General features: G+C 67.7%; 53 protein-coding genes, 1 tRNA gene, 1 pseudogene and 1 riboswitch (2 of these 56 cut by a window edge). Of the genes and pseudogenes, 38 read left to right on the forward strand and 17 right to left on the reverse strand.

All coding sequences use genetic code 11. The features are described 5' to 3' along the window. The 16 genes from Q8K49_RS06160 to Q8K49_RS06235 form a co-directional block, all read left to right on the forward strand. A protein-coding gene (locus Q8K49_RS06160; RefSeq protein ID WP_305304856.1) for a response regulator crosses the window boundary here: on the forward strand, positions 1-389 show its 3' portion. It extends 142 nt beyond the left edge of the window; the window shows 389 of its 531 coding nt (coding positions 143-531); the start codon falls outside the window, past its left edge; the stop codon is at positions 387-389. 242 nt (positions 390-631) lie between these two features. Further along, a complete protein-coding gene (locus Q8K49_RS06165; protein WP_305304857.1) occupies positions 632-2560 on the forward strand; it encodes a methyl-accepting chemotaxis protein in 1929 nt (642 codons plus the stop codon). After that, positions 2560-2844 carry an STAS domain-containing protein gene (locus Q8K49_RS06170; protein WP_305304858.1) on the forward strand — a complete coding sequence of 95 codons (285 nt, stop codon included), beginning with the start codon at positions 2560-2562 and terminating at the stop codon, positions 2842-2844. The genes Q8K49_RS06165 and Q8K49_RS06170 overlap by 1 nt, the downstream gene beginning before the upstream one ends. Further along, positions 2841-3206, forward strand: coding sequence for a response regulator (locus Q8K49_RS06175; protein WP_305304859.1), 366 nt, complete (start codon positions 2841-2843; stop codon positions 3204-3206). Before Q8K49_RS06170 ends, Q8K49_RS06175 begins: the two co-directional genes overlap by 4 nt. Positions 3207-3219: 13 nt before the next feature. Further along, positions 3220-5433: a chemotaxis protein CheA gene (locus Q8K49_RS06180; protein ID WP_305305163.1), complete on the forward strand. Its 2214-nt coding sequence runs from the start codon at positions 3220-3222 to the stop codon at positions 5431-5433. A gap of 2 nt (positions 5434-5435) precedes the next feature. Continuing rightward, positions 5436-5903: a chemotaxis protein CheW gene (locus tag Q8K49_RS06185; RefSeq protein ID WP_305304861.1), complete on the forward strand. Its 468-nt coding sequence runs from the start codon at positions 5436-5438 to the stop codon at positions 5901-5903. After that, the gene (locus tag Q8K49_RS06190; RefSeq protein WP_305304863.1) at positions 5900-6775 is read left to right on the forward strand and encodes a protein-glutamate O-methyltransferase CheR; all 876 of its coding nucleotides are present in this window, start codon (positions 5900-5902) and stop codon (positions 6773-6775) included. Before Q8K49_RS06185 ends, Q8K49_RS06190 begins: the two co-directional genes overlap by 4 nt. Beyond that, a complete protein-coding gene (locus Q8K49_RS06195; protein ID WP_305304864.1) occupies positions 6772-7821 on the forward strand; it encodes a chemotaxis response regulator protein-glutamate methylesterase in 1050 nt (349 codons plus the stop codon). Before Q8K49_RS06190 ends, Q8K49_RS06195 begins: the two co-directional genes overlap by 4 nt. 10 nt (positions 7822-7831) lie before the next feature. Beyond that, on the forward strand, positions 7832-8221 hold the full coding sequence (locus Q8K49_RS06200) for a response regulator (protein ID WP_305304866.1): 390 nt from the start codon (positions 7832-7834) through the stop codon (positions 8219-8221). After that, positions 8218-8763 carry a chemotaxis protein CheD gene (locus Q8K49_RS06205; RefSeq protein ID WP_305304868.1) on the forward strand — a complete coding sequence of 182 codons (546 nt, stop codon included), beginning with the start codon at positions 8218-8220 and terminating at the stop codon, positions 8761-8763. Before Q8K49_RS06200 ends, Q8K49_RS06205 begins: the two co-directional genes overlap by 4 nt. Beyond that, entirely contained in the window at positions 8763-9113 is a 351-nt protein-coding gene (locus Q8K49_RS06210) for a hypothetical protein (protein ID WP_305304870.1), read from the forward strand. The genes Q8K49_RS06205 and Q8K49_RS06210 overlap by 1 nt, the downstream gene beginning before the upstream one ends. A 4-nt stretch (positions 9114-9117) precedes the next feature. Beyond that, positions 9118-9720, forward strand: coding sequence for a response regulator (locus Q8K49_RS06215; protein ID WP_305304871.1), 603 nt, complete (start codon positions 9118-9120; stop codon positions 9718-9720). After that, positions 9717-10169, forward strand: a complete 453-nt coding sequence (locus Q8K49_RS06220; RefSeq protein WP_305304873.1) for a chemotaxis protein CheE — start codon at positions 9717-9719, stop codon at positions 10167-10169. Before Q8K49_RS06215 ends, Q8K49_RS06220 begins: the two co-directional genes overlap by 4 nt. Before the next feature lie 86 nt (positions 10170-10255). Further along, complete coding sequence (locus Q8K49_RS06225) at positions 10256-12100, forward strand: ATP-binding protein (protein ID WP_305304874.1); 1845 nt, start codon at positions 10256-10258, stop codon at positions 12098-12100. Positions 12101-12422: 322 nt separating this feature from the next. After that, positions 12423-12779: a DUF1003 domain-containing protein gene (locus Q8K49_RS06230; protein ID WP_305304876.1), complete on the forward strand. Its 357-nt coding sequence runs from the start codon at positions 12423-12425 to the stop codon at positions 12777-12779. 78 nt (positions 12780-12857) lie between these two features. Next, positions 12858-12992, forward strand: coding sequence for a hypothetical protein (locus Q8K49_RS06235; RefSeq protein WP_305304878.1), 135 nt, complete (start codon positions 12858-12860; stop codon positions 12990-12992). Between the two features lie 19 nt (positions 12993-13011). On the opposite strand, the gene mprF is transcribed toward Q8K49_RS06235, so the two are convergent. Continuing rightward, positions 13012-15576, reverse strand: a complete 2565-nt coding sequence (gene mprF, locus Q8K49_RS06240; protein ID WP_305304879.1) for a bifunctional lysylphosphatidylglycerol flippase/synthetase MprF — start codon at positions 15574-15576, stop codon at positions 13012-13014. Positions 15577-15737: 161 nt separating this feature from the next. Here mprF and Q8K49_RS06245 point away from each other — a divergent pair, with 161 nt between their 5' ends. Next, positions 15738-16712, forward strand: a complete 975-nt coding sequence (locus Q8K49_RS06245) for an alpha/beta fold hydrolase (protein WP_305304880.1) — start codon at positions 15738-15740, stop codon at positions 16710-16712. A 282-nt stretch (positions 16713-16994) separates the two neighbouring features. On the opposite strand, the gene Q8K49_RS06250 is transcribed toward Q8K49_RS06245, so the two are convergent. Then, positions 16995-17071, reverse strand: a tRNA-Arg gene (locus tag Q8K49_RS06250). 187 nt (positions 17072-17258) lie between these two features. Between Q8K49_RS06250 and Q8K49_RS06255 the strand changes: the two genes are divergently transcribed. Beyond that, on the forward strand, positions 17259-19064 hold the full coding sequence (locus Q8K49_RS06255) for a gamma-glutamyltransferase family protein (RefSeq protein WP_305304881.1): 1806 nt from the start codon (positions 17259-17261) through the stop codon (positions 19062-19064). 83 nt (positions 19065-19147) lie between these two features. Here the strand turns inward: Q8K49_RS06255 and Q8K49_RS06260 are convergent, their stop codons facing one another. Then, complete coding sequence (locus Q8K49_RS06260; protein ID WP_370867736.1) at positions 19148-19939, reverse strand: lipid A-modifier LpxR family protein; 792 nt, start codon at positions 19937-19939, stop codon at positions 19148-19150. A 238-nt stretch (positions 19940-20177) separates the two neighbouring features. Beyond that, a complete protein-coding gene (locus Q8K49_RS06265; protein ID WP_370867745.1) occupies positions 20178-22127 on the reverse strand; it encodes a ribonucleoside-diphosphate reductase subunit alpha in 1950 nt (649 codons plus the stop codon). A gap of 213 nt (positions 22128-22340) precedes the next feature. Between Q8K49_RS06265 and Q8K49_RS06270 the strand changes: the two genes are divergently transcribed. The 4 genes from Q8K49_RS06270 to Q8K49_RS06285 all read left to right on the forward strand — a co-directional run bounded on the left by Q8K49_RS06270 (position 22341) and on the right by Q8K49_RS06285 (position 26605). Further along, positions 22341-23123, forward strand: coding sequence for a phosphatase PAP2 family protein (locus tag Q8K49_RS06270; protein WP_305304883.1), 783 nt, complete (start codon positions 22341-22343; stop codon positions 23121-23123). Then, positions 23103-23206: riboswitch (yybP-ykoY riboswitch) on the forward strand. It overlaps the preceding gene by 21 nt. Positions 23207-23389: 183 nt before the next feature. Beyond that, positions 23390-23968, forward strand: a complete 579-nt coding sequence (locus Q8K49_RS06275; protein ID WP_305305165.1) for a TMEM165/GDT1 family protein — start codon at positions 23390-23392, stop codon at positions 23966-23968. 35 nt (positions 23969-24003) lie between these two features. Beyond that, positions 24004-24366, forward strand: a complete 363-nt coding sequence (locus Q8K49_RS06280) for a VanZ family protein (protein WP_305304884.1) — start codon at positions 24004-24006, stop codon at positions 24364-24366. 154 nt (positions 24367-24520) lie between these two features. Continuing rightward, positions 24521-26605 (forward strand): ATP-binding protein, encoded by a 2085-nt coding sequence (locus Q8K49_RS06285; RefSeq protein WP_305304885.1) that lies wholly within the window; start codon positions 24521-24523, stop codon positions 26603-26605. Positions 26606-26609: 4 nt separating this feature from the next. Here the strand turns inward: Q8K49_RS06285 and Q8K49_RS06290 are convergent, their stop codons facing one another. Further along, the gene (locus Q8K49_RS06290; protein ID WP_370867737.1) at positions 26610-27014 is read right to left on the reverse strand and encodes a hypothetical protein; all 405 of its coding nucleotides are present in this window, start codon (positions 27012-27014) and stop codon (positions 26610-26612) included. Between the two features lie 250 nt (positions 27015-27264). On the opposite strand from Q8K49_RS06290, the gene Q8K49_RS06295 reads away from it, so the two are divergent. Next, entirely contained in the window at positions 27265-28308 is a 1044-nt protein-coding gene (locus tag Q8K49_RS06295; RefSeq protein WP_305304886.1) for a ribonucleotide-diphosphate reductase subunit beta, read from the forward strand. A gap of 130 nt (positions 28309-28438) precedes the next feature. Here Q8K49_RS06295 and Q8K49_RS06300 read toward each other — a convergent pair whose 3' ends face one another. From Q8K49_RS06300 to Q8K49_RS06320, 5 genes are all read right to left on the reverse strand, one after another. Further along, positions 28439-29197, reverse strand: coding sequence for a molybdopterin-dependent oxidoreductase (locus tag Q8K49_RS06300; RefSeq protein ID WP_305304887.1), 759 nt, complete (start codon positions 29195-29197; stop codon positions 28439-28441). After that, complete coding sequence (locus Q8K49_RS06305) at positions 29194-30006, reverse strand: cytochrome b/b6 domain-containing protein (RefSeq protein WP_305304888.1); 813 nt, start codon at positions 30004-30006, stop codon at positions 29194-29196. The genes Q8K49_RS06300 and Q8K49_RS06305 overlap by 4 nt, the downstream gene beginning before the upstream one ends. 113 nt (positions 30007-30119) lie before the next feature. After that, positions 30120-30614, reverse strand: a complete 495-nt coding sequence (locus tag Q8K49_RS06310) for a cell wall hydrolase (RefSeq protein ID WP_305304889.1) — start codon at positions 30612-30614, stop codon at positions 30120-30122. A 92-nt stretch (positions 30615-30706) separates the two neighbouring features. Then, the gene (locus Q8K49_RS06315) at positions 30707-32170 is read right to left on the reverse strand and encodes a sensor histidine kinase (protein ID WP_305304890.1); all 1464 of its coding nucleotides are present in this window, start codon (positions 32168-32170) and stop codon (positions 30707-30709) included. Between the two features lie 40 nt (positions 32171-32210). Then, positions 32211-32933, reverse strand: a complete 723-nt coding sequence (locus tag Q8K49_RS06320) for a TVP38/TMEM64 family protein (protein ID WP_305304891.1) — start codon at positions 32931-32933, stop codon at positions 32211-32213. A gap of 118 nt (positions 32934-33051) precedes the next feature. On the opposite strand from Q8K49_RS06320, the gene rpmH reads away from it, so the two are divergent. From rpmH to Q8K49_RS06345, 5 genes are all read left to right on the forward strand, one after another. Continuing rightward, positions 33052-33186: a 50S ribosomal protein L34 gene (gene rpmH / locus Q8K49_RS06325; RefSeq protein WP_003164000.1), complete on the forward strand. Its 135-nt coding sequence runs from the start codon at positions 33052-33054 to the stop codon at positions 33184-33186. A gap of 135 nt (positions 33187-33321) precedes the next feature. Beyond that, on the forward strand, positions 33322-33723 hold the full coding sequence (rnpA, locus tag Q8K49_RS06330; protein WP_305304892.1) for a ribonuclease P protein component: 402 nt from the start codon (positions 33322-33324) through the stop codon (positions 33721-33723). Between the two features lie 5 nt (positions 33724-33728). After that, entirely contained in the window at positions 33729-35534 is a 1806-nt protein-coding gene (gene yidC / locus Q8K49_RS06335; RefSeq protein WP_305304893.1) for a membrane protein insertase YidC, read from the forward strand. 1 nt (position 35535) lies between these two features. Beyond that, positions 35536-36177 (forward strand): ribosome biogenesis GTP-binding protein YihA/YsxC, encoded by a 642-nt coding sequence (gene yihA, locus Q8K49_RS06340; RefSeq protein ID WP_305304894.1) that lies wholly within the window; start codon positions 35536-35538, stop codon positions 36175-36177. 174 nt (positions 36178-36351) lie between these two features. Further along, positions 36352-37320, forward strand: coding sequence for an alpha/beta fold hydrolase (locus Q8K49_RS06345; RefSeq protein ID WP_305304895.1), 969 nt, complete (start codon positions 36352-36354; stop codon positions 37318-37320). Here Q8K49_RS06345 and Q8K49_RS14830 read toward each other — a convergent pair. The 4 genes and pseudogenes from Q8K49_RS14830 to Q8K49_RS06360 form a co-directional block, all read right to left on the reverse strand. Continuing rightward, positions 37317-37847, reverse strand: a complete 531-nt coding sequence (locus Q8K49_RS14830) for an MsnO8 family LLM class oxidoreductase (RefSeq protein WP_370867746.1) — start codon at positions 37845-37847, stop codon at positions 37317-37319. The genes Q8K49_RS06345 and Q8K49_RS14830 overlap by 4 nt on opposite strands. 38 nt (positions 37848-37885) lie before the next feature. Beyond that, positions 37886-38302 (reverse strand): annotated as a pseudogene (locus Q8K49_RS14835) (MsnO8 family LLM class oxidoreductase); the annotation flags it as partial. Between the two features lie 61 nt (positions 38303-38363). After that, positions 38364-39302 (reverse strand): pirin family protein, encoded by a 939-nt coding sequence (locus Q8K49_RS06355; protein ID WP_305304896.1) that lies wholly within the window; start codon positions 39300-39302, stop codon positions 38364-38366. Positions 39303-39339: 37 nt separating this feature from the next. Continuing rightward, positions 39340-39828, reverse strand: a complete 489-nt coding sequence (locus Q8K49_RS06360; RefSeq protein WP_305304897.1) for an Lrp/AsnC family transcriptional regulator — start codon at positions 39826-39828, stop codon at positions 39340-39342. A gap of 141 nt (positions 39829-39969) precedes the next feature. On the opposite strand from Q8K49_RS06360, the gene Q8K49_RS06365 reads away from it, so the two are divergent. From Q8K49_RS06365 to Q8K49_RS06390, 6 genes are all read left to right on the forward strand, one after another. After that, positions 39970-41205, forward strand: a complete 1236-nt coding sequence (locus Q8K49_RS06365; protein WP_305304898.1) for a thiamine pyrophosphate-dependent enzyme — start codon at positions 39970-39972, stop codon at positions 41203-41205. Between the two features lie 59 nt (positions 41206-41264). Beyond that, entirely contained in the window at positions 41265-42335 is a 1071-nt protein-coding gene (locus Q8K49_RS06370) for an alpha-ketoacid dehydrogenase subunit beta (RefSeq protein ID WP_370867747.1), read from the forward strand. Position 42336: 1 nt separating this feature from the next. Beyond that, positions 42337-44037, forward strand: a complete 1701-nt coding sequence (locus Q8K49_RS06375) for a 2-oxo acid dehydrogenase subunit E2 (RefSeq protein WP_305304900.1) — start codon at positions 42337-42339, stop codon at positions 44035-44037. Then, positions 44034-44513 (forward strand): hypothetical protein, encoded by a 480-nt coding sequence (locus Q8K49_RS06380; protein ID WP_305304901.1) that lies wholly within the window; start codon positions 44034-44036, stop codon positions 44511-44513. The genes Q8K49_RS06375 and Q8K49_RS06380 overlap by 4 nt, the downstream gene beginning before the upstream one ends. Further along, positions 44510-45907, forward strand: coding sequence for a dihydrolipoyl dehydrogenase (lpdA, locus tag Q8K49_RS06385; protein ID WP_305304902.1), 1398 nt, complete (start codon positions 44510-44512; stop codon positions 45905-45907). Before Q8K49_RS06380 ends, lpdA begins: the two co-directional genes overlap by 4 nt. Positions 45908-46076: 169 nt before the next feature. Beyond that, a complete protein-coding gene (locus Q8K49_RS06390) occupies positions 46077-47144 on the forward strand; it encodes a substrate-binding domain-containing protein (RefSeq protein ID WP_305304903.1) in 1068 nt (355 codons plus the stop codon). Positions 47145-47297: 153 nt separating this feature from the next. Here Q8K49_RS06390 and Q8K49_RS06395 read toward each other — a convergent pair whose 3' ends face one another. Then, a complete protein-coding gene (locus tag Q8K49_RS06395) occupies positions 47298-48398 on the reverse strand; it encodes a glycosyltransferase family 1 protein (RefSeq protein WP_305304904.1) in 1101 nt (366 codons plus the stop codon). 214 nt (positions 48399-48612) lie between these two features. On the opposite strand from Q8K49_RS06395, the gene putA reads away from it, so the two are divergent. Next, complete coding sequence (gene putA / locus Q8K49_RS06400; RefSeq protein WP_305304905.1) at positions 48613-51741, forward strand: bifunctional proline dehydrogenase/L-glutamate gamma-semialdehyde dehydrogenase PutA; 3129 nt, start codon at positions 48613-48615, stop codon at positions 51739-51741. A gap of 13 nt (positions 51742-51754) precedes the next feature. Here putA and Q8K49_RS06405 read toward each other — a convergent pair whose 3' ends face one another. Then, positions 51755-52720: a hydroxymethylglutaryl-CoA lyase gene (locus Q8K49_RS06405; protein WP_305304906.1), complete on the reverse strand. Its 966-nt coding sequence runs from the start codon at positions 52718-52720 to the stop codon at positions 51755-51757. After that, complete coding sequence (locus Q8K49_RS06410; RefSeq protein WP_305304907.1) at positions 52717-54393, reverse strand: glycosyltransferase family 39 protein; 1677 nt, start codon at positions 54391-54393, stop codon at positions 52717-52719. The genes Q8K49_RS06405 and Q8K49_RS06410 overlap by 4 nt, the downstream gene beginning before the upstream one ends. 149 nt (positions 54394-54542) lie before the next feature. Here Q8K49_RS06410 and Q8K49_RS06415 point away from each other — a divergent pair, with 149 nt between their 5' ends. The 3 genes from Q8K49_RS06415 to Q8K49_RS06425 all read left to right on the forward strand — a co-directional run. Beyond that, entirely contained in the window at positions 54543-55271 is a 729-nt protein-coding gene (locus Q8K49_RS06415; protein WP_305304908.1) for a glycosyltransferase family 2 protein, read from the forward strand. A 104-nt stretch (positions 55272-55375) separates the two neighbouring features. Further along, positions 55376-55804, forward strand: a complete 429-nt coding sequence (locus Q8K49_RS06420; RefSeq protein ID WP_305304909.1) for a hypothetical protein — start codon at positions 55376-55378, stop codon at positions 55802-55804. Positions 55805-56695: 891 nt separating this feature from the next. Next, positions 56696-57671, forward strand: the 5' portion of a protein-coding gene (locus Q8K49_RS06425) for an acyltransferase family protein (RefSeq protein WP_305304910.1). 242 nt of this gene lie beyond the right edge of the window; only the first 976 of its 1218 coding nucleotides appear in the window; it begins with the start codon at positions 56696-56698; its stop codon lies beyond the right edge, outside the window.

A 57671-nucleotide genomic window follows, 5' to 3' on the forward strand; every position in this document is an offset into this window, starting at 1 on the left:
GCCCGGCGCTCATTCTGACCGACTATGCCATGCCGAAACTGGACGGGCATGCGTTCGTCCGGCTGGTCCGGCGCGACCCAAGGCTGAGCGGAGTGCCGGTCATTGTGGTGTCGAGCCAAACCGCAGACGAGAAGCGGCATAACATGTCGCAGGCCGGCGCGGACGGCTGGCTGGCGAAGCCTGTAGATCTGACCGCCTTGCTCGAGACCGTCGAGCGCGAGCTCGCTCGCACCGCGCCCCGTCCGCGTCGCCGCCTCCCGGTCGACCGGGGCATCCGCTGGCGTCCCCCGCTGACCTCCTTGGCGCATCGACTGACTCTGTACGTATTTCTGCTTACCGGCCTGTTTACCAAGAACGGCGGTTCGGTGGTGATCTTGGAGCAACTCTGAGGAGGGGCGGGACGATGACACGTTGGATAACAATGGACGGGTTTGGCCAAAGTGGGGTGCCGCATCTGATCCGACGAGCGCCGGCATCCCTCTCGCCCGGCCGGCGTCCTGGGGGAGCCGCACCGCAGGGGAACCGCGTCCGTCGGCCGATCATCGTCCTGACCGCCCCCTGAGGCGGCCAACCCTATCCGATCACCATCCGGGCCCGTATCGCGGTTCGGTCCAAGAATAAGGATTTCCCAGTGAAGCTCAGCAACGTAAAAATCTCTCACAAGCTGACGGGGGCGTTCGCGTTGGTCCTGGCGGTGATCGGCGCCTTGGGGGGCGCGGTCCTGATTCAGATCGACACGCTGATGACGACCGACGAGGCGGTCAGCCGCGGCCATCGGACGCTGGAAACGCTCAGTGATATCCAACGCTCGGTCGATCGCCAGGAAAGCAACACGCGCGCCTATGTGACGGTTCAGAACCCCGACTACCTGACCAATATCGAACGGTACGCCAAGGAGTTTGACGAGCAGTTGGGGACGCTTCGCCGTGAACTTGAAGGCATTCCGGGCGCGGACGGGCGGATCGACAGGCTGCAAGAGGCCGTCAACGCGTATCGCGCCGAGATCGTCGAGAAGGAGACGCGCCTGGCGAGCGACCCGGCGACGCTCGGCCAAGCCGTCGCCATCATCCGCTCGGGCGCCGCGGCGCGCTACATGGGCGCGGTGAACACCGCCTTCGCTGATATCCGCGAGCGCCAGGTCGCCCGGATTGAAACCGCCGACAAGTCCCAGGAGGCGGCCTTCGAGACGGCGCGCATCGCCTTGGGCGTGGGCGTGGTGGCGGCCTTGCTGGTTTCGGTATTGTCCGGCTGGGTGCTGACGCGAGCCTTGAGCACGCCGATCGCCCTCATGATCGGTTACATGCGCCGTGTCATGGCGGGCGAAACGGCCTTCGAAATCCCCTGCGCCGCCCGCAAGGACGAGTTCGGCCAGATGGGTCTGGCCATGATCGCCTTCCGCGACGCCGCAATCGAGAAATCGCGGCTGGAAGGTGAGGGGGTGGCCCAGCGCGCCGCCGCCGAGGCCGAGCGGACTCGCAACCAGGGCGTCACCGATGCCGCCGCGCGGGAGCAGGCGATCGTCGTCCAGGCGCTCGGCGAAGGATTGGATCACCTGACGCGGGGGGATCTGACCTACAGCCTGAACCAGCCCTTCCCCGGGGACTATCAAAAGCTGAAGGACGATTTCAACGCCGCCATCGGTCAGCTGAAGGAGGCCATGTCGGTGGTGGTGACCAATGTCTCGGCCATCCGCTCCGGCTCGGGCGAGATCAGTCAGGCGGCCGATGATCTGTCGCGGCGTACCGAACAGCAGGCCGCCAGTCTGGAAGAAACTGCCGCCGCCCTGGACGAGATCACGGCCACGGTGAACCGGACGGCCGCCGGCGCCCGTCAGGCGTCAGAAACTGTTCAGGCCGCCAAGGGCGACGCCGAAACGAGCGGCAATGTCGTTCGCGAGGCGGTCAGCGCCATGGGCGCGATCGAGAAGTCGGCCCAGGAGATCAGCCAGATCATCGGCGTGATCGACGAGATCGCCTTCCAGACCAATCTGCTGGCGTTGAACGCAGGCGTTGAAGCGGCCCGAGCCGGCGACGCTGGCCGAGGCTTCGCGGTCGTCGCCTCCGAGGTCCGGGCCCTGGCCCAGCGCTCGGCCGAAGCGGCCAAGGAAATCAAGGTCTTGATCTCGGCCTCGACGGCCCAGGTCAACTCAGGCGTTAACCTGGTCGGTCAGACCGGCGAGGCCCTGCAACGCATCGTCGGACGCGTGGCCGAAATCGACGGCCTGGTGTCCGAAATCGCCGCTTCGGCCCAGGAACAGGCCACGGGCCTCCAGCAGGTCAATACCGCCGTCAACCAGATGGACCAGGTGACCCAGCAAAACGCCGCCATGGTCGAGGAATCCACAGCCGCCAGCCATTCGCTGTCGCAGGAGGCCGAGACACTGGCCGCCTCGATGTCGCGGTTCCGCATCGGTGAGTCCGCCCCGACCGCGCGCGCCGCCCCGCGTCCCGCGTCGCGACCGGTTTCTCAAACCGTCACCGCGATGAAGACCACCGGCCGCGGCGGCGCGGCCCGCAGATACGAACCCGTCGCCTCGGAAGACGGGTGGGAAGAGTTCTGATGAGCGGCGTCATGAAACTGCCGAGTGTGCTGGACATCCAGCAGGCTGAACCGCTGCGGGCCCAGCTGCTGACGCTGCGCGGAAGTCCGGTCACCCTGGACGCGTCGGAAGTTGAGCGGCTCGGGGGGTTGTGCCTTCAGGTCCTGATCTCGGCGCAACAGACCTGGGCCAGCGACGGGCAGATCCTGGCCATCGATCAGGTTTCCGAAGAGTTCGCCGCACAGTGGAACGCGTTCGGTGCGTCCGATCTCCGACAGGCGGCCGATCAGGGGGGCCAGGCGTGACCAAGACGATTCTGACGATCGACGATTCCCGCACCATGCGCGACATGTTGATGCTGGCCCTCGTCGATGCGGGTTACAGGGTGATCCAGGCCGTCGACGGCATCGACGGTCTGGAAACGCTGGCGGCCGAGGGCGCCGATGTGGTCATCACGGACATCAACATGCCGCGGCTCGATGGTTTTGGCTTCATTGAAGGGATGCGGGCCGATCCGGCCAATCGTGCGATCCCGATTCTGGTCCTGACCACCGAGAGCGACTCCGCCAAGAAGCAGCGGGCCCGTGACGCCGGAGCCACCGGCTGGATCGTCAAGCCGTTCGACCCGGTCAAGCTGGTGGACGCTGTCCGGCGGGTGGCGGCCTGATCCGATGAGTGACGTGGACCCGTTCGAAGCCATCAAGGTCGTCTTCTTCCAGGAGTGCGACGAACTGCTGGGCGATCTGGAGACCGGCCTGCTGGCCATCGAGACTGGTGACGCCGATTCCGAAACGGTCAACGCGGTGTTCCGCGCCGTTCATTCGGTCAAGGGCGGCGCCGGTGCGTTCGGCCTGGATGCCCTGGTGCGGTTCGCCCATGTGTTCGAGACTCTGCTCGACGAGATCCGTTCAGGCCGCAAGCCTTGCGACGATGTGACTGTGAAGACGTTGCTGCGCGCGTCCGACGTCCTGGCCGACCATATCGCGGCGGCCCGGGGGCAGAGGGCTCCGGTCGACGATGCCCGCTCGGCGGGCCTGGTCGCCGAACTGGAGGCCTTAACTCACGGCGAGGCGAACCCCGGTCATCCCGCACCTGTCGCGTCGGAACCCGTCACCGCGGAACCGCCGGCGGAGCCTGACGAGTTCGGCTTCCGTCCAGTGGTTTTCGATCTGTCCGCCCTGGAAGGTCCCTCGTCGCCGGAGCCGTCATCCAAATCCTGGCGCGTCGTTTTCCGCCCGCACGGCCGGCTGTACGCCAACGCCAACGAGACCGGCCTGCTGTTACGCGAGTTGGGGCGCCTCGGGCCTCTCTCGGTCGAGCTGGACGCCTCGGCTTTACCGGATCTCGACGATCTGGTCGCCGAGGACGGCTATCTGACCTGGACAGTCGAGCTGGAAAGCTCGGCCGGGCGAGACGCCATCCGCGACGTGTTCGACTTCGTGGATGCCGATTGCGATCTGGCGATTTCGCCGACGGCGGCGGTCGATGTCCGGGCGGCGCCCGAGCCTGACGCGCCTGAATTCGACATAGCCGCCCTGCTTGCCCGGGCCGGTTCCGCGGTCGAAGCGTCAGAGCCGGAGCCAGAACCCGTCGCCGCCCCGGTCACTCCGGTCGCCGCCCCCGCCGTCGTGGCCTTCGCCGCCGCCGCGCCGGTGGCGCCCCCGCCGGGAGCCGCCGCGCCGGCGCAACCGCCCGCCGCGACCATCCGCGTCGACCTCGACCGCGTCGACCGGCTGATCAACGTCGTGGGTGAACTCGTCATCCAGCAGGCCATGCTCGCCCAGCGGGTGGTCGAGAGCGGCCTGGCCAGGTCGTCGGGCATATCGGTCGGGCTCGAAGACCTGGAACTGTTGACGCGCGAGATCCAGGACAGCGTCATGGCCATCCGCGCCCAGCCGGTGAAGTCGGTGTTCCAGCGGATGCCGCGCCTGGTCCGCGAAGTCGGCGAGATGACCGGCAAGCGCGTCCGCCTGGTGACCGCCGGCGAGGACACCGAGGTCGACAAGACCGTGGTCGAACGCCTGGCCGAACCCATCACCCACATGCTGCGCAACGCCATCGACCACGGGCTGGAAGGCCCGGAGGATCGCCTCGCCGCCGGCAAGCCGGCCGAGGGCACGGTCCGCCTGGTCGCCCTGCACCGTTCAGGCCGGATCGTGATCGAGATCAGCGACGACGGGCGCGGCATCAACCGCGACCGAGTGAAGGGGATCGCCGCCGCCAGGGGCCTGATCGCCGAGGACGCGGTGCTGACCGACGAAGAGATCGACAACCTGATCTTCCTGCCCGGTTTCTCGACCGCCGAAGCAATCTCGGACGTCTCGGGCCGCGGCGTGGGCATGGACGTGGTGCGCCGGTCCATCCAGGCGCTGGGCGGACGCATCACCATCGCCTCGAACCCGGGCAAGGGCTCGACCTTCACCCTCAGCCTGCCGCTGACGCTGGCAGTGCTGGACGGGATGGTGGTCACCGCCGCCGACCAGACCCTGGTCGCGCCGTTAACGGCCATCGTCGAGAGCCTGACCCCCCGCGCCCAGGACGTCCACCACGTCGGCGGCCACGATGCAGTGATCCGCTTCCGCGATGAGTTCGTGCCCCTGATCGACGTGGCCATGACAATGGGCTTCCGCGATACGCCGGTGCCGTCGGCTACCGGCGTCGCCGTGGTCATCGAGACCGAGGCCGGCGTCCGGGCCGCCCTGTTGTTCGACGCTATTCAGGGTCAGCGCCAGGTGGTCATCAAGAGCCTCGAGACCAACTACCAGCAGGTCGAGGGCGTCGCCGCCGCGACGATCCTGGGTGACGGCCGTGTCGCCCTGATCCTTGACGTCGACGCCATCGTCGCCAACGCCCGCCGCAAGTCGGCGCGTCCTGATTTCAAACTCGCGAGCTGATCATGACCGAACATTTCTCGACCCCGGCCTCCACCTCGCGCGAACTGATCGCCTTCCGCATCGGCGACCAGGAGTTTTGCGTGGACATCATGGCCGTGCGCGAGATTCGCGGCTGGACCCCGGCCACGCCCCTGCCGCGCGCGCCCGGCTTCATGAAGGGGGTGATCAACCTGCGCGGCGCGGTGTTGCCGATCATCGACCTGGGAGTCCGCTTCGGGCTGAAAACCTCCGAACCGACCGCACGTCACGTCATCATGGTGGCGCATATCGGCGGACGGATGGTCGGCCTGCTGGTCGATGCGGTGTCCGACATCATCCAACTGAACGACGAGCAGGTCCAGCCGACCCCGGACGTCGCCAGCGACCACGTCAAGACATTCGTCAAGGGCATTTTCGCCCTGGAGGGGCGGATGATCAGTCTGATCGAACTGGACCGGATTGTCCCTGATATCGAGGCGGAAGCCGCATGATGGCGCTGACCACCGCCGGGCGCGAGACGCTGGTCGAAGGCGAGTTCGTCTTCACCGCCGAGGATTTCCGACAAATCGCGCAGATACTGCACGGCCATGCCGGCATAGCCCTGAACGAGGGCAAGGCCGCCCTGGTCTATTCGCGGCTGGCCAAGCGGCTGCGGACGCTGGGACTGCGCAGCTTCCGGGACTATTGCGCTCTGATCCAGGGTGCGGACGGGGTGGACGAGCGCCAGGCGATGACCGCCGCCCTGACCACCAATGTCACCCGCTTCTTTCGCGAACCGCACCATTTCGATCACCTTCGCGACCAGGTGATGCCTGACCTGATTCAGCGCGCTCGAGCCGGCAAGCCGGTCCGGTTGTGGTCGGCCGCCTGTTCCAACGGTCAGGAACCCTATTCCATGGCCATGACCGTGCTGTCGGTCTTGCCGGAGGCTGCGGATCTGGATGTGCGGATCCTGGCCACCGACATCGATCCCAACATGGTCGCCGAGGGGATCGCCGGCGTCTATTCCGAGGAGGCGCTGGAGGCCGCGCCCGCCCTGTTGCGCCACCGCTTTTTCGACAAGGCCCCGGCCCACGGCGTCAACAAGCTGAGCGCCAACGAGACCTTGCGTCGGCTCGTGTCGTTCAAGGAGCTGAACCTGATCGGCGACTGGCCGATGCGGCAGCGGTACGACGTCATCTTCTGTCGCAACGTGGTGATCTATTTCGACGACGCGACCCAGGAGCGGGTGTGGAGCCGGTTCACGCCGCTGATGACCCCGGGCGCGACCCTGTACATCGGTCATTCGGAACGGGTCAGCGGTCCGGCTGTGCGCCAGCTACAGACCAGCGGTCTGACGACCTACCGCCTGGGGGCCGCATGACCGCCCCCAACAAGGTCACGGTCCTGATCGTGGACGACTCGCCCACGATGCGCGGCCTGATCACCGCCGCGCTGCGCCGCGATCCCGAGATCGAGGTGGTCGGCACCGCCGCCGACCCGCTGGAGGCCCGCGAAGCCATCAAGCGTCTGAACCCTGACGTCATCACGCTCGATATCGAGATGCCCAACATGAACGGGCTGGAATTCCTCGAAAAGATCATGCGCCTGCGGCCGATGCCCGTCGTGATGGTCTCGACCCTGACCCAGGCCGGCGCCGAGGTCACCCTGGCGGCGCTGGAGATGGGCGCTCTGGATGCGGTGGGAAAACCCTCGGCCGGCGTCACGGCCATGGAGGCCTTCGCCGACCTGAACGAAAGGGTGAAGGTCGCCGCCCGCTCCCGCGTCCGCGCGCGCACGCCGACAGAGCCGACCCGGCCGCGCGAGGGTTATCGGGCGGGCAGGGACCACGTTCTGGCGATCGGCGCCTCCACCGGCGGCGTCGAGGCCCTGGTGTCGATCCTGTCGGCGTTTCCGGCCGACTGCCCGGCCACGGTCATCACCCAGCATATGCCGGCGACCTTCACCCGCAGCTTCGCGGCGCGGCTGGACCGGGTCTCGGCGGCGAGCGTGCAGGAGGCGACGGACGGCGCGCCGCTGACGCCGGGATGCGTTTATCTGGCGCCGGGCGGGGCGGCGCACCTGGAGGTGACGGGCGCGACCCCTCGATGCCGGTTGGTCCCGTCGGATCTGGTCAGCGGCCATCGGCCCTCGGTCGATGTCCTGTTCAGTTCCGTCGCCCGCCTGGGGCGGCCAATGACGGGTGTGATCCTGACCGGAATGGGTCGGGACGGGGCGCTGGGCCTGCTGGAGATGCGCCGCGCCGGCGCCCGCACCCTGGGTCAGGACGAGGCCAGCTGTGTCGTCTACGGCATGCCCCGGGTCGCCTTCGAGACCGGCGCCGTGGAGCGCCAGGCCCCGCTCAGCCGTATGCCTTCCGCCATCCTGGATCTGTGCGCCGCCCCGGGCGTCGCCGGAACCGTGATCTGAGGACCATTCGATGCCCGCCGCCGCCGCCATTCACACCCTGATCGTCGATGACCAGGCGTCCATGCGCGCCCTGATCCGCACCAGCCTGCAACAACTGGGCTTTCGCGAGTTCCGGGAGGCCGGCGACGGAGAGGCGGGTCTGCGCTCCATGGTCGGCCAGCCGGCGCACTTGATCATCTCGGATTTCAACATGCCCTTGCTCGACGGGCTGGGCCTGCTGCGGGCGGTGCGGGCGCATCCGCCGATCGCCGGCTGCGCCTTCATCATGCTGACCGGGCGGGCCGACAAGGAGCTGGTCCAGCGCGCGGTCCAGTTCGGGGTCAACAACTACCTGGTCAAGCCCTTCACCGTCGCGCAGCTGAAGGACAAGGTCGAGGGCGTATTCGGGGCGCTGACGTGACTGTGACCCCCGCCGAGAGCCAGCGTATCCATGTGGGCCAAGGCGAGCATTTCGTCACCGCCGACCCCGACGTCATGCTGACCACCATTCTGGGCAGCTGCGTCGCCATGTGTCTGCGCGATCCGGAAACGGGCGTCGGGGGCATGAACCATTTCCTGCTGCCCGAAGGAGCGGGGTCCGGCACCGATGCCGGCCGGCGCTACGGCGCTTATGCGATGGAAGTGCTGATCAACGACTGCCTGAAGGCGGGCGCGCGACGCGATTTGCTTGAAGCCAAGCTGTTTGGCGGGGGCCGGATGTTCGACTCCCTCAAGGACGTGGGTCTGGCCAACGCCGACTTCGCAGAACGCTTCCTGCGCGATGAGGGCATCACCGTCGTCGGCGGCAGCCTGCGCGGCCGGGGCGGTCGCCGCGTCCAATACTGGCCAACCAGCGGCCGGGCCCTGCAGCGGGCCGTGACCGATCAGCATGTGCCGACCCCCGCCCAACGCCCGGCTCGGCCGGCGCCGATCGTCGATGCCGGCGCCCTGGAGCTGTTCTGATGGAGCCGACCCAGACCATGGCGGTCTTCGCCGCCTTTTCGGCGGAGCTCGAGAGCCTCGGCGGGGGAGTCGAGGGCCTCGCCGGGCTGGTTGCGGGCTATGCGCGTCATGCTTCGGCCGAGACTCGTCCGGAAGTATTGGTCCAGGCCCAGGCCCTGGACGAGTTGACCCAGAGGTTGGATGCCCTCAGCGCCCTCGCCGTCGCGCTGGCACGCGGCGAATCGATTGAGGCAGGGCTCGACCGGATGCCGCTGGCCGACCTGGCGAACCGCATACGCGGCATCGTGCTGCGGTCCAGGCCGGAGAACCGAAGCCGGGCGGTGGCCGGTGACCTGATGCTGTTCGATTAAGCCGATGGCCCGCGCATCCCGACCGCATGATCGCGTCAATCTGGAGCACACCTCGGTGTTGCTGGTCGATGACAATCCCCAAGCCCTCGATCTCCTGAGCTCGATCTGTCAGGGCTTCGGCGTCAAGGAGCAGATCCGTTGCGGCTCGGCCATCGAGGCGGCCGAGATCATCAAGCGGCGCACGGTCGATCTGATCATGGTCGATTGCGCCATGCCCGAGATGGACGGCTATGATTTCGCACGTTGGCTACGGCGCGAGACCCCGGCTCCGGTTTGCGCAACGCCCCTGATCATGCTGACAGGCCACGCGGCCTTGTCGAAGATTCATTCGAGTCGGGATTGCGGCGCCAGCTTCGTCGTCACCAAGCCGCTGACCCCGGGGGTCCTGCTGCAGCGCATCCTGTGGCTGGCGTCCGACGAGCGCGAGTTCATCCAGTCGGCCGACTACGTCGGGCCGGACCGTCGCCAACGCAACCTCGGCCCGCCGCTGGACTCGCCCGGCCGTCGCGCCGGCGACCTGTCCGCTCATGTCGGCGATGCCCACGACCCGAACATGGATCAGTCGGACATCGACCTGCTGATCAAACCCCGGAGAGTGGCCCTGTGACCGAAGTCAAGATTTCCAGGTTCAGGAGCGGTCTTGCGCGTCAACTCGCCCAGCCCGGCGGGTGCTCCGTCCAGGAGGCCGTTCGTCGTGCGGACGCCGGTGTTGAGGCCCGACGCGAGGACGCCATGCTGGAGATGTCCGCCGTAGTCGGCCGGCTGGACGTCCTGTGTCGAGACCGGTCCGTCACCGACGAAGCCAAAGTCTATGACCTGGCCACCGCCTTGGTCGATGTCGCCGGTCTGCTGGACACGGGAGCCTTTTACCGAACGGCCTACAGCCTTTGCGAAGTCGCGGACCGGATGACCATCCGGGGGCGGTGGGACTGGCAGTCGGTGGAGGTGCACGTGAGCGCGCTGCGTCTGCTGTTGTCGCAGGGACCGATCAGCGAGGCCGTCGCAACAACCCTTCTGTCCAACCTGGCGGCGGTTAACGACCACCACCGTCCCTAGCGCGGTCAACGACCCCTACCGTCCCGGGCTCTGCCCTTCTTCCCGGAGGTCGCCACGGTTCCCCGTTCCTTGATCCCGAGCATTCGATGGCTTTCCGTATTCCTGCCTTGCGTTCCCTGTTCGACGGGGCGGCCTCACTCGGGGCGGCCTCCCTCGGGGCGCGCACGCTCGTCCTGCGCCTGGCTGCGACCACTCTTGTGATCCTGAGCCTCGGTGCTGTCTCGGCGGGGGCCTATGGGCTCTGGGTTATCGAGGAGAGCATGCGGGACGACCGGCATGCTATCGAGATCCACAAGGCCGTCAGGGACGCCCACCAGGCGGCGATGGATCAGGCGGACGTCGTGCGTGCGCTCCGCCATGGCGGGGATCAGCCGCTCGAAGCCTCGCTGCGGGCGAAAGCCCGGCTTTTCGAGGCGCGGGTTGACTCTCTTGCCGGCATGACCCGTGCCGATCCCGCCCAAAACGCTCGGGTCAAGGCGTTGAAACAAGCCGAGCGGGCGATGCGCCTCCAACTTGCGGCGCAACCGTTCGACGCGCGCGCCGTCGAGCGCAGGACGCTCGATCTTCAGGCCCGGGTTCAGGCCATGACCGAGGCGGAAGAGCGGGCCGCCACGGCCCGTCACGTCCGGCGAAGTCAGGCTTTCATGCTGGTGCGGACGGTCGGCGCGGCGGCGGGCGCGCTGATCTTGATATTCGGTTGTCTGATCGGCGCCTTGACGCTGGGGCGGCTGGTTCGCGCCGAACGCGCGGCGCGAAGCATGGCGGAGTTGAAGTCCCGCGCCCTGTCGGTGGCCAGCCATGAGATTCGGACTCCCTTGAACGGGATGCTCGGCATGGCGCAAGCCATGGCCATGGGACCGCTCCAGCCAGAGCAACGTGAGCGACTGGATGTTCTGCTGGAGTCTGGAGAGGCGCTCCTGGTGCTTCTGAATGATCTGCTGGACACGTCCAAGATCGAGGCGGGGCGGCTGGACCTGGTGGCTGAGCCCTTCGATCTCCACAAGGTCCTTAACCGCGTGGAACAGACGTTCGCGCCCGCCGCCGCCGCCAAGGGCGTCAAGTTGACCACCTTCATCGATCCGGCGGCGGCGCCCGTGTGGGTGGGCGACGGCGTCCGCCTCGGCCAGATATGCACCAATCTGGTCTCGAACGCCGTCAAGTTCACGCACGCCGGTCGCGTCGAAATTCTGGTTGATCAGCCGGAGGACGGCGGCCTGCGCATTGCCGTGCGCGACACCGGGATGGGAATGTCCGCCGAAACGGTCGAGGGCCTTTTCAGGCCGTTCGGCCAGGCCGATGCGAAGATCAGTCACCGGTTCGGCGGCACCGGTCTGGGCTTGACGATATCGCGATCCCTGGCGCGCCTGATGTCCGGCGACCTGATCGTGGAGAGTCGGCGCGGCAAAGGCAGCGCGTTCACCCTGACGCTGCCGCTCGCGCCCGCCGGGGCCATGAGGCCCGAAATCGCGACGCCCGAGCCCGACGAGGTTTCTCTGTCCAGCCTGAGAATTCTCGCCGCGGATGACAACGCCGTCAATCGCCAGGTGCTGCAGGCGGTGCTGGACTCACTGGGCATCGATTCGACGATCGTGGATGGCGGCGCCGCGGCGGTCGACGCCTTCCGGTGCGGCGCGTTCGATGCGGTCATTCTGGACCTTCGCATGCCGGACTGCGACGGCCTGCAGGCCGCGGCGATGATGCGGAGGAACAAGGAGAGTCTGGGCGTGGTTCCCACCCCGATCGTGCTCCTGTCCGGGGATGTCTCCGACGAGGTGCGGCGTGAGGGCAGATTGCATGGCATCGAGCATTTCGTAGCCAAACCTCTGGAGATCAGCGTCCTGATCGATGTTCTGTCGAAGATCGAGCTCCATGCGGTCGGCGTCATCCCAAACCCGGAGACCACCGTTCAGGACGGCGCGCTTCGCTTTTGAGTCGCGGAGGGCGCTTCTGGATTCTTGCGTCGGGAGGCCAAGGGCGGGTGCCGTCGATCTCCGCCTTCTTGATCCGTTCGTTCAGCGTATGCGCCGAGCAGCCGATCACCGAAAGGAACCGCTTCCGGCCGTCCGCGACGCTCTCGACGAACCGGCCCCCTTTTCAACCGACCGGGTGAGTCCCCATCGCGAACTCGAACCGGGCGGTTTGACATCCATGAGGCATACGTCCCTGTTTGAGCGCCTTGATGGTCGAGGGGCGGCCAGGCGACCGCACGGATCCTCGAGTCGCTTCGCCCCAATCCGCCGGAGACCTTCGCCCGTGACGGAAACGCCCCACTCCGATCTGACCCAGGCCGCCAAGCATTGGTTCGGCCGGACACCGGAGGCCTTGACGGAGCGGGAACGCCGGGTGCTTCACCGGGCCGCGGCCCGCCAAACCGTGGCGCGTGATCCCAATGCGACCTTCGACGACGGTCTGACCTTCGGGCAAAGGATGGCCGATCGGGTCGCCAGCTTCGGCGGCTCCTGGGCCATCAGTTTCGGCGTGTTTCTGGTGATGTGGACCGGGACCAATATCCCGCTCGCCAGATCGGCCTTCGACGCCTACCCCTTCATCTTTCTGAACCTGCTTCTGTCGATGCTCGCGGCCGATCCAGGCCCCGGTCATCCTGATTAGCCAGAACCGTCAGGCCGCCAAGGACCGGCTGGATGCGGCCCACGACTATGAGGTCAACCTAAGGCCGAGATCGAGATCATGGCCCTGCACGAGAAGCTGGACCAGATGCGCACCCGGGAGATGGAGGAGTTGCTGGCCAGGCAGAAGGAGCAGATCGCGCTTCTGACCCGGGTGTTGGAGGCCCATGCGGATCGGGCCGATACGCCAACCTGATCATGGGCGCTTCGCGCCTTCATCGCAGTGCGCCGAGAAGGCCGCCGCTCGACAGCAAGGCGGCGTCGGCCAGCGCGGGCCCCAGCATCCAGCCGGTCGGCGCGGCGATATAAAGGGAATCCCAGCGGGGACCGAACTTCTGCTTGAAGGCCCGCAACCCTTCGAAGCCGTAGAGGCCGCCCCCCTCGGCATAGACGAATTGGCCCAGGCGGGTGGCGGTCGAGGACAGACGATGGGCGTCCAGGCCCGACAGCGGCGCCATGCCGAGATCGAAGGCCGCATAGCCTTCGCTTCGTCCCCAGGCGATCAGATGAAGGAACAACAGGTCCATGCTATTTTTGGGCGCATCCGAGCCATAGCGCATCAGGTCGATCGACAGTACGCGCCGGTCTGGCGTGGTCCAGAGATTGGCGAAGGCGACGATCCGGCCCTGCTGGCGCAGCACGGCGGTCGGAAAGCGCCTCAGGTAGGCGGGGTCGAAACGGCCCAGACTGAAGCCCTTCTCGACCCCGTGGTGATGAGCCAACCAGGCGTCTGAAATCTCGCGCAGCCGTCCGGCGATGGTGTCGAACCCTTCCGACGGCACGATGTCGAACGTCACCCCGTCCCGCCCGCCACGATTGAGCACATGACGAAGGGCGGCCCGGTCGCTGCCTTCGAGAGTGAAGCGGTCCAGTTCGACGATCGCGGACTCGCCGATCTTGGTCGCGACCAGGCCGCAATCCACGAAGTCGCCCAGACTCTCGCGCCGGACCGAATAGAAGACCGGTCGCGCGCCATTACGGTCGCATAGATCCCTGAAGGCCCAGATGGCGGCGTTGCGGTCCTCGCGAGGCCCTACCGGCTCTCCCATGGCGATCCAGACGAGCCCCCGCTGACCATACTGGACGAAGCTGCCTCCGGGTGTGAACATCAGGGCCTTATCGCCCAGGAAGGCCAGTTGGGCTTCGGGCGTGGCGTCCTCCGCGGTCGCCAGGACGTGCGCGGCGCGCTCCAATTCCGCTTCGCCGGCGAGGCGTTGAGCGGCCTGGGTGGGCCGCGTGAACCGCCAGGCGAGCAACAGCAGGGTCAGGGCCCCGGCGCCCACGGCGGCGCGTAGGAACCGCGGCGCGTTTTGCTGGACCAGAAAGGTCCACCATAGCGAGTCCTGATAGGCGACGTCCTCGTAGGCGAACAGGCCGAGACCGCCGGCGGCGATCAGGACGGCGATGATGGCGGCGACGCCGCCGGGCGAAAGCGCGGCGGTGCGAAGGTCGGCCTGGCGATGAAAGGCGGGACGGCTGACGGCCAGGAGGAGCGCAACCCCCGCCAGGAACACCGCTTCCTGGACCCCCAGCCCCTTCAGAAGGCACAGCACGGCTGCGGCGACCAAGGTCAGCAAGCCTCCCCACCAGGCGCGGCGAAGGCGGTTGGCCAGGCCGAATGAGAGAAAGAGCAGGAGGACTCCGGCCAGGCTGGCGACGAAGTGCGAAAGATCGACAAGGCCCGGCGGGACCAGGGCGTTCAGCAGGCTCAGCCGCCGCGCCGCATCGGGCGTGGCGGCGGATAGCAGGGTGACCACCCCGGCCGCGAACGTCAGCAAGGCGAAAGTCGGCGGCGCGATCTCGCGCCAGACCGCCTCCCCGATTTCAGACGTGCGCTTCGTCACATGGGCGCGGGCGCCCAGCCAGGCCGTCAACACTCCGGCCGCGATCAGCGGCCCGATCACATAGATCAGACGATACAGGATCAAGGCGCCGGCGACCTCGGCCGTCCCCAGACGGGGTCCCAGGACGGCGATCATGACGGCGTCGAACGGGCCGATCCCGCCGGGCAGCCCGCTTGCGGCGCCGAGCAGGCCCGCGATCGCGAACACCGGCAGAAAATGCAGCAGACTGGGCGAACCGGCGCCGGGGAGCAGTACATAAAAGAGCGTCGCTGCCGCCGTCCATTCGGCCGCGCTGGCCGCGACGACCGCCAGGCGGGTCTGGCGTGTCGGCAGAAACGGCTTCAACCATCCGAATCGCGGCGCCAGAAGATAGGTGGCGAGCGCCTTGAGGCCGAAGGCGCCGACGAGCAGCCCCACCCAGTGGGGCAGGTGCGCTTCGGTCACGATATCGACCAGAGCTCCGGCCGCCCCGAGCCCCAGGAGCGCCAGTCCGCCGATCAGTCCCACCCCTGCCGCCATGGCGCTGAGCACGGCTATATCGCTCCCGGACAGTCCCTGGTCCTGATAGGCCCTGAAGCGCACCCCGCCGGCGACCGCCAGACCGGGCGGGCCGACATTGGCGAGCGCGAAGGCGAGGACCGAGGTGATGCGAGTGCGGCGCCAGTCGCCGTTATGACCAAGCGAGCGCAGGGCAAGTCCGTCGAAGGTCGATGCGGCCAGAAGGCTCGCGATCAGGGCCAGCAGGCCGAGACCGAGCGCGGAAAGCGGCGTCGACGCCGCGGCAGTTTCCACCTGCGCCCAACTGACCTTGCGCAGTTCCACGCTGACGGCGATCGCCGCGGCGATGAAGATCGCCACGCCGACAAGCGGTCCGATCCATCGCACCAGGGGATGACGCCTGGCGGAGTCCGCCGGCGCTGCGGGCGCTTCGATCATGGCTTGTGTCCTTCGGCAGTGTGGACTCGTCCGGCGCGACGCGCGACCGTTGGCGACATTGGAGGCGAGGTCAAACCATCTCCCGCTCTGCTCAACAGAATCCGGCACGCCCCGGGGACCTGCCACTCCGTTCGCGGTGGACGCGATCGCCCGCGGACATCGTGCGCAGCCTGGCCGCGCGCGCTGTCAAACGCCCCGCCACCTCCCCTCCACGATCACCTTCGGGCGAGGCTCGCCTGACGCGTCTGCCCATCAATGGCGAACCCCAATGGCTGCTGATCCGGGGAGAGCCCCGCGACGCGCCCGTCATATTGTTTCTGCATGGCGGGCCGGGCATGCCGTCGATGTATCTGTCGCGCCTGTGGGCCGGCGGCCTGGAACGCGAGGCGTTGCTCGTGCAGTGGGACCGTTATGGAGCGGGCAAGTCCTGGGTCTGGCAGCGCGAGGCCGGGCGGTTGCGCACCAGCCGGGAGGTCGATGACGCGATCGCCCTGATCACCCATCTGCAGGCGACCTGTCGCACCGGCCCGGTGATCGTGCTCGGCCATTCTTACGGGGCCTATCTCGCCGTCGCTCTCGCCCGGCGCCGTCCCGACCTGGTGCGCGCGCTGATCGCCGTCAGTCCCATGACGGTGTCGCACGCGGCTGAACTCGTGCACCAGGACGTCTGGTTGCGCGGCCGCGCGGAAGCCGCGGCGGATCGGCGGCTTCTCGCGCGCCTGGACGACGCGCGTGAGTGGGATCGCGGGCCTGATGTGTTCCGATACGGCGGTGGTGTGGTCGGCCTCGCCTCGCCCTTCACCTTGGGAGCCCTGGCGCTGGAGGCTCCCGAATACAGTCTGATGGATCTATTTCGGCTGGCGTCCGGAATCCGCGACGCCCATCGTCATTTCGTCATGGACGGACCGGCGCTGCCTCTCATGGACAACGCCGTCCATTTCGGGATGCCTGTCCATGTGGTCATCGGCGCCCAGGATCGCATCACGTCGATCGACACCGTCCGTCCATGGTTCGACGCCTTGCAGGCGCCTGAAAAGACATGGACCGTCCTGGATCACAGCGCGCACCTGCCCTTCATCGAGGAGCCCGACCAGTTCGCCACGATCATAAGGGGCCTCGTCGTTCAGGCGGCCTGACCCGGCAGCACTCGATATGCATCGGGTTTACGTTGCAGCGCCTCCCGGCAGCGGACCTTCCGAACCGCAGCTTTGAATCAGAAGCAGTCGAAGTCTGGAGCAACTGTCGGACGGGCGTTTGAGCGTAAGCGCAATAGCGCACGTCGAGAGCTCCCGACTCGTTTCCGTGTAATAACTGAGCCAATTCAGCGGGAAGGCGGGCGCAGGTTGGGCGAGTTACAGCCCGGCGTCAAAACACAGCCAAGCGTTACACTAGCCATCTATCTGATTGCATGAGGAAAATGGCGCGCCCGGAACGATTCGAACGTCCGACCCTCAGATTCGTAGTCTGATGCTCTATCCAGCTGAGCTACGGGCGCGCTTGGCCGCGAACGGCGAGGGCGGGTATCTAGCGGAGGCGGGGGCGGGGGGCAAGGGCTGTGCGGCGGGTTTTCGGTGTTCCTTTCCGGCCGCGCAGGGAAGGGCCGGAGGGACGGGGGGTTCCGTTCGGGCGGACCGCGGGCCAAGGTGCGCCGCCCTCCCGAATCCGCCTCCAGTGAGTCCGCCATGATCGCCTTCCCGCCCCGGCCCCTGCGGGCCGTTACGGCCGCCGTCATTGCGGCGTCGATGGCGCTGGCGGGTTGCGCGGGCGGAGAGCCCGGGCCTTGGGCGCAGTCCGGACCCGCGGCGCCCCTCCCGGCGCCCGTCCCGGCGCCCACGGCGGTCCAGGCTCCGATGGCGCGCGGCCCCTTCGTGGCGGCGGCCAATCCGCTGGCGGTCGAGGCCGGGCTGAAGGTCTTGCGCGAGGGCGGTTCGGCGGTCGATGCGGCCGTGGCCGTGCAAGCGGTTCTGGGTCTGGTCGAGCCGCAGTCCTCGGGTCTCGGCGGGGGCGCCTTCATGATGGTGTTCGACGCCCGGACCGGCGAGGTCACCAGCTATGACGGACGCGAAACCGCGCCGGCGGCGGCGACGCCCGAGCTGTTCCTTGAGAACGGACGCTCCCTTGGGATCGGCGACGCCATCCTGAGTGGGCGGTCGACCGGCTCCCCCGGGGCGGTGGCCATGCTGGCCATGGCGCAGGAGGCGCATGGCCGGCTGCCGTGGAGCGCCCTGTTCGGCGAGGCGGAACGGCTGGCGCGCGACGGCTTTGTGGTCAGCCCACGGCTGGCGGGCTTCATCGCCGCCACGCGGGGGCAGGCGCGGACGCGTTGGGCCAATGCCTATTTCACCCGGGCCGACGGCGAGCGATACGTCGCAGGCGACGTGCTGCGCAACGCCGACTATGCCGACACCGTGGCCGAGCTGGCGACGGGCGGGGCCGAGGGCTTCTACCGCGGCCGGATCGCACGCGAGATCGCCGCCACGGTGGCGGAGGAACCGCGGCCGGGGGCGCTGACGGCCCAGGACATCGCCGCCTATCAGCCGATCGAGCGCGGGGCCCTGTGCCGGCCCTACCGGATCTATGTGATTTGCGTGCCGCCGCCGCCGTCCAGCGGCGTGGCGGTGCTGCAGCTGCTGGCCATGGCCGAGCGGACGCCCGACATTGCCCTGGGTCCCGACAGCGCCGAGGCCTGGACCGCCTTCGCCCAGCTACAGCGGCTGATGTACGCCGATCGCGACCGGTACGTCGGCGACCCCGGCTTTGTTCGTGTGCCGGTGCAGGGGCTGCTGGACCCGGGGTATACGGGAGCGCGCGCGGCCCTGGCGCCTGGCTTGACCGGGGCGGCCGAGGCGGGGACGCCGCCGGGCGGAATGCTGGCCGGGCCGGACGCCACGAACGAGCCGGCGGGAACCTCGCATTTCGTCATCGTCGACGCCGAGGGCAATGCGGTCAGCATGACCACCACGGTCGAGAGCGTGTTCGGCTCGGGCCGGATGGCGGCGGGCTTCTTCCTCAACAATGAGCTGACCGACTTCTCGTTCGCCCCGACACGGCCGGACGGCGCGCCTGTGGCCAACGCCGTGGCGGCGGGCAAGCGTCCGCGCTCGTCGATGGCGCCCATTCTCATCCTTGATCGCCAAGGGCGGCTGGTCGGAGCCCTGGGCTCGCCGGGCGGGTCCTCGATCCTGGCCTATAACGCCCGGGCGCTGATCGCGGTGCTGGACTGGGGACTGCCCGTCCAGACGGCGTTCAACCTGCCCAATCTGGTGGCGCGGGGCGACGGGTTCGGCGCGGATACCGAGCGGTTTTCCGAGGCCTTGCGGGCGGGGCTGACGGCGCGCGGCGTGACCTTGCGGCCCAACGACAGCGAAACTTCGGGCTTGCATGGCGGAATATGGCGTCAGGGTCCGGACGGCTGGGCCTGGGACGGAGGGGCGGACAATCGTCGGGAGGGCGTGGCCCGCGTGGAGGCAGTAGGCAGTAGGCAATAGGGCTCAGGGGGCTTGGAGATCAGCCGCAGTCTGGCTCTCACCTACTGCCTACTGCCTACTGCCTGATCCCTGAAACCTAATCCCTATTCGGGTTTGATCGACAGCTGAAAAGCGATGACGCCTTCGGAGACGTCGGTATCGATGCCATGTCCGGCGCGCAGGCCTTCGACGCCGATCTCGCGGTAGATCAGTCCGAACGAGCTCTGGACCGCGCCGCGCCGCATGGCCACGCCGAGGGAGGCGTCGCCCATGAACACACCCTTGTCCTGGCTTATGCCCGAGCGGTCGTAGTCGCCGTCGCGGTTGCGGGCCCAGTTGTAGCCGACCGCCCGCCCCGAACCGGCCGCATACAGATACCAGCGCGGCCGCTGGCCGAACGCCTCTTCGCCGTCGGGCACCAGGTGGTCGAGGTCCGGTCCGATACGCAGGGTCGCCCCGGCCTCGGTCGTGCCGCCCCGCGAGCCGACGCCGACGCCGACATGGGGCGTCAGGGTTACGTCGAGGCCCGACGCCGTCTGGCCGAGGATCTCGGTCCAGCCGCGAGTATAGGTCAGGTCGTAATGTGCGGCCTCATAGGCCGCCGGATCGAGCGGTCCGGGCGGCAGGGGCGATCCATCGACCCGACGCACGGGCCCCTCGGTGCGTAGCCGCAGCCGATCGTCGAAAGCGCTGTTCTCGAACCAGACGTCGCGGCTGGAAGCGACCCAGGGCGAGGTGCGATCGCGGGCAGGGGAGTAGCCGGTCCAGCCGTCGTCGGGGCCGAAATCGGCGCGGTCCGCGGCGGCGAAGCGGGACTCGCGGTCGAGCCGGGTCAGCAGGTCGGAGACCGTGGTGGGGCGTTCGGGGGTGACAATCCAGGCGTTGGACAAGGCCACCTGCGGTGCGCGGGACCCGGGTGGCGATTGAACAGCGAACGCCGGGGCCGCACAGGCCACAGTCGCCAACACTCCGAACGCAACAACCGTCATACGCATCAACGGTCCTCCCGATCCGTTAACGAGTGCAACCCTGCACGATGCGGGGCGAACCACCAACAGACTTCTGCTCACGCGGACGAACGTCGGCCATATACCGAGGTTGCGCGGTCACGGCGCGGTTAACGTCGTGGACGCTTTACTGACAGGCCAGGCACTCGTCATAGTCGGTGCGGGCGGCGCTGAAGAGATCCGGCTGATTGGGGTCGATCTCGGCCTCAACCTTGTTTTCCGCGCCCGCGAAAGCGGCGCGCTGAACCGATTTCGAGCGCAGATAGTAGAGCGACTTCACCCCCCGCTCCCACGCCGACCAGTGCAGCATGTGCAGGTCCCATTTGTTGACGTCGCCCGGGATGAACAGGTTGATCGACTGGGCCTGGCAGATTTCCGGGGCCCGATCTGCCGACAGTTCGACGATCCAGCGCTGGTCCAGCTCGAAGGCGGTTTTGAAGATCGACTTCTCGTCGTCGGTCAGGCCTTCAAGATGCTGGACCGAGCCCTCGTGCTCGAGGATCGAGGACCAGACCTCGGTGGTGTCGATGCCCTTCTCGCCCAGCAGCCGCTCCAGATAGGGGTTCTTGACCGCGAACGAACCCGACAGGGTCTTGTGGGTATAGATGTTGGCCGGGATCGGCTCGATGCCGGCGCTGGTGCCACCGCAGATGATCGAGATCGAAGCGGTCGGGGCGATGGCCAGCTTGTGGCTGAAGCGCTCCAGCACGCCGCGCTCGGCGGCGTCCTCGCAGGCGCCCTTCTCTTCGGCCAGCAGGCGGCTGGCCTTGTCGGCCTCGCGGCGCAGATGTTTGAACAGCCGCATGTTCCACGACTTGGCCATGGCGCTCTCAAAGGCCACGCCCTGCGCTTGCAGGAAGCTGTGGAAGCCCATCAGGCCCAGACCCACCGAACGCTCGCGCTTGGCGGAGTAAACCGCCGCGGCCATCGCCGGCGGGGCGCGGCGAATGAAATCCTCCAGTACATTGTCGAGGAAACGCATCACATCCTCGATGAAGCGGGGTTCCTCGCGCCACTCCAGGAACATCTCGGCGTTGACCGAGGACAGGCAGCAGACGGCGGTCCGGTCGACGCCCAGGTGGTCTCGGCCGGTGTGCAGGGTGATCTCGCTGCACAGGTTCGACTGTTTCACCGACAGGCCCAGGTCGCGCTGATGTTCCGGCATCTGGCGGTTCACCGTGTCCGAGAAGATCAGATAGGGCTCGCCGGTCTGCAGGCGGATCTCGAGGATTTTCTGCCACAGGGCGCGGGCATCGACGGTCTTCACCACCGCCTTGTCCTTGGGCGACAGCAGGTCGAAGGTCCGGCCGTCGCGGACCGCCTCCATGAAGGCGTCCGAGATGTTGATGCCGTGGTGAAGGTTCAGGGACTTGCGGTTGAAGTCTCCCGAGGGTTTGCGGATCTCGAGGAACTCCTCGATTTCGGGGTGGTGGACGTCGAGGTAGACGGCGGCCGACCCGCGGCGCAGCGAGCCCTGGCTGATCGCCAGCGTCAGGGAGTCCATCACGCGGATAAAGGGGATGATGCCCGAGGTTTGGCCCGCGCCCTTGACCTTCTCGCCGATCGACCGGACGCCGCCCCAATAGGTGCCGATGCCGCCGCCGTTCGAGGCCAGCGAGACATTTTCGTTCCAGACCGACTGGATGCCGTCCAGACTGTCGGACACCGCGTTCAGGAAACAGCTGATCGGCAGGCCGCGGTCGGCGCCGCCATTCGACAGCACCGGCGTCGAGGGCATGAACCACAGCCTGGACATATAGTCATAGACGCGCTGGGCGTGGCCGGGATTGTCCCGCTCGTCGTCGGCATAGGCCGTGGCGACGCGGGCGAACATGTCCTGATAGCTCTCGCCGGCGAGCAGGTAGCGATCCTCCAGCGTCTTCTTGCCGAAGTCGGTCAGCAGGTCGTCACGGGTCCGGTCAAGCTGAAGCGAGCGCACCACGGAGAGATGGGGACGCGCAGCCGTATCGCCTCCCGCAACCGGCTGGAATTCCACTGTCTTCAACGCTTCGCCGCCGGCCATAATGCTGTCGCCCTTGAACTGGATCGATGCGGAGCCCCACGTCGCCAACCACATCATCTTGTGGTCGGAGACGTTCCCCACGCCCAGATATGGGGCGCAGATGGCTAACCAACCGTCAACGGGGTTGACGATCACTTTCTGCCCGAATCGCTCTCAAGGCGGTGGATGAGCCTGTGGACGGGCCGCGACGCGGGCGTGACAGGAGACTCCCTTGGGCATCACGAACGCGTGAGTGGAACGTCCCACAAGCGGGACCGTTAGCGACCGATGACATCAACCCGGACCGTCTCATTTTTTCGGCGCGCCTGGCATATTGCCCGAACTGAAATCGTCGCGCTCAGCGCCCTGTTCGTGGTGGCCGCGGGGATCATGATCTTTGTCGATCTGGCCGCCGACATGGCCGAGGCCGATAGCCGGGCCTTCGACCAGGCGGTGCTGCTGGCGCTGCGGCCGGGCGGGTCCGCCGACGGCTGGGGTCCCAGATGGCTCGAGACCGCCGCGCTTGACCTGACGTCGCTGGGCGGGATTTCGGTCCTCGGCCTGTTCGGCGTCATCGTGGTGCTGTTCCTGATTCTGCAGCGCAAACACCTTTCGGCCCTGCTGCTGGTGCTGGGTCTGGCCGGCGGGGTGGCGCTGAGCGAGGGACTGAAGGCGGTGTTCGAGCGCGACCGGCCTCCGGCGGCGTATCAGGCCGTGGAGACCATCAACGCCAGCTTCCCCTCGGGCCACGCCCTGCTGTCGGCGGTCTTCTATCTGAGCATAGGCGTCATGCTGACCCGGGCGTTCCCGCGGCGCCGGTTCAAGGCCTATGTGCTGGGCGTCGCCCTGCTGCTGACCCTGATCGTGGGCCTGACCCGGATCTATCTGGCGGCGCACTGGGCCAGCGACGTCCTGGCCGGCTGGAGCGTGGGGGCGGCCTGGGCCATGGCCCTGTGGCTGGTCGCCTATGCGGTTCAGCGCCGCCAGGCCGGTCGCGCCGGCGGCCCGCACGACGAGACCTTGCCCGACGACCCCATCGGCGATACAGACCCGCCCGTCATCGGGGAGTAGCCGCCCGCGCCGATCAGCGGGGTTCGCGTCAACACACTTCCTCTCGCCCGGAGAGGATGGCGCGGAAAGGTCCTTGTGGCCCTATGTCACGCACGCAGTGCGCGGCGACTTGAGGGCGCGTTCCTCAAGCAGCGAGCGCCCGCGGCGCGAGCGATAGGACCCCAAGACATCACGGCAAGACCGCTGGCTTCGCAGGGTGCTTCCACGCGGGGGCCGGCTGCGGATGCCAATGGTCTGTCCGCCGAACCCCCGCGAACGATGATGTCCTGCCCGACCTTACCTGGAACGCCTTCCTGATCTCGACCGGCCTCGTCTCCCTCGCGGAGATCGGCGACAAGACCATGCTGTTGGCCATCATGCTGGCGGCGGCGTGGCGGCGGCCCTTGCCGATCCTGCTGGGCATATTCGCCGCGACCTTGGCCAACCACGCCTTCGCGGCGCTGGCGGGATCGGTGCTGGCGCGCTTCATGGACGGCGACTGGGTGCGCTGGGGCGTCGGCGTGGCCTTCCTCGGCTTCGCGGCCTGGGCCCTGATCCCTGATCGGTTCGACGAGGCGCCGGACCAGACGGAAAAGACCTTCGCCGGCGTCTTTTGGACCACCACCGCCGCCTTTTTCCTGATTGAGATGGGCGACAAGACCCAGGTCGCCACGGCGATGCTGGCGGCGCAGTTCCAGAACCTGCCGCTTGTGGTGGCCGGCTCGACCCTGGGGATGATGCTGGTCAACGGCCCCGCCGTTCTGCTGGGCGAGACGGCGGCGAAGCGGCTGCCGCTGGCATGGATCCGACTGGCCGCGGCCGCCGGGTTTGCTGCGACCGGGGTTTGGGTACTGCTCGCGGGCTGATAGAAGCGGCCTCTCCCCGGAAAGCCCTGAACCGTATGCGTACCTTCTTCCGTCTCGTCGCCGCCGTCGTGCTCCTGGTTTTGATGGGCCTGTTGCTCTCGCCCGGCGGGGCCATCGATTCCGAGCGGTTGATCTGGGACAAGGCGGCGCATTTCATCGCCTTCGGCCTGATCCTGTGGAGCCTCGGCGTGCTGTTCCGGCGCCTGCCGCGGACCTGGGCGGCGCTGCTGGCGATCGCGCTCGGGGCCGCCGTCGAGGTGGTGCAGCGCTACATCGGTCGCGATCCCAGCTGGGGCGACCTTCTCGCCGACACCGTGGGCGTGGCGACTGCGCTGCTGCTGTGGGTCATTTGGCGTCGTTTCCGGCCGCGCGAGGCGTTTCAGGCCTCCAACGCCTGACAGGATGGGCCGCACATCACGGCGCCCGATTTGTTTACGCCTTCCCCTTAACCGTGCTGGATTGAGTATGGCCGGAGGAAACCGGTTGCGGGGTCATTGGCGTCTTTTCAGGCATGAGGCAGGTCGCGTTGCGGGCCCGCCGGCCTGGGTCTATGTGCTGCTCTTTGCTGCATCGCAGCTGATCGGCCACTGGAGCGTGGCGACCTATGGTACGGTCGTCGTCTGGCTGTCGAACGGCATCATGGCCGCGGCGTTGCTGCAACTGCACCGCCGCCCGGCCGTCGCGGTGCTGACCGCCTGTTTCACCATCAATCTGTTCAGCAATCTGTTGCGGGGCGACCCCGGCGTCCTGATGTGGGTGAACGCCCTGCTGAACCTGGGCCAGGCGGCATTGGCCGCCCTTCTGGCCCGGCGGGTGTGCGGCGCGGCCCTGGACATGCGCCGGCCGCGGCGGCTGTTGGCGTTTGGTCTGTACGCCGCGGCGCCCACGGTGACGGTGGCCACCTTCGTCGGCTACGGCCTCGTGCTGCTGATCCGCCAGAGCGAACTGACGACCGTCGTGCTGTTCAACCTCTATTCCTTCTTCATCGTCGAGTTCCTCGGTCTGCTGCTGGTCACGCCGATCCTCCTGCTGGTGGCGCGCGCCCACCGGTTCGAGGGCATGACCCGAGCGCAAGCGCCCGAGGCCATCGGCCTGTTCGGGCTGATGCTGGTCGTGACGACGGCAGTCTTCTGGCAGGACGACCTGTCTGTGGCCTATCTGACATTCCCGCCCATGCTGTTGATGGCCTTGCGGCTGTCGCCGACAAAGAGCGCGGTCGCACTGATCCTGCTGGCTGCCATCACCGGCACAGCGACCCTGACGGGCCATGGCCCCGTGCATTTGACCCGGCTGGCTGAGGTTCCGGGTCTGGAGGCGGTTTCGCCCATGCTGCGTCGGCTGGGCATCTACAATCTGTACCTGCTAGCCATGGTTGCGACCGTACTGCCGATCTCGACGGTGATGACGGAACGCCGCCAGCTTGAGACCCGTCTGCGGGCCCGCACCCTTGCGGCCCAGGAGGCCCGGCGAACAGCCGAGGATGCGGCGGCGGCCCGCTCCCGCTTCCTGGCCATGATGAGCCACGAAATGCGCACGCCTCTGAACGGCGTGGCCGGCTTCGCCGATGTTCTGGCCGGACGGCCGGGGCTGGATGCTGAGGCCGTCCGCCAGGCCCGTCAGATAAAGGAGTCCAGCGACGGCCTGCTGATGCTGGTCGAGGATATCCTCGACTTCGCCCGCGGCGACGACACCCTGACAAACGAGCCGCTCGACCTCGCCGCTGTGGCTCGCAAGACGGTCGCGACCAGCCTCGCCGCCGCCGAGGCGCGTGGGCTGAAACTGACCATTGACGACCGGCTGCCGGCCCAGGCCCGCTTCACCGCCGACCGGCGCGCCCTGCGCCAGGCCCTGCATCCGCTGGTCGCCAATGCGGTCAAATTCACCGAGCGCGGCGAGGTCGTGGTGCGGCTGGATCGCGCCGGCGACGGCGTCTGCATCCGGGTCTCGGACACCGGCTGCGGCATTGAGCCGTCGGTCCTGCCCGAGCTGTTCGAGGCCTTCGCCCAGGGCGACGCCTCGATCCGGCGCAATCATTCGGGCGTCGGGCTCGGTCTGGCTCTGGCGGCCCGCCATGTGCGCCGCATGGGCGGGCGGATCGACGTCGACAGCCGCGTCGGCGAGGGCTCGACCTTCATCCTCCACCTCCCGTTCGAGCGCGCCGCCGACGCCATCGAGGATATAACTCCGGCGGTGGAAACCGCGCCCCCCATCGAGGAGTCCGACCGCGCGCCCTGCGTGCTGGTCGTCGACGACCATCCGGTCAATCGCGAGGTCGCCCGCATCATGCTGGAGGCTTTCGGCTGCGAGGTGGTGGAGGTTTGCGACGGGCAACAGGCGCTCAATGCTGTGGCGGAACAGCTCTTCGATCTGGTGCTGATGGATGTCCGGATGCCGATCATGGACGGGCTGGAGGCCACGCGCCGCATCCGGGCCATCCCGGACACGGGGGAGGCCCTGTCCATCGTGGCCATGACCGCCGACGCCATGCCCGAGGATGTCACCCGCTGCCTCGCCGCCGGCATGAACGCCCACATGGCCAAGCCGATCAATCAGGCCGGCCTGCTGTCGATGGTGAACCGGGCCTTGTCCGGCGACCTTCCGGCCGCCCGCGTGACCCTTGAGGCCGAGGCGGCCTGAAACTCTAGCTGCCGTATCGACCCACCAGCGGAAACCGCTCGGCCCAGAAGGCCGTCAGCTCGGGCAGGGCGTCGACGCGCCGCATGAGCTCGCCCATGCGCGGGGCGACCTCATGGAATCGCTTGCGGTGCGGCGTCCAGCGGCTGACCACCGACACATACAGGTCCAGAACCGTCAGCTCTGCGCCAAGAGGGAAACGCCCCGGCGTGATCCGGCTTTCCATCGCCGCCCGGCAGTCGGCGACGCGTTCGGCGGTGCGGACCTTGATCATCTCCTGGGCGGCGAGATCATCGCCCGGCAGTCGAGACGGCTCGTCCCGCACCCAGAACATCGAATAGACCACCGCCGGGACGAAGGTCATCCAGCGCAGGAACTGCGCCCGCCGCGGATCGCAGGGCTCGGGCGCCAAGCGCCGGTCAGGCTAACGCGTCACCCGACCGTCCGCGCCCAAGACCGGCCCGGTCCGCCATAGGGAGGGCTTGGGTTTGTCCCCAGCGGCGTCCCCAGCTGAGTCCGGTTTACCTACCACATCTAGCGGTCGCGGAAAAAGTGATCGCAATATAGCCGCATTTCGGCTTGGCGCCGGGCGCGTGCGACCGCATGGTGAATGCATCCCCCGGATTCGCCGCCAGAGTCCTGTACCCAGAGCCCCAGTACCGATGAACGCGCACGCCTCGATCAAGCCCACCACGCCCGGCCTGCTCACCGCCTCGGCGGCCTACAAGCCGTTCCGCTACCCGTGGGCGTTCGACATGTGGAAGAAGCAACAGCAGGTCCACTGGATGCCCGAAGAGGTGCCGCTGGGCGAGGACATGAAGGACTGGGCGGTCAATCTGACGCCGTCCGAGCGCAACCTGCTGACCCAGATTTTCCGCTTCTTCACCCAGGCGGATATCGAGGTCCAGGACAACTACATGGAAAAATACGGTCGGGTGTTCAAACCGACCGAGGTCAAGATGATGCTGGCCTCCTTCGCCAACATGGAGACCATCCACATCGCGGCCTACGCCCTGCTGCTCGAGACCATCGGCATGCCCGAGAGCGAGTTCGGGGCCTTCATGGAATACGAGGCCATGCGCGACAAGCATGACTTCATGGGCAGGTTCGGGGTCGAGACCAACGGCGACATCGCCCGGACGCTGGCCATGTTCGGCGGCTTCTCCGAAGGGCTTCAGCTGTTCGCCTCGTTCGCCATGCTGATGAATTTCCCCCGCCAGAACAAGATGAAGGGCATGGGCCAGATCGTCAGCTGGTCGGTCCGCGACGAGAGCCTGCATTGCGACGGCATCATCAAACTGTACCACGCCTTCAACAAGGAGACCGGGGCCGTCACGCCCCAGGTCGCCGACGACATCGTCGAATGCTGCAAGACCGTGGTCGAGATGGAGGACCGCTTCATCGACCTGGCCTTCGAGATGGGGCCGGTCAACGGCATGACGCCGGACGACATCAAACAGTATATCCGCTTCATCGCCGACTGGCGCCTGCGCCAGCTGCACCTCCCGGAGGTGTACGGCGTCAAGGAGAACCCGCTACCTTGGTTGCAGTCGATGCTGTCGGGTGTCGAACACGCCAATTTCTTCGAGGCCCGCGCCACCGAATACTCCAAGGCCGCCACCACCGGCGCCTGGCACGGCGCCGAGGGCGTCTGGGGCAGTTTCGACGCCATGATGCAGAAGCGGAAAGAGGGCGCGGAGGCCTGATGGGCCGGATGAGGGTCGGCTGGCTGAGGCGGCGAAGACGCCCCCGGACAGGCGACCCTCACCCTTTCGCCTTCACCGATCGCTCCACTCTCGGAGGTTCAAGCCCTGTCTCAACGGGAGAGGGAGTGTCTCATATCCCCGCGAACCACTCGTAGCCCCGATCTTCCCAATAGCCGCCCTTGCCGCCGCCGAGGTGGGCGAAGCTCTCCACGGCCTCGATTCGCCGGATGTATTTGGCGTGTTTGTAGCCTAGCTGCCGTTCGACCCGCAGGCGCAGGGGCGCGCCGTGCGGGACCGGCAGGGTCTCGCCATTCATCACATAGGCCAGGATTGTCTGGGGGTGCCGGGCGTCAACCAGGTCGATGCTCTCGTAATAGCGCTCTCCATCCTCCTGCTGATCGAGGGCGTCGAAACAGTGGAAGACGATGTAGCGCGCCTCGGGCTTCAGCCCGGCCTCGTCGAGCAAGGTCTCAAGCCGAACGCCGGTCCATTCGGCGATCGAGGTCCAGCCCTCGACGCAGTCGTGTTTGGTGATCTGGCTCTGCGAGGGGCGGGTGCGCAGTTCCCTCAGGCTCAGCGAGAGGGGTCTTTCGACCAGACCGTCGATGACCAGCCGGTAGGCGGCGAAGCCATCGGCCTTGAGCGCCTTGTAGTCCGCGGCCGCCGGATCGACCGAGCCGTTGGCGCGGAAGTCGGGGGAGATCTCGGCCCGGCTGTACGTCGGAGCCAGGGCGTCCCGCGGGATCAGCAGACGTTGCGCTCGCCGCGTCAGACCCTCGCCCATCCGCCGCGCCTGTTCGGCGAGACTGGTCCCGGCCTGGCCGCAGGCGGCGAGCATGGCGGTGGCGGCCGTGGCGAGGGCGCCGGTTAACCAGCGGCGACGGTTCATGGCGTGTCTCCCGCACCGGCCCGTGGTTTGCGCCGAAGTTTCGGCCCCGCCGTGGAGCCCGGCGGCTCTATGACGAACCAGCCGGTGATCATTGAGCGCATGTTGTTGAACAGGCCGGTCCAGATAACCAGGCCGACATGGATGAGGATGAAGCCGACGATCAGCCCCGCCGAGATGAAATGCAATGTCCGCGCCGACTGCCGCCCGCCCATGATCTCCAGCAGCACCCCGCCGACGGCGTTGAAGCCGGGCGACATCGACAGGCCGGTGACCAGCATCATCGGCAGGACGAGCAGGATCATGGCCAGATAGGTCAGCTTCTGGATGACGTTGTAGGTCCGGGCGTGGTCGTCGGTCGGGAAGTGGAAGCGGGCGTGCTCCACGACTGAGGGTCCGATGCCCCTCAGATCTGCACCCGTCGGCCAGAGGCGGCGGCCGAATCTGCGGCTGATCAGGCCGAAGATCAGATAGGCCAGGCCATTCAGGACAAAGACCCAGGCGAACAGGAAATGCCAGTTGCGCGCTTCGGCCAGATTGCGGCCCTGCGGGATCAGCAGCCAGTCCGGCGGGGTCGGTGTGCTGAGCCATGGGTCGGCGAAGGTTGAGCGGACGCCCCAGTACAGATGCGGATGCGCCAGCAGGATGTTGAGCCCGCTCATGATCAGCACAACGACGGCCACGACGTTCAGCCAATGCGCCAGCCTGACCCATGCGGGGTGTCGCCAGACATCGGTGCGGCCCCCGGACAAGGGGCGATCCGCGCGCGGCTTCGGAGGCTCTGTCGGAGGCTCGGGGATGCTGTCGGTCATGGTCATCCCCGGGCCTGCGCCGTTCGGGCCGAACGGTCTCACGACCGTGGGCGGGGCGCAACGCCGCCGACCGCGACGACGACCGGTCGGGCCGGAAGGTTACAGGCCGTGCTTCAGTATTTCGGCGCGGAGGGCAGGCATCGACCGGTGCGTTGGCAGGCGGCCATCTCCGCCTCCCAGGCGGCGCGCTCGCGTTCATAACGAAGACGGGCGGCCTCGGCGGCAGCTGCGTCGGCCTCCCACTGCGCACGCTGCGTCTCCAACCGGGCGGTCTCCGCGCGCCAGCGGGAGTCCTCCGCTTGCCAAGCGGCGGCCGCCTCGACTTCACGACGTTCGGCGGCATCGTTGCGGGCGGCGATCCCGACATTCAGGCGAATGGTCTCGGCGACCTCGGTCGGATCTTGCTCGGCCTCCGGGGCGGCGCTGTAGCTTTCGCCGCGCAACCGCAGCCACTCCTCGGAGCCCGGCGTCGGGCCGGCGGACGGCGCAGCGGGCGCGGGGGTCTGTCCCTTCGTCTGAGGCCCGCCTTGGGGCGCGGTCGTCTGGGCGACGACCGGCGCGGCGACCAGCAGCAGGGTGGCCACGGCAGCCAGGGTGAAACGGGTCATGCAGGGCCTCCTGAACAGAAATGCATACGGCGAAGCTGGGTGGTTTCGTGCGGTTCCGCCAGCGATAACGCCGGTCGGGCGATTTGGTCCCTTCAGTGTGGCAGACGCAGGGCGAAGGTCGTGCCCATCGGCCCGGTCTCGACCAGGGTCAGGGCGCCGCCGTGGCTGGCCGCCAGTTCACGCGAGATGGCCAGCCCCAATCCGGCGCCTTCCGAAGCCCGGCCGCTGACGAAGGGCTCGAACAGGCTTTCCGACAGGCGCGGCGGAATGCCGGGGCCGTCGTCCGCGATGTGAATGACGCAGTCGCTGTCCTCGGTCAGGGCGGTCACGCGGACCACGCCCTTGCGGCCCGTGCGGCGGGTCGGGTCGCTCTCGATGGCCTGACGGGCGTTGCGCATCAGATTGACCAGCACGCGGTGCAACTGGTCGGCGTCTGCCTGGATGCTCAGTCGCGCCGGAATGGATTTCGTGAGGCGGACGCCTTCCGCCGTCAGTCCCGCGTCCTCGGCCGCCGCTGCGATGGCCGGCGCCAGCGGGATGCGGACCCGCTGCGGCGGCGGCTCCTCGCTCTTGCCGTACTCCAGCACATTGCGCGACAGGGCGGCGGCGCGGCCCAGCGCCCGCTCGAGCCGCGGCAGGACCCGAGCGACCTCGGGGTCGGGCGAATCGGCTAACCGCTCGGACGCCATCTGGGCCGAGGTCAGCATGTTGCGCAGGTCGTGATTGATCTTGGCTACCGCCTCGCCCAGCGCGACCAGACGGGCGCGGGAACGCAGCGAGACGCGCACCTCCTCCTGCATCCGGGCCAGCTCGCGCTCGACCCGTCCAATCTCATCGTGCCGATCGCTGGGTGGATCGCCCTCGGTCTCCGGATCGAGGGCGAAATGCTCGATCGAGCGGGTGACCCGCCGCAGCGGTTGCAGCACCAGAAAGGCCAGGCCGCCGTACAGCAGTCCGCCGGCCACAAGCGAGATCAGCAGCGACATCAACAGGCTGTTGAGCAGGAAGACGCCCAGCTCGGCCTTCAGTGGTTCGGCGGGCGCCAGAATCTCGATGAAGTCGCCGGAGCGGTAGCGCGGCCGGGCCTGAACCCGAATGGATCGGTCAGGGTGCCCGGTCAGGGTGCGCCAGGGATCCGCGATCCGGTTCACCGGTCGGCTCTGGCGCAGGTCGATCAGGTCCGGCGTTCGGGGCAGGTTGGGGGCCTGCAGCAGCAGCCGGCGCACCCCCTGGTCGCCGACCACCACCGCCTGCACCCCGCCGATAGCCAGCAGCTGCTCAGCGGCGTCATCCTCGACCGCCGAATAGGGCAGGGCCTCGACCCCCACCGAGGCCAGCTCCGCCGATTGCAACCGGTCCAGCAGCCAGCGCTCGTGGAAGCTGGCCGCGCTGGGGACGATGATCAGAATCTCGACCACCACGGTGAAGATGAAGGTCAGCAGCAGCAGCCGCCAGGCCAGAGCGTCGGGCGCATGGATTTTCGCCCGCTCGCGCCAGTCGGCGGGCATGCGCAGGGCCTGCCGGACGTCGCTCAGCAAGGGCCGGAAACGGTTCATACGCCGCTTAACGCAAAGCTCGGGCCAAAAGCTGCGCCGTTCATGCCGCCGCCTTTCGCCCCAACGCCTTCTGCAGGCCTTTCAGCCCGAACGGCAGGACGACCGCCAGGACGAAAACGCCGGCCATTGGGGCCCAGAACTGGCCGAACAGCGCCTGGAAGTCCGGATTGGGGTTGGTCTGGAGCAGCTCGTTCAGTCGCGCGCCGATCCAGCAGTAGATGATGTGGGCCGGCAGCAGGCCAATGACCGTGGCGACTGTATAGGGCGTCAGCCGCACCGACATTATGCCAGCGGCGACGTTGATCATATGGAATGGCACGACCACGGCGAGCCGTGTGGCCAGGACATACCAGAACGTATCCTTGTCGATGGCCTGACAAACCTTCTGCATCAGGCCCCGGTCACGTTCGGCCTTGTTTCTCAGGGCTTGGCCAAGCGCGGAACGGGCCACGGCATAGACGATAAGGGCGCCCACGGTGGCCGCGATCGAGGTCGAGACGCCGCCGACCCATGGACCGAACAAATAGCCGGCGGTGATGGTGACGAAAAAGACTCCCGGCACCACGCTGGCGGTCAGGACGGCGAACACCGCCATCAGGATCAGCAGGCACAGAAGGTAGTTGGCGTCCTTGAAGGCATGGAATTCCGCCCCGTGATCGCGGATGGTGTCCAGCGAGAGGTAGCGGTTCCAGCCCATGGCGAAGATCAGGGCGATGACGCCGGCCAGCAAAATCAGGGGCAGAAAGCGTTTGATCCGGTTCATTGTCTCTCCGCAGAGGGGCCGTCGGCGTTGACACCGCGGGCCCTGCCGCTTATACGCCCGCCCTTCCCGCGACGGACGCTTTCCGCCGCCTTTTTGTTTTCAGTCCCAGGAGCCGAACGTGAAGCGGACCTATCAGCCGTCGCGACTCGTGCGCAAGCGCCGTCACGGCTTCCGTTCGCGGATGGCTACCAAGAACGGACAGAAGATTGTTGCGCGGCGCCGCGCCAAGGGCCGCAAGCGCCTGACGGCCTGATCTTTTCCAGTCCTCCCCCGTCGGGGGAGGGGGACCATGCGAAGCATGGTGGAGGGGGCCGGACCCGAAAGCCTGTGGATGGGATTCGCCCCCTCCGCCGCTTCGCGGTCCCCCTCCCCCAACGGGGGAGGAATAATGAGCGACCCTTTCAAAATCGAACGCCTGACTTCGCGGCCCCAGTTTCTGGCGGCCGCGAAGGGCGTTTCAGAGGCCCGGGGCGCGGTGGTCGTGCAGCGGCTCGACCGCCAGGACGGCGTCGAGACCGTGCGGCTGGGCTTCACCGCCACGCGCAAGGTCGGAAACGCCGTCATCCGCAACCGCGCCAAACGCCGTCTGAGAGAAGCCGCCCGGGCCACGGCGCCCCTGTTGGCGGTCCCCGGCAGCGACTATGTCTTCATCGCCCGCATGGGGACGGCGGACCGTCCCTGGGACCGTTTGCTTGACGATGTGAAATCGGCGCTTACAAGGCTCGCGACCCCGCGGCCGGCGCCCAAGACTGCGCCCACAACGCCCGCAACCGCCGGCCAGGATTCCTGATCTCCATGCCTCCACACGACAACAGCCGAAACACGATCCTTTTTGTCGTGATCGCGGCCATCATGCTGATCGCCTACAGCTTCTTCGTGATGGAGCCCCAGGCCGCGAGGCGGAAGGCCGCCCAGCAGGCCGCGGCTGAGCAGACCGCAGCCGGTCCGGCCGCCGGGACGACGACCGCATCGCCCGTCGCCACCGTCTTCACCGAGGACCGCACGGTGGCCTTGGCCCGCGGCGGCGCCCGGGTGCCGATCCAGAGCGGGACGGTGACGGGCTCGCTGTCGCTGCGCGGCGCGCGCATCGATGACCTGTTCCTGACCGGCTATCAGGAAACCAATGCGGCGGACTCGCCGCCGGTTGAGCTGTTCCGCCCCGAGGGCATGCGTCACGCCTACTACGCCCAGTTTGGCTGGAGCGGCCCCAACGTGACCGGCGGGGTGCCGGGTGGTGACACGCCGTGGCGCCTGACCGACGGCTCCACGCTGACGCCGACGACGCCCGTGACCTTGACCTGGGACAACGGCGCTGGCCTGCGATTCACGCGTAAGATCAGCATCGACGCCCAGTATTTGTTCACCGTCACCGACACCGTCGCCAACTTCAGCGCCCAGGCGGTGACCATCGCGCCGGGCGCCAAGGTCGAGCGTCAGGGCGTGCCCGACCTTCTCGGCCGCAACCAGATCCTGCATGAGGGCGGCATCGGCACCTTCGGCGCGGACGGCGCCTACTCAACCGAGCAGCTGAAATACAAGGCCTGGGCCAAGAAGCCGGTGCAGGAGCACACCTCGACCGGCGGCTGGATGGGCATCACCGACAAATACTGGCTGGCGGCCCTGATCCCGCAGCAGGACGAACAGATCGAGGCGGTTTTCCGCGTCACGGACGCCGCCCATGGGGACGTCCATTCGGCCACCATGCTGGGCGAGGCCCACACCATCGCGCCCGGTCGCCAGATCACCGAGACCCAGCGCCTGTTCGCCGGCGCCAAGCGCAACGAGATCCTGGCCGGCTATGAGAAGAGTCTCGGCCTGCCGCGTTTCATCTACGCCATCGACTGGGGCATCCTGTTCTTCCTGACCCGCCCGATCTTCATGCTGGTCGAATTCTACTACGGCATCCTGGGCAATTTCGGCCTGGCCATCCTGGCCCTGACCCTGACCGTCCGCCTGATCATGTTCCCGCTGGCCAACAAGAGCTACGAGAGCATGTCCAAGATGCGGACCCTCCAGCCCAGGATGGAGGAGCTGAAGAAGAAGCACCCCGACGATCCGGCGAAACAGCAGCAGGAGCTGATGGCGCTGTATCAGAAGGAGAAGATCAATCCGCTGGCGGGCTGCCTGCCCCTGCTGCTGCAGATCCCGGTCTTCTACTCCGTATACAAGATGCTGTTCGTGACCATCGAGATGCGGCACGAGCCCTTCTTCGGCTGGATCCGCGACCTGTCGGCGCCCGACCCGTCGACGATCTGGAACCTGTTCGGCCTGATTCCCTGGGACCCGTCCTCGGCGCCGCTGATCGGAACCTATCTGGCCGGCACCTTTGCGCTCAGCGTCCTGGCGATATTCTACGGCCTGACCATGTGGCTGCAGATGGCGATGAGCCCGCCGGCGCCGGATCCGATGCAGCGCCGCATCTTCCAGTTCATGCCGATCGTCTTCACCTTCATCATGGCCACCTTCCCGGCGGGCCTGCTGATCTACTGGGCCTGGTCCAACATCCTGACCATCATCCAGCAGTATGTGATCATGCATCGTCTGAAGGCCGAGAACCCGATCGACACCTTCATCGAGCGGATCAGGAAGGCGAAGGCCTGAGTTGGACGACTTCACGCCCGAGGAACTGGAGCTGGGACGTATCCTGTTCGCCCGCCCCGCGACCTTCGTCATGGGATGCGCCAAGATCGAGCAGCTGCCCGATCCTGATCTGCCCGAGGTCGCCTTCGCCGGCCGGTCGAACGTCGGCAAGTCCAGCCTGATCAACGGCCTGGTCGGCATGCACAAACTGGCCCGGGCCTCGAACGAGCCGGGCCGCACGCGCGAGGTCAATTTCTTCGATCTGGACGGCAAGATGCGACTGGTCGACCTGCCCGGCTACGGCTGGGCCAAGGCGTCCAAATCGACGGTGAAAAAATTCCAGGATCTGGGTCGCGACTATCTGCGCGGCCGCGTCACGCTGAAGCGGGTCTATCTGCTGATCGACGCCCGGCACGGCCTCAAGAAGGTCGATGATGAGGCGCTGGACGCCCTCGACCTCGCCGCCGTCAGCTACCAGATCATCCTGACCAAGGCCGACAAGCTCAAGAAGGGCGAGGCCGAAAAAGTCCAGGAAGCGACCCTGAAAGCCGTCTCCAAGCGCGGCGCCGCCTATCCGGCCGTGATCGTAACCTCGGCCGAGAAGGGCGACGGCATGCCCGAACTGAGGGCGGAGATCATGCGCACGACGGGCGTGACGCTGTAGGCGTCTCCTCCCCGCTCGCGGGGAGGGGGACCATGCGAAGCATGGTGGAGGGGCTCCAACCGCACGGACCGGGACCGAATACCCCTCCACCCCTTCGGGGTCTCCCTCCCCATTCGCTGCGCGAACAGGGAGGAGACACTTGCCCGATCCGCTTGCGGATGGTCCGTTGCCCGGATGCAGTCGCGCACGATCCAGACAGACGGCCTGACCCAGCAAATCCTCGAGGCCGGCTCCGGTCCGCTGGTTCTGCTGATCCACGGCTTCCCCGAACTCGGCATCAGCTGGCGGGCCCAGGTGCAGGCCCTCGCCGCCGCCGGCTTCCACGCCGTCGCTCCCGACATGCGCGGCTACGGCGGGACCGACAAACCGGGCGACGCCGCGGACTATTCCATCCTCCATCTCGTCGGCGACATGGTCGATCTGGTCCGGACCCTGGGTCAGACGTCCTGCGTCGTGGTCGGCCACGACTGGGGCGCGCCGGTGGCCTGGCACTGCGCCCTGACGCGGCCGGACCTGTTCCGCGCCGTCTTCGGCCTGTCGGTGCCGTTCCAGCCCCGCCGGCCCAAGGGCCCGCCGACGGCAGCCATGGCCGCCATCGCCAGACGTTCCGGCCTCGGCGAGCTCTATATCAACCAGTTTCAGGATCCGGACGCCCACCGCGCGTTCGAGGCCGATCCTGCGACCGCTCTGCGCAAGGGCTTCTACGCCTACGACGGCGCCACCCCCGACGGCCGCCAATCGACCGGCTTCATCCCCGCGGGCGAAAATTTCATCTCCACTGTCCCTGAAGACGCGACCCTGCCGCCGTGGATGAGCGACACGCATTTCGCGGAGTACGTCGCCGCCTTCTCCGCGGGCGGCTTCAAGGGGCCGCTGGACTGGTATCGCCAACTCGACGCCAATTGGCGCGCGACCGCCTTCCTGCAGGACGCCCGCATCGGGGTTCCTGCCGCCTTCGTGGTCGGCGAGCGCGATCCGGTGCGTCACTACGCCGGCGCCCACGAGGCGGGGCTGAAGGACTGGGCGCTGGACCTGCGGATGCAGGTGGTCGTCCCCGGCGCCGGCCACTGGATCCAGCAGGAGCGGTCCGACGAGGTGAACCGGCTTCTGTTGGAGTTTCTGCGAATGCCCGGCGTGGTTTAGAGCCCCGCCAGCGCCTCGGCGGTGATCTCCAGACTACGAATGCGGTCGTCGATGGCGAACACCATGCCGGTGACCATCACCTCGTCGACGCCTGTCTGGCCGATGAACTCCGCCAGCTTGGCTCGCACCGTCTCGCGCCCGCCGATCGCCGCATAGGTCAGCCGGCTCTGCACCGCCGCCAGTTGACGCGCGTCCAGCACGGCGGCGATGTCGTCCACCGGCGGCTTCACCCGGCCCGGCTTGCCGGTGACCACTGCGGCGAAGGCCTGCTGCATTGAGGTGGACAGCCACTCCGCCGCCGCATCGGTCTCGGCGGCGAAGACATTGATCGCGGCCATGGCGTACGGCTTCTCCAACACCGACGACGGCCGGAAGCCGGCGCGATAGGTCTGCAGACCCTGCATCAGCAGCTCGGGCGCGAAATGGCTGGCGAAGGCATAGGGCAGGCCCAGATGGCCGGCCAGTTCCGCGCTGAACAGACTGGAGCCCAGCAGCCAGATCGGCGCCTGGAGCCCGCGCCGGGCCAGGCCGTAACACGTTGCCCCTCGACCGGATCGCCGAGGTAGGCCTGTAGCTCCATCACGTCGCGGGGGAACTGGTCGGCCGCCTCGAAATAGCGACGCAGGGCGCGGGCCGTCTCGCCGTCCGTGCCGGGCGCCCGCCCCAGACCCAGGTCGATGCGGCCGGGGTAGAGCGCCTCCAGCGTCCCGAACTGTTCGGCGATCACCAGGGGCGCATGGTTGGGCAGCATGACCCCGCCCGAACCGACGCGGATTCGCTCTGTCGCGCCGGCGACCTGCCCGATCACCACCGCCGTCGCCGCGCTGGCGATGCCGGGCATGTTGTGATGCTCGGCCAGCCAGAACCGCTTGAATCCCAGCCGGTCGGCGGCCTGGGCGAAGGCGGTGGTTTCCAGGAACGCGCGTCGGACGTCGCCGCCCTCGACGACGGGGGACAGGTCGAGAACGGAAAATGCGGTCATGTCCCGCTAGATCGGGTTCATGGGTCGCGCTTCAAGACCCGCCCGAGGGTCGGGGCTCTTCTCAAACCGGATGCGTCGGCTCCGGCTTGACCCCGGCCGGCGCCGGTTCGGGCGTCGAGGGCGCGTCGGGCAGGGGGATGAATTCGACGGCGTCCTCAACAGGCAGGGCCATGCGTCCGGCCTTCCAGTCGGCCTTGGCCGCATCGATCTTCGCCTGGGACGAGGAGACGAAATTCCACCAGATGACGCGCGGCCCGACCGGTTCGCCGCCCAGCACCATAACGGTCGAGGGCCGGATCGCCTTGATGGTCGGTTCGGCGGTCGGCTCCAGCACGACCATCTGGCCCTCATGGAAGACCCGGTCGCCGACCTCGATCTCGCCCTTGGCGACGTAGAGAGCCCGTTCCGAATAACCGCCGGCGCCCTGTCCGGGAGGCGGCGCCGTGCGGACGCCCTCGGCCAGTTCCCAATGGACGTAGAACAGGGGCGAGGCGGTCTTGACCCGGGCCGAGGCGCCGTAGGCCTCGCCCGCCACCAGCCGCGCGAACAGGCCCGCGTTCTCATAGGCCGGCAGGTCGGGTCCGGCGTAATGCTGAAAGGAGGGATCGCAATCCTCGGTCTCGCCCGGCAGGGCGATCCAGGCCTGCATCCCGTGCAGCGGCCCGCCCTCGGCCCGCTTGGTCGGCGTGGTCCGCTCCGAATGGACGATGCCCTTGCCGGCCGTCATCCAGTTGACCTCGCCGGGCCGGACGGCCTGGGTCGCGCCGGTGCTGTCCCGATGGATGATCTCGCCCTCGAACAGATAGGTCAGGGTGGACAGGCCGATATGCGGGTGGGGGCGGACGTTGATCGCCTCGGACCCCGGCGCGAACTCGGCGGGCCCCATCTGGTCGAGGAAGATGAAGGGGCCGATCATGCGGCGGGCGTGGAAGGGCAAGATCCGCCCGACCTCGAACCCGCCCAGGTCCTTGCGGCGGGCGTCGATCACCATCTCGATCATGTCGGTTCCCCTGTTCGGCCAGTCAGCGCGAACCGGACTATCCGACGTGCGGGGTCACGATGCCAAGGGGCAGGGCGGTCACATTCTTCACCCCGCGGGTGACGATATGGCTCTCGCAGTCCGAGACGATGCCCAGGCTCAGCAGCTTGTTGCGCAGGAACTGGTCGAAGGCGTGCATGTCGGAGGTGATGATGCGCAGCACATAGTCCTCGCGCCCGGTGATGGTCGCGCACTGCACCACTTCGGGCCAGGCCGAGACGGCGGCTTCGAACGCATCGAGATTTTCGTTCGAGGGCAGGCTCAGCTTGACGATGGCATAGACCTCGAAATCCAGCCCCAGTTTGGTCGCGTCCAGCAGCGTCACCCGCTTGCGGATGAAGCCCGTATCCTCCAGTCTCTTGATGCGCCGCCAGCACGGCGAGGCCGACAGGCCGACCCGGTCCGCCACCTCGGCCACCGACAATCCGGCGTCCTGCTGCAGGATGTCCAGAATGCGGGCGTCGATGGGATCCAGATCGTCAGCCAAGGCGTTTCTCCTGATCGAGTTATGACGCAATAAAATACCGCCAAACCCGCCAAGGCAAGGTCAAAATCGAGCGAGCCTTGTCTGGCGCCCCGTGCTAATTGCGCCGGAGGAAACGCGGTCGGATCAACCGGACGGGACGGAATGAAGAAGCCCAATACCCAAGCCCTCTCCCTGCGCGTGCCCGAGCCCTCGGGCCGGCCGGGGGACCCCACCGACTTCAGTCATCTGAAGCTCGACCCGGCCGGCGCCGTCGAGCGGCCCGAGGTCTCGACCAAGCCCTTCGACATGCGCGACCACGCCTTCCGGCTGGTCCGGGTGCTGGACGAGGAAGGCAAGGCCGTGGGCCCATGGAATCCGAAACTGGATCCCGAGACGCTGCGGCGCGGCCTCAAGGCCATGATCCTGACGCGCGCCTTCGACGACCGGATGCATCGCGCCCACCGCCAGGGCAAGACCAGCTTCTATATGAAATGCACCGGCGAAGAGGCCATCGCGGTCGCGCAAGGCATGATCCTGTCGCGCGAGGACATGGGCTTCCCAACCTATCGCCAGCAGGGCCTGCTGATCGCGCGCGGCTATCCGCTCGCGACGATGATGAACCAGATCTATTCGAACGCCGAAGACCCGATCAAGGGCCGCCAGCTGCCGATCATGTATTCGGCGAAGGACTATGGCTTCTTCACCATCAGCGGCAATCTGGGCACGCAAGTCCCCCAGGCGGTCGGCTGGGCCATGGCCAGCGCCTACAAGGGCGACGACAAGATCGCCATCACCTGGATCGGCGACGGGGCCACGGCGGAAGGCGATTTCCACAACGCCCTGACCTTCGCCAGCGTCTATCGCGCCCCGGTCATCCTCAACATCGTCAACAACCAGTGGGCCATCAGCTCCTTCATGGGCATCGCCGGCGGGCTGGAAACCACCTTCGCCTCCAAGGCTATCGGCTACGGCCTGCCTGCCCTGCGCGTCGACGGCAACGACTTCCTCGCCGTCTGGGCCGCGACGCAATGGGCTGAAGAGCGCGCAAGGTCGAACCAGGGCGCGACGGTGATCGAGATGTTCACCTACCGCGGCGCCCCGCACTCGACCTCGGACGACCCCAGCCGCTACCGCCCCGCCGACGAGGCCGACAAATGGCCGCTGGGCGACCCCGTCATGCGCCTCAAACAGCACCTGATCGCCATCGGCGAATGGTCCGATGACCAACAGACGGCCGCCGAGGCCGACGCTGTCGACCAGGTCCGCGCCGCGGGCAAGGAGTCTGAGGCCATCGGCACCCTGGGCCAGTCGCGCCCCTCGGTGAAGACCATGTTCGAGGAGGTCTATGCGACCGAGGACTGGCGCATCACCGAACAGCGCCGCGAGGTGGGGGTCTGACCATGAACGAGCAAACCACCTTCACCGAATCCGACCGCCGCGACGGCGTCGAGCCCGACATGGTCGACCAAAATCACGCGCCGAAGTCCGCGGCCCCGACCGCCGCCGCCATCATGCCCATGAACATGATCCAGGCGCTGAACTCGGCCCTGCACGTCAAGATGGCCGAGGACCCCAACGTCCTCAGCTTCGGCGAGGACGCGGGCTATTTCGGCGGCGTCTTCCGCGTCACCGACCAGCTGCAGCAGAAGCACGGCCTGACCCGCAGCTTCGACGCCCCGATCAGCGAATGCGGCATCGTCGCCGCCGCCATCGGCATGGGCGCCTACGGCTTGCGCCCGGTCGTCGAGATCCAGTTCGCCGACTACATCTATCCCGCCTATGATCAGATCGTCTCCGAAGCGGCCAAGCTGCGCTACCGCTCGGCCGGCCAGTTCACCAGCCCGATCACGGTGCGCTCCCCCTACGGCGGCGGCATCTTCGGCGGCCAGACCCATTCACAGAGCCCCGAGAGTCTGTTCACCCATATCGCGGGCCTCAAGGTCGTCATCCCGTCCAACCCCTATGACGCCAAAGGCCTGCTGACCGCAGCGATCGAGGACGACGACCCGGTCATCTTCTTCGAGCCCAAACGCCTCTACAACGGCCCCTTCGACGGCTGGCACCAGAAGCCGGTCAGTCCGTGGAAGGCACAGGAACTCGCCCAGGTCCCGACCGGCAAATACGTCGAGCCGATCGGCAAGGCGCGCATCATGCGCGAGGGCGCCGACGTGACCATCCTCTGCTACGGCACCATGGTCTGGGTTTCGCTGGCGGGCGCGGAGCACGCCGGCGTCGACGCCGAGGTCATCGACCTGCGCACCCTGGTGCCGCTGGACATCGAGACCATTGAGGCCAGCGTGAAGAAGACCGGACGCTGCGTCATCGTCCATGAGGCGCCGAAAACCTCCGGCTTCGGCGGTGAGTTGTCGGCCCTGGTGCAGGAACGCTGCTTCTATCATCTCGAGGCGCCGATCCTTCGCGTCACCGGCTGGGACACCCCCTATCCGCACGCCTTCGAGTGGGAATATTTCCCCGGACCCGAGCGGGTCGCCACGGCGCTGAAATCCGTCATGTCGGGAGGGCGTTGAGATGGGCCGCTACGTCTTCAAACTGCCCGACGTCGGCGAAGGCACGGCCGAGGCCGAACTGGTCGCCTGGCATGTGACGGTCGGCGACATGGTCGCCGAGGACCAGATCATCGCCGACATCATGACCGACAAGGCGACGGTCGAGCTGACCTCGCCGGTCGCCGGCAAGGTGCTGGCCGCCTACGGCGAGCCCGGCCAGCAGCTGGCCGTCGGCTCGCCCCTGGTCGAGTTCGAGGTCAAGGGGGCGGGGAATGCGTCGGCTGAAGCGCCCCCCTCGAACCCTGCTCCGCAGGCTTCGGTCCCCCCTGAGGGGGGACAATCGCCCGCGCCTCATTCTCCCCCCGCCGGGGGGAGTACCCGCGAAGCGGGGGAGGGGGGCACGGCTACTCCCTCCGGCAACCACGTCTTCAAACTGCCCGACGTGGGCGAGGGCACGGCCGAAGCCGAACTGGTCGCTTGGCACGTCAAGGTCGGCGACACGGTCGCCGAGGACCAGCTGCTGGCCGAGGTCATGACAGACAAGGCCACCGTCGAACTGACCTCCCCCGTCGCCGGGACCGTCGCCGCCCTGCACGGCGAAGCGGGCCAGCAGATCGCCGTCGGCGGGCCGCTGGTGTCGTTCAATGTCGAGGGCAGGGGCAATCAGGCGGTCGCCGCGTCCGCTCCGGCCCCCTCCACCGCGCAAGCGCGGTCCCCCTCCCCCGATGGGGGAGGACTGAAGGTCCCGCCGCCGGCGACGGCCCCCAAGTCTCCCCCCGCCGGGGGGAGTACCCGCGAAGCGGGGGAGGGGGGCAAGGCCCGCACCCTCTCCGACCGCAATCAACGCCCGCTGGCCTCCCCTGCCGTGCGCAACCGCGCCCGCGACCTCGGGATCGAGCTCCAGTTCGTCCCCGGCTCCGGCCCCGCCGGCCGCATCGAGCACGGCGACCTCGACGCATACGTCTCCTCCGGCGGCCGCGGATCGTCCGCATCCGGATCATCGTCCTCCACCTACGCCAAGGCCGAGGGAACCACCGAAACCCGCATCATCGGCCTGCGCCGCAAGATCGCGGAGAAGATGGCCGAGAGCGTCCGCCGCATCCCCCACATCACCTATGTGGAGGAGATCGACGTCACCGCGCTTGAGGAGCTCCGCGCCCACCTCAATGCGACGAAGAAGAAGGACCAGCCGAAGCTCAACGTCCTGCCCTTCATCGCCCGCGCCATCGTCGTGGCCCTGCGCGACCAGCCGACGATCAACTCGCACTATGACGACGAGGCCGGCGTCCTGACCACCCACGCCGCCGTCCACCTCGGCATCGCCGCCCAGACGCCGAACGGACTGATGGTCCCGGTGGTCCGCCACGCCGAGGCCCGCGACCCCTACGACACCGCGCTGGAGATCGCCCGCGTCTCCGGCGCGGCCAAGGACGGCTCGGCCAAACGCGACGAACTGTCGGGCTCGACCATCACCATCACCTCGCTGGGCACGCTGGGCGGGGTGGTCCACACCCCGATCATCAACCACCCCGAGGTCGCCATCGTCGGCCCCAACAAGATCGCCGAGCGGGTGGTGGTCAAGGACGGCCAGATGGTCGTGCGCAAGATGATGAACCTGTCCTCCAGCTTCGACCACCGCATCGTCGACGGCCATGACGCGGCCGTCTTCGTCCAGCGCATCAAGGGCCTGCTGGAGCATCCGGCGACGCTGTGGATGGGATGACCATCGTGAAGGGGGTCATGCTCGCGGTTTGCACAGCGGCATTGGCCGTTTTGGCGACCGCGCCCGCGCACGCCTGTTCCTACCCCCCCGGGTTCGATCAGGATCGGGAAATCTCGGACAACATGGCTACCGTCACTACGATCTACGAAGGGCGGATTGAGGACGTATCGCAAGGGTCGTGGCACGGCGCTTGGAACTTCACCCTACGTTCGACCGAAACCATTTGGGGGTCAAACCCTCCCGCCGAGCAGCGACTGACGTTCGAGAACGGAGCCTGCAACAACTGGTTCTTTATGAGTGAGCAGGACGAGGACACGCCTCAGGTCGGGACAACGGTCGTTGTCTTCGCCACGTCTCAAGGTTTGGCCGACAGCCACTGGCTTTACATCGTTCAGGCCGACAGTCCGACCTTGGCCTTCCTTTTCAATCGCTTTGGCGAGACACCCGCCGGGCGGCAGTTTCAAGCAGCCCAATGACCCAGACCCTCACCACCAAAGTCCTGATCATCGGCGCCGGCACCGGCGGCTATGTCGCGGGCATCCGCTGCGGCCAGCTGGGCCTCGACACCGTGCTGGTCGACGGCGGCGACGGCCTGGGCGGCACCTGCCTGAACGTCGGCTGCATCCCCTCCAAGGCCATCATCCACGCGGCCTCGAAATTCGAGACGGTGTCCAAGGCGGCCGCCGGCGGCACCTTGGGCATCACGGCGTCGAAGCCTGCCATCGACCTGGCCCAGACGGTGGCGTGGAAGGACGGCATTGTAAAGAAGCTCAACAACGGCGTCGCGGCCCTGCTCAAGAAGTCCAGGGTCAAGGTCATCAAGGGCTGGGCCAATTTCACCGACGCCAAGACCTGCACCGTGAAGACCGCCGAGGGCGACATCGTCATCAGCGCCGAGCACGTCATTCTGGCCACCGGCTCCGAGCCGGTCGAACTGCCCTTCCTCAAGTTCGGCGGCGACGTCATCTCCTCGACCGAGGCCCTGTCGCTGTCGGCTGTGCCGAACAAGCTGGTCGTCGTCGGCGGCGGCTATATCGGCCTCGAACTCGGCATCGCCTTCCGCAAGCTGGGAGCCGAGGTGGCCATCGTCGAAATGGCCGACCGCCTGCTGCCGCTCTACGACAAGGCCCTGACCGACCCGGTCCAGAAATGGCTGGAGAAGCACGGCGTCGAACTGCACCTCGGCGCCAGGGCCGGGTCGTTCGAACAGGGCCAGCTCAACATCACCACGAAGGACGGCGCCGCCCTCAAGCTCAAGGCTGACAAGGTTCTCGTCACCGTTGGCCGTCGCCCGCGCACCCAGGGCTGGGGCCTTGAGAACATGGGCGTGGTCATGGCCGGGCCGTTCGTGAAGATCGACGACCGTTGCGCGACCAGCATGAAGAACGTCTGGGCCGTCGGCGACCTGACCGGCGAACCCATGCTGGCCCACAAGGGCTCGGCGCAAGGGGAGGTGGTCGCGGAAATCATCGCGGGCCACGACCGCCGCTTCGATCCGATCACCATCGCCGCCGTCTGTTTCACCGAGCCCGAGATCGTCTCCGCCGGCCTCGGCCCGCTGGACGTCGAAGGCCGCGACGACGTCATCACCGCCGTCTTCCCGCTGGCCGCCATCGGCCGGGCCCTGGCCATCGAGGCGGGTGAGGACGGCGGCTTCGTCCGCGTGCTGGCGTCGAAGTCGGACCACCGCTTGCTCGGCATTCAGGCCGTCGGCCAGCACGTCGCCGAAATGTCCAACAGCTTCGCCCAGATGCTGGAGATGGGCGCGGTGCTGGAGGATGTCGCCGGCGTCATCCACGTCCACCCGACCCTCGGCGAGGCCTTCCACGAGGCGTCGCTGCGGGCGCTGGGTCACGCGATTCATATTTGAGGGCGCTAACGTTCGCGACGCGGTCGCTCACTGCTTGAGCGCGCGTCCGTCACCATCGTCATCCCGGCGAAAGCCGGGACGTCGCCGAACCGTCACATCACCGCCGGACTCTCCGTCACAAAACTGTGGTCCAAGCGGCGCGACTTCAACCGTTGTCCGGAGACTGACAATGACCCGCGCCCTTCTCGCCGCCGCATCGGCGATCGCCCTGCTCGCCCTCGGCGCCTGCGGCAATGACCAGTCCGCCGGCAACCAGACCGCCCGCGCCGGCATCTGGGCCGCGGGCTCCTCCACCGTCTTCCCCTTCGCCACCCGCGTGGCCGAGAATTTCGCCCGCACCTCGGGCGGCGCGGCGCCGCGCGTCGAATCGCTGGGCACCGGCGGTGGCATCCAGGCCTTCTGCCAGGGCGTCGGCCCCAACACGCCCGACATCGCCAACGCCTCGCGACCGATGAAGAAGTCCGAGTTCGAACTGTGCCGGACCAACGGCGTCACTGACATCGTCGAGATCAAGATCGGCTTCGACGGCATCGTCGTCGCCACCGCCCGCTCGGGCGCGGCCTTTAACCTGCGGCTCCAGGATCTCTATCTGGGCCTCGCCAAGCAGACGCCGGACGCTTCCGGAGCCTTCGTCGCCAATCCGGCCACCATGTGGAATCAGGTCAACCCCGGCCTGCCGGCCCAGCGCATCCAGGTCTATGGCCCGCCGCCCACCTCCGGCACCCGCGACGCCTTCCTCGAGCTGGGCATGGCCCCCGGCGCCGCCCTGATCCCGGCCCTGAAGGCGATCAAGGACGCCGACAAGGACCGGTTCGAAACCCTGGCCCACACCCTGCGTGAGGACAACGCCTGGATCGACTCCGGCGAGAACGACAACGCCATCGTCCAGACCCTGAATCGCACCCCGGGCTCGCTGGGCGTGTTCGGCTTCTCCTTCCTCGAGCAGAACCTCGACACGGTGAAGGCCGAGACCATTGACGGCATCGCCCCCTCGGCTGCGACCATCGCCGACGGCACCTATCCGCTGGCGCGCAGCCTCTACATCTATGTGAAGCGCCAGCACGTCGGCGTGACGCCGGGTCTGGAGCAGTTCGTCGCCGAGTTCATGTCGGAAGCCTCGGCCGGACGCGGCGGCTATCTGCAGGACCGCGGTCTGGTGCCGCTGCCCGAAGACCAGCTGGCCGCCCAGCGCGCCATCGCCACGGCGATGACGGTGATGACGGCGCCGGCGAAGTAGGGAACACGCTCTCCCTCCCCTTCATGGGGAGGGATGTCGGCGCGAAGCGGCGACAGGGTGGGGTGCGTCAGTTCGCGCTCCGGCCCATTCGAACCCCACCCGGATCGCTACGCGATCGTCCCTCCCCATGAAGGGGAGGGAGAAGGTTTGTCGCTATGCCGCCGCCTTCCTTCTCAACCGGGCGATCCGCCGCAGCCTCCGCCAGAAGCGCCCCCGCTCCGGCTCGGGATAGGGCTGCAGGTTCTCGACGAACTGTTCCGCCGAGGCGCGCCAGCTGAATCTCTCGGCATAGGCTCGCACAACCGCGCGATCGCACTCCAGCGCCTTCAGACAGGCGGTACGCAGGTCCTCGTCGATGACGCCGGCGTTCGATCCCGGAATGATGTCGATCGGCCCATGGGCCGGATAGGCGGCCACCGGCGTGCCCGTGCCCATGGCCTCCAGGATCACCAGGCCGAAGGTGTCGGTCCAGCTGGGGAAGACGAAGACATCAGCGTCGCGGAAGCAGCGCGCCAGCTCCTCGCCGAACCGGGCGCCGAGGAATTTGGCCTCGGGGTATTTCACCTCCAGTTCGGCCCGCGCGGGGCCGTCGCCGACCACGATCTTCGTCCCCGGCAGGTCGGTCTCAAGGAAAGCCTCGATATTCTTCTCGACCGCCACCCGGCCGACGTTGAGGAAGAACGGCCGCGGCCAGTCTTTCCCTGGATCATTTGGGCCGCCCAGCTCGTGATAGACGCGCGGCAGATCGGGGTGGAACTGTTCGGTGTCCACGCCCCGCGACCACGGCGAGACGTTGCGAAAGCCGCGCTCCAGCAGCTCGTCGCGCAGCGTCGGCGTCGCCACCATCAGCCGCCCCGACGGCTTGTGGAACCATTTCATATAGGCATAGCCGACCTGAACCGGGATCGGGAACCGGGCCGAGACATATTCCGGGAATTTGGTGTGGTAGCTGGTCGTGAACGGCAGCTTCCATTCCACGCAGATGCGCCGCGTGGCGATGCCGATCGGCCCCTCGGTGGCGATATGCACCGCCTCCGGCTCCAGCGCCCGCAGCCGCTCGCGGATTTCCTCTTCGGCCCCCAGCGCCAGGCGGATTTCCGGATAGGTCGGGGCGGCGATGGTCTTGAACTGGCTCGGCTCGATGACCTCGACCTCGTGGCCCATGGCGCGGCATTCCGCGATGGTCCGGGTCAGGGTGCGGACGACGCCGTTGACCTGGGGCTCCCAGGCGTCGGTGGCCAGAACGATGCGCATATGGGCCGGATGGCTCCCTTACCAAGATCGCCTGCATAGCCCTTCCCCCTTCACGGGGGAAGATGGCCGGCGGAGCCGGTCGGATGGGGGTGCTGGTTCGGCGGGCAGGCTCGATAGAGCAGACGCCAAACTGATGGGGCGGCGTCTCACCCCCCATCCGTCTCGCTCCGCGAGCCACCTTCCCCCGCAAGGGGGGAAGGGATATGTGCCGCTCATGGATGCATGCGTTTCTCCCTCACAGACCCTGTCCCAGGACTGGGATACGCTGGATCACGGCAAGTTCGCGGACGAGACCGCCACGGTTCGCGGCCTGCTGGACCGCATGCCGCTGGACGCCCCCGAACGCGCCGCCGTCCTGTCCAGCGCCACAGGCCTGGTCGAGCACGCCCGCGCCAGCGTCAAGAAACAGGGCGTGGTCGAGAGCTTCCTGCAGGAGTTCAGCCTCGGCACCCGCGAGGGGCTGGCCCTGATGTGCCTCGCCGAGGCCCTGTTGCGCACCCCCGACGAGGACACCCGCGACCGGCTGATCGCCGAAAAAATCGGCTCGGCCGACTGGTCGTCCCACCTCGGCCAGTCCGACAGCCTGTTCGTCAACGCCTCGACCTGGGGGCTGATGCTGACCGGCAAGCTGGTGGACGTCGATGATGAGGCGCGCACCGACCTGCCCGGCTTCCTCAAACGCATCGTCGGCCGTCTGGGCGAGCCCGTGATCCGCGAAGCCGTCGCCGCCGCCGTCCGCATCATGGGCGAACAGTTCGTGGTCGGCCGCACCATCCAGAATGCGCTGAAGCGGGCTGACCGCGAAGGTTGGCTGTGCAGCTTCGACATGCTGGGCGAGGGGGCCCGCACCGCCCACGACGCCGAACGCTATGAAAAGATCTACGCCGACGCCATCGAGGCCGTCGGCAAGACCGCGAAGGGCCAAGGCCCCGAGGCCGGCCACGGCGTCTCGGTCAAGCTGTCGGCTCTGTCGCCGCGCTATGAGGCGACCCACGAAGCCCGCGTCTGGGACGAGCTCTATCCCCGCATCCTCCGCCTCGCCCGGATCGCCGCGAAGCACGACATCAACTTCACCATGGACGCGGAAGAGGCCGATCGCTTGGCCCTGTCGTTGAAGCTGCTGGACCGGCTGGCGCGCGAGCCCGACCTCGGCGGCTGGACCGGCCTCGGGCTCGCCGTTCAGGCCTATCAGAAGCGCTGCCCCGAGGTGATCCGCCGCGTCGCTGAACTGGCGCGGACCTCGGGCCGCCGGCTGATGGTGCGGCTGGTCAAGGGCGCCTATTGGGACACCGAGATCAAGCGCGCCCAGGTCTTCGGCCGCACCGACTATCCGGTCTTCACCACCAAGGCCGCGACCGACCTCAACTACCTCGTCTGCGCCCGGCTGATGATCGAGGCCGCACCCCACCTCTACAGCCAGTTCGCCACCCACAACGCCCACTCCCTCGCCGCCGTCCACAAGATGGCCTCCGAGCGCGGCGTGAAGATCGAATTCCAGCGCCTGCACGGCATGGGCGAGGCGCTCTACGACGCCGCCCGTGACGCCTTCGGCCCCGTGACGGTCCGCGCCTACGCCCCCGTCGGCGGGCATGAGGACCTGCTGCCCTATCTGGTGCGCCGCCTGCTCGAGAACGGCGCCAACTCGTCCTTCGTCCACGCCCTGCTGGACGAGCGGGTGCCCGCCTCAGCCGTCGCCGCCGACCCCATCTCCGCCGTAGAGGCCCACCCCGACCGCCACGCCAAGATCCCGACCCCCAAGGACATGTACATGGACCGCCAGAACTCGCTCGGCCGCGACTACTCCCAGGCCGCTGATCGCGACCGGCACGTCGCCGCCCTTGCGAAGGTCGACGCCGAGAAACTGACCTCCGGCCCGATCATCGGCGGCAAGTTGAAAGCCGGGACCAACCCCCAGCCCGTGACCAATCCCTTCGACACGACCCGGGTCCTCGGTCACGTGTCCGAAGCCAGCACGGCCGATATCGACGCCGCCGCCAAAGCCGCAGCCAAGGCCCAGGTCGCCTGGGACCGAAAGGGCGGCGCGGGCCGCGCCCCCGTCCTGCGCGCCATGGCGGATGCGCTCGAAACCGACATGGACCGGCTGGTCGCCCTGCTGTCGCGCGAAGCCGGCAAGACACTCAATGACGCCGTTGCCGAGATCCGCGAGGCCGCCGACTTCTGCCGCTACTACGCCATGCTGGCCGAGCGCGACTTCGGCGGCCCGGCCGAGCTCAAGGGTCCGGTCGGCGAGATCAACCAGCTGGTCCTCCACGGCCGCGGCGTCTTCGCCTGCATCAGCCCGTGGAACTTCCCCCTCGCTATCTTCACCGGCCAGATCGTCGCCGCCTTGGCCGCCGGCAACGCGGTGCTGGCCAAGCCTGCCGAACAGACTCCCCTGATCGCCGCCGAAGCCGTGCGCCTCTACTACAAGGCCGGTCTCGATCCGAACCTGCTCGCCCTCGTCCCCGGGCGCGGCGAGACGGTCGGCGCGGCCCTCGTCAGCCATCCGGGTATCGACGGCGTCGCCTTCACCGGCGGCACCGACACGGCGACCCTGATCAACAAGGCGCTGGCCGCCCGCCCGGGCGCGATCATCCCGTTCATCGCCGAGACCGGCGGGCTGAACGGCATGTTCGTCGACACAACGGCGCTGAAGGAACAGGTCATCGACGACGTCATCCTGTCGGCCTTCGGCTCGTCGGGCCAGCGCTGCTCGGCCCTGCGGCTGCTCTATGTCCCGCACGACGCCGCCGACGCCCTGATCGAGGGCCTCAAGGGCGCCCTGGCCGCCCAGGTCGTGGGCGACCCCTCCGACCCCGCCACAGACATCGGCCCCGTCATCGACGCCGACGCGAAGGCGGCGCTCGACGCCCACCTCGAACGCCTTGGCGGGGACGCGAAGATCGTCGCCCGCGCCGAACTCCCGGCCGGCGCTGACAAGGGCTGGCTGTTCGCCCCCACCATCGCCGAGATCCCGACCCCTGACTATCTGGAGCGCGAGGTCTTCGGCCCCATCCTGCACGTCTGCCGCTATCACCCGTCCGAGCTGAAGCAGACGGCGTCGAAACTGGCCCAGCGCGGCTACGGCCTGACCCTCGGCGTCCACAGCCGCATCGAGGCCTTCGCCGAGCAGGTCATGCAACTTGTCCCCGCCGGCAATGTCTACATCAACCGCTCCATCATCGGCGCCGTGGTCGGCGTACAGCCCTTCGGCGGCGAAGGCCTGTCGGGCACCGGCCCGAAAGCCGGCGGCCCTTGGAGCCTGATCCGCTACGCCTCCGAAAAGGCTATCAGCAACAACATCTCCGCCCAGGGCGGCGACCCGGCGCTGTTGAATCTCTGACGCCCGGTCCAGATCAGCCTTTCGGCCATCCCCCCGCGCGGCTCAGCGCGCTCGGGGCCGGGCGGCCGATCTTTTCGCCGATCCAGCGGGCGGTCCCGATCAGGGCGTCGAGGTCGTAGCCGGTCGAGAAACCGGCCCGCTCGAGCATATAGACCAGGTCTTCAGTCGCGATATTGCCGGTGGCGCCGGGCGCGAACGGACAGCCGCCGATGCCGCCGACCGAGGCGTCCAGAACGGTGACGCCCGCCTCGATCCCGGCATGGGCGTTGGCCAGGCCGGTATTCCTCGTGTCGTGGAAATGCAGTCGCAGGACCGCGTCGGGCGCGGCCTTGCGCGCGGCCTCAACCGTCTTCGTCACGGCCCAGGGATCGCCGGCCCCGATGGTGTCGGCGAGGGCGATTTCCTCGACGCCCAGTTCAGCGATCCGGCCGACCAGTTCGGCAACCTTGTCGGTCGCCACCTCGCCCTCAAACGGGCAGCCCCAAACGCAGGACAGGGTGGCCGACAGAGACGGTGTGGCGCCCGGCTGGCCATTTCCTCCCCTTGAAAAGGGGAGGGGGACCGCCGAAGGCGGTGGAGGGGCGGCGTTGGCCCGCCCGGCGACGATGTCGGCCAGCATCTGAACCTGTTGATCGACGGTCAGGCCCTGGTTCTTCAGGCCGAAGCCGTCGGTGACCGACAGGGAGACATTGACCTCGTCCACCGCCGTGCCGAGGGCGCGGTCATAGCCCTTGCGGTTCAGCACCAGACCGATGCGGCTGCGACCTGTCTCATGAGGCAGCGCCGCCATGACCTCCTCCGCGCCGGCCATCTGGGGCACGTATTTCGGATGGACGAAGCTGACGGCCTCGATGCGGCGGGCCCCGGCGGCCTCCAGCCTGCGCACCAGATCGGCGCGGACGGCCGGCTCGAGGATGGCCTTTTCGTTTTGCAGGCCGTCGCGGGGACCGACCTCGACGATGGTTATGGACCGGCTCATCGGGCCGGGTTCCCGACGGTAGGCACACCGGGAGGGGCGTAGACGGTCAGGCTGACGTCGTCGCCCTTGGAATAGTTGTGGCCGGTGACCACGCCGACGGCGCGGCCGGTGACGCCCAGTTGGGCGGCGGCCTCGCGGAAGGCGTCTGCGTCGCGCGCCTCGACGATGGCCGGTCGGCCCTCGGCCAGGGCGCGGGCGGCGCCGGCGGCGTCGGTCAGTTCGGTGTCCCGGCCGGTCAGGAAGACGAAGCTCGGTTCATGAAAGCCGGTGATGGCCACGGGTCCGGCGCGGCCCTGACGCGGGTGCAGCTCGGCCCGCTCCAGCACTTCTTCAAGCTGCGGCGCGACGGACAGGGGCCGCAACTGGCGCAGCGTGCCGGCCAGGGCGCCGTGGGCCACGACGCCCAGGGCGATCGAGGCGATCACCGCCGTCATCGCCGCCCGGTGCAGCATCAGGAAGGCGCCGATCAGGGCCGCGAGAATGGCGAAGACGATGGTGATGGTCGCCCAGGTCTGGGCCGTGGATCGGCCGTACTCGGTAAGCAGCCAGACCGCGCCGACAGCCAGCAGGGCGCCGGCTGCGATCGTCAGTCCGGCCCCTGCACGGCGCGAGGCCTTGCCGACAGGACGGGTCAGGGCGGCGGCGGCCAGCAGGGCCAGGGCGCCGAAGGTCGGCAGGGTGTAGTGGGCCAGTTTGGTCGGGGTCAGTTCAAAGATCAGCCAGGCCGGGACCAGCCAGCAGATCAGGAAGCGGATCGCCGGCTCGCTCCGCCTCTGCCATGCCGTGGAGAGGGCTGCGGGCAACATCAGGGCGGCCGGGAAGAACATGATCGGCGCGATCAGCAGATACAGGCCGGGCGGAACGCCGTGGCCCTCATCGCCGCCCGCGATCTTGGGCGCCAGATCACCGGCGATGGCCTCGGTCCAGAAGCCGCCGTCGGTGGCGATGGTGATGGCGATGGCCCACGGCCCGACGATCAGGGCGACCAGCGGCAGGCCCCAGCCCCAGCCCAGCCGTTTGAGCCAGCTGAGGTCGCGGTCCCAGGCCGACAGGGCGATCATGGCAGGCGCCACGACGATCAGGCCGATCGGGCCCTTGATCAGGATCGACAACCCCAGCCCCAGCCAGAACATCAGCTTGTGAGGCCTCGCCGGAACCTCGCCGGCCCGCGACGCCAGATAGATGCGCGCCAGCCCGGCCATGGCCAGGGTCACGGCCCCGCACAGCATGGCGTCGGTCTTGGCGATCCCGGCCTCGGTGGACAGCAGGAAACTGGCCCCGAGCATCGCCCCGGCCAGAAACCCCGCCCTCTGGCCGAACATGGCCGCCCCGGCCCAGGCGCAGGCGGCGGCGGCCAGCATGGCGCCGAGGATGGACGGGATGCGGTAGGGGGCGATGTCGCGGTTCTCGACGCTCGAAGTGACGGCGACCGCGACGGCCTGCATCCAGTAGATGCCGACCGGCTTTTTCCAGCGCGGCTCCTCCTGGAAGCGGATATCGACGAAGTCGCCCGTCTCCAGCATCTGGGACGTGGCCTGGGCGTAGCGGCTCTCGTCCCGATCCAGCGGCGGCAGCAGCATCAGCGCCGGCAGGCCCGCCAACAGCGCCACCAGCGCCGCGAGCAGGGGCCCGCGCCAGCCGGCGATGTATCGGTCGAGATCGGAAGCCATCATGTTCATCTTCCTTACACGCCGCTTCCCGGCGCGTCATTGTTTGCGCGCTGCCGCTCGCCCCGCGTCCCCGTCTTCGCGGGGATGACAAGGCTGGCTGCTTGAGCTGGCGCCATCTCCCGCCCGGCGCGGAAACCCGCTAGACAGCCGGGATGAACGAAGCGACCCCCGATATCTCCGTCGTCGTCCCGGTGCATGACGAACAGGGCGCGGCCGGTCCGCTGGCGCGCGAGATCGCCACGGCTTTCGAAGGCCGGTCGTATGAGATGGTGTTCGTCGATGACGCCTCGCGGGACGGCACCCTGGCTGAATTGCGTGCCCTGATGGCGGAACTGCCAGCGCTGCGGGTGCTCAGCCACGGCTCGAACGCCGGCCAGAGCCGCGCGGTGCGCACCGGCGTGCTGGCCGCGCGCGGCGCGATCGTGGTGACCCTGGACGGCGACGGCCAGAATCCGCCGGCGGACGCCCCGAAACTGGCCGACCTGCTGGCGAACTCGCCGTCATCGGTGGCGCTGGTCGGCGGGCGGCGTGCGAAGCGGCGGGATTCCGAGGCCAAGCGCCAGGCCTCGCTTTGGGCCAACCGTATCCGCAAGACGCTGCTGGGCGATGATGCGGACGACACCGGCTGCGGCCTGAAGGCGTTTCGCCGCGACGTCTTTCTGCGCCTGCCGTATTTCGATCACCTGCATCGCTATCTGCCGGCCCTGATGATCCGCGAGGGCTATCAGAACCTCTACCTTGATGTGGATCACCGTCACCGCGAGACCGGCCGGTCGAAATACACCAACTGGGGACGGCTGACGGCGTCGCTGTCAGATCTGCTCGGCGTGATGTGGCTGAAATCGCGGTCCCGCACGCCCGGCGCGATCAGCGAATTCTGACATTCCCCTGCCGCGCGAGCGGACGTAGCCGTGGGGAGCGAACCGGGGTAAGCATCGTTAACAAGCGCGGCGGTTAAGCGCGCCGCCCGTCGATGGAGCCCGTAATGCTGATCGCCATCCCGCTACTGTTCATCCCGGTGGTGATATACGCCATCGTCATCGGGTTCGGAGGCCTGGGGTCCGGCGGGATCGCCGCGGCCGAACAGGCCCTGCGCGATCCGCTGTTCACGGTCCCGATGGTGTCCGGCAGTGGTTGGACCGTGGGCACCGGCGACCTGATCCTGTTCCTGTCGCTGATCCTGCTGTTCTTCGAGCTGCTGAAATCGACGTCCAGCCAGAAGGTGGCGATCATCAATCATGCCCTGTCGATGATCCTGTTCGTCTTCTGCCTGGTCGCCTTCCTGCTGTTCAAGGGGTTCGCGACCTCGACCTTCTTCCTGATCCTGACCATGGTCATGCTGGATGTGCTGGCCGGCTTCATCGTCACCATCATCTCGGCCCGCAAGGACCTCGACTTCGCCGGCGGCGGCTGATCGGGCTGACGGCTACCAACCGCTATCGTCATTCCGGGCGAGCGTAGCGAGACCCGGAACCCCTCGTCATCCTCCGGCCGAGCGCAGCTCGGACCGGGGGAGGCGCGCGAGAGCGAACCTGTCGCGCACACCGGCCTGAACAGGTCGCCTTCGGCGCCGCTGGGTTCCGGCCTCCGCCGGAATGACGATAGCAGTTGGGGGCGGCTTGGACTGCTCACAATCCGCCGATTGTCAGCATATTCCGCGCCGCCAACCCGCTGATTCCGTTCCGTTTCCCAAAAATTCAGCGTCCCCAGCCCGCCACAGGTAGGCCCGCTTCCATAATCCCCCCGTTCCGTCGCAGGGAAGGGTGCAGGGCCTTGCGATCTTGTTGTGGCGGAAACGGGATGAGCGGGAGGGGGTCGCACCTCGACGCAGAGCGGATCGCGAGCGCCTCCGGGCCTCAAGCAGCGAGCCGCCGCGCGGCGAGCGTCAGGCCCCCACAGCCCGGCCTCAAGTCGCGAGCCCCCGTGGGGCGAGCATAGGCCAGGCGTGAAGGGCGACGGGCAGGGAACCCGCGCCGTTCCGGAGTGGAGGAACGGGCGGCAGAGCCGCCCGGACGCACGGTTCGCAAGGCTCCGACCCGCCCGCCGGAGGCCATGTCGGCAAGGCGTCAACAGCGCCGCTGGTCCTGAGGGAGTTCACCACTGCCTTTCAGGCCGACAGCTCCCGGTCAGACATTCCGTGCGGAGCGACGTCGCGAAGCCGAAACACAATCTCCCAACGGTCTCCGGGCTTCGCGCCCGGCGCTCCGCCGGCCCTTCCCTCCATGCATGGCGTCGTTGCCCAACAAGTTTGCAAAACAAACCAGTCTATGCGATACGGCAATCTCTCAAGAGGGGAGCCCCTGTCATGTCGTCATCCGAAACCCATCCGTCCGAGCGCCTGCACGGCCTCGACGCCCTGCGCGGGACCGCGTTGCTGCTGGGCGTCGTCCTGCACGCCTCCATGTCGTATTTCCCGGTCACGATCTGGATCGTGCCGGACACCGACAACTCGCCGGTCGCCAGCGCCATCTTCTTCGCCATCCACCTGTTCCGGATGACCAGTTTCTTTCTGATCGCCGGCCTGTTCGGGCATATGATGCTCAAGCGACGCGGGACCTTCGGTTTCATCAAGGACCGCGTGATGCGTATCGCCGGACCGCTCGCCGCCTTCTGGACCCCTGTCCTCGCCGCCATCATCGGGGGGCTGGTCTGGATGGCGGCCATCCGCAACGGCGGGTCCATTCCCGACGGACCACCCCCGCCGCCGCTGACGCTCGAGACCTTCCCCCTGACCCATCTGTGGTTCCTCTGGGTCCTGCTGATCCTCTATGTCGCCATGATGGTTCTGCGCGCGCCCTTTGCGATGGCGGATCGCGACGGCGGCTGGGGCCGGTTTGTCGACCGGATAACCGGCGCCCTGGTCGGACCGTGGACTCCGGCCCTGATGGCCGCCCCGCTGGCGATCGCCTTCTGGCTGGCGCCCAACTGGACGCCCTTCTTCGGCATACCGACTCCGGACACGGGGCTGGTTCCCAATCCGGTCGCCCTGACGGCGTTCGGCACCGCCTTCGGCTTCGGCTTCCTGCTCGACCGCCGCCGCGACCTGCTGGGCCGCATCGAGCGGCTGTGGCCGGTATTCACGGTGATCGCCCTCGTCATCGGCACGGCGGCCATGGTCATGGTCGGCGGACCGGTCCCGGAACTGGCGCCGGTCACGGATCCGAACCTGAAGGCTCCGCTGGCGGCGGTGATGGCCCTGGCCGTCTTCGCCTCGACCTTCGCGGTCCTGTCCCTGGCCCTGCGCTTCGCCTCGGGCTACAGCACCGTCCGCCGCTACCTCG

It is taken from the genome of Brevundimonas sp., from assembly GCF_030682035.1.
Taxonomy (GTDB): domain Bacteria; phylum Pseudomonadota; class Alphaproteobacteria; order Caulobacterales; family Caulobacteraceae; genus Brevundimonas.

Excerpts from the sequence above, each read along its gene's own strand:
- Q8K49_RS06170 (WP_305304858.1), top strand. The coding sequence starts at position 2,560 with ATGAGCGGCGTCATGAAACTGCCGAGTGTGCTGGACATCCAGCAGGCT.
- Q8K49_RS06185 (WP_305304861.1), top strand. The coding sequence starts at position 5,436 with ATGACCGAACATTTCTCGACCCCGGCCTCCACCTCGCGCGAACTGATC.
- Q8K49_RS06190 (WP_305304863.1), top strand. The coding sequence starts at position 5,900 with ATGATGGCGCTGACCACCGCCGGGCGCGAGACGCTGGTCGAAGGCGAG.
- Q8K49_RS06195 (WP_305304864.1), top strand. The coding sequence starts at position 6,772 with ATGACCGCCCCCAACAAGGTCACGGTCCTGATCGTGGACGACTCGCCC.
- Q8K49_RS06200 (WP_305304866.1), top strand. The coding sequence starts at position 7,832 with ATGCCCGCCGCCGCCGCCATTCACACCCTGATCGTCGATGACCAGGCG.
- Q8K49_RS06210 (WP_305304870.1), top strand. The coding sequence starts at position 8,763 with ATGGAGCCGACCCAGACCATGGCGGTCTTCGCCGCCTTTTCGGCGGAG.
- Q8K49_RS06215 (WP_305304871.1), top strand. The coding sequence starts at position 9,118 with ATGGCCCGCGCATCCCGACCGCATGATCGCGTCAATCTGGAGCACACC.
- Q8K49_RS06225 (WP_305304874.1), top strand. The coding sequence starts at position 10,256 with ATGGCTTTCCGTATTCCTGCCTTGCGTTCCCTGTTCGACGGGGCGGCC.
- Q8K49_RS06235 (WP_305304878.1), top strand. The coding sequence starts at position 12,858 with ATGGCCCTGCACGAGAAGCTGGACCAGATGCGCACCCGGGAGATGGAG.
- mprF (WP_305304879.1), bottom strand. The coding sequence starts at position 15,576 with ATGATCGAAGCGCCCGCAGCGCCGGCGGACTCCGCCAGGCGTCATCCC.
- Q8K49_RS06255 (WP_305304881.1), top strand. The coding sequence starts at position 17,259 with ATGATCGCCTTCCCGCCCCGGCCCCTGCGGGCCGTTACGGCCGCCGTC.
- Q8K49_RS06265 (WP_370867745.1), bottom strand. The coding sequence starts at position 22,127 with ATGTGGTTGGCGACGTGGGGCTCCGCATCGATCCAGTTCAAGGGCGAC.
- Q8K49_RS06270 (WP_305304883.1), top strand. The coding sequence starts at position 22,341 with ATGACATCAACCCGGACCGTCTCATTTTTTCGGCGCGCCTGGCATATT.
- Q8K49_RS06280 (WP_305304884.1), top strand. The coding sequence starts at position 24,004 with ATGCGTACCTTCTTCCGTCTCGTCGCCGCCGTCGTGCTCCTGGTTTTG.
- Q8K49_RS06295 (WP_305304886.1), top strand. The coding sequence starts at position 27,265 with ATGAACGCGCACGCCTCGATCAAGCCCACCACGCCCGGCCTGCTCACC.
- Q8K49_RS06300 (WP_305304887.1), bottom strand. The coding sequence starts at position 29,197 with ATGAACCGTCGCCGCTGGTTAACCGGCGCCCTCGCCACGGCCGCCACC.
- Q8K49_RS06305 (WP_305304888.1), bottom strand. The coding sequence starts at position 30,006 with ATGACCGACAGCATCCCCGAGCCTCCGACAGAGCCTCCGAAGCCGCGC.
- Q8K49_RS06310 (WP_305304889.1), bottom strand. The coding sequence starts at position 30,614 with ATGACCCGTTTCACCCTGGCTGCCGTGGCCACCCTGCTGCTGGTCGCC.
- Q8K49_RS06315 (WP_305304890.1), bottom strand. The coding sequence starts at position 32,170 with ATGAACCGTTTCCGGCCCTTGCTGAGCGACGTCCGGCAGGCCCTGCGC.
- Q8K49_RS06320 (WP_305304891.1), bottom strand. The coding sequence starts at position 32,933 with ATGAACCGGATCAAACGCTTTCTGCCCCTGATTTTGCTGGCCGGCGTC.
- rnpA (WP_305304892.1), top strand. The coding sequence starts at position 33,322 with ATGAGCGACCCTTTCAAAATCGAACGCCTGACTTCGCGGCCCCAGTTT.
- yidC (WP_305304893.1), top strand. The coding sequence starts at position 33,729 with ATGCCTCCACACGACAACAGCCGAAACACGATCCTTTTTGTCGTGATC.
- Q8K49_RS06345 (WP_305304895.1), top strand. The coding sequence starts at position 36,352 with ATGCAGTCGCGCACGATCCAGACAGACGGCCTGACCCAGCAAATCCTC.
- Q8K49_RS06355 (WP_305304896.1), bottom strand. The coding sequence starts at position 39,302 with ATGATCGAGATGGTGATCGACGCCCGCCGCAAGGACCTGGGCGGGTTC.
- Q8K49_RS06365 (WP_305304898.1), top strand. The coding sequence starts at position 39,970 with ATGAAGAAGCCCAATACCCAAGCCCTCTCCCTGCGCGTGCCCGAGCCC.
- Q8K49_RS06370 (WP_370867747.1), top strand. The coding sequence starts at position 41,265 with ATGGTCGACCAAAATCACGCGCCGAAGTCCGCGGCCCCGACCGCCGCC.
- Q8K49_RS06375 (WP_305304900.1), top strand. The coding sequence starts at position 42,337 with ATGGGCCGCTACGTCTTCAAACTGCCCGACGTCGGCGAAGGCACGGCC.
- Q8K49_RS06380 (WP_305304901.1), top strand. The coding sequence starts at position 44,034 with ATGACCATCGTGAAGGGGGTCATGCTCGCGGTTTGCACAGCGGCATTG.
- lpdA (WP_305304902.1), top strand. The coding sequence starts at position 44,510 with ATGACCCAGACCCTCACCACCAAAGTCCTGATCATCGGCGCCGGCACC.
- Q8K49_RS06390 (WP_305304903.1), top strand. The coding sequence starts at position 46,077 with ATGACCCGCGCCCTTCTCGCCGCCGCATCGGCGATCGCCCTGCTCGCC.
- Q8K49_RS06395 (WP_305304904.1), bottom strand. The coding sequence starts at position 48,398 with ATGCGCATCGTTCTGGCCACCGACGCCTGGGAGCCCCAGGTCAACGGC.
- putA (WP_305304905.1), top strand. The coding sequence starts at position 48,613 with ATGGATGCATGCGTTTCTCCCTCACAGACCCTGTCCCAGGACTGGGAT.
- Q8K49_RS06405 (WP_305304906.1), bottom strand. The coding sequence starts at position 52,720 with ATGAGCCGGTCCATAACCATCGTCGAGGTCGGTCCCCGCGACGGCCTG.
- Q8K49_RS06410 (WP_305304907.1), bottom strand. The coding sequence starts at position 54,393 with ATGATGGCTTCCGATCTCGACCGATACATCGCCGGCTGGCGCGGGCCC.
- Q8K49_RS06415 (WP_305304908.1), top strand. The coding sequence starts at position 54,543 with ATGAACGAAGCGACCCCCGATATCTCCGTCGTCGTCCCGGTGCATGAC.
- Q8K49_RS06420 (WP_305304909.1), top strand. The coding sequence starts at position 55,376 with ATGCTGATCGCCATCCCGCTACTGTTCATCCCGGTGGTGATATACGCC.